The 57,671-nt window shown below is 59.1% G+C and carries 49 protein-coding genes and 6 pseudogenes (1 of these 55 running past the window's edge); 33 read left to right on the top strand and 22 right to left on the bottom strand.

Annotated features, from left to right (window positions below):
• The 18 genes and pseudogenes from X773_RS69075 to X773_RS69160 form a co-directional block, all read left to right on the top strand.
• The coding region (locus X773_RS69075; RefSeq protein ID WP_156937452.1) for an amidohydrolase family protein at positions 1-1,152 on the top strand (1,152 nt) is incomplete at its 5' end.
• Between the two features lie 389 nt (positions 1,153-1,541).
• Positions 1,542-3,422, top strand: a complete 1,881-nt coding sequence (locus tag X773_RS69080) for an ABC transporter ATP-binding protein (RefSeq protein WP_023679870.1) — start codon at positions 1,542-1,544, stop codon at positions 3,420-3,422.
• Positions 3,423-3,433: 11 nt separating this feature from the next.
• Positions 3,434-5,035 (top strand): ABC transporter substrate-binding protein, encoded by a 1,602-nt coding sequence (locus tag X773_RS69085; RefSeq protein ID WP_023679871.1) that lies wholly within the window; start codon positions 3,434-3,436, stop codon positions 5,033-5,035.
• Between the two features lie 30 nt (positions 5,036-5,065).
• Positions 5,066-6,010 carry an ABC transporter permease gene (locus tag X773_RS69090; RefSeq protein ID WP_023679872.1) on the top strand — a complete coding sequence of 315 codons (945 nt, stop codon included), beginning with the start codon at positions 5,066-5,068 and terminating at the stop codon, positions 6,008-6,010.
• Between the two features lie 420 nt (positions 6,011-6,430).
• Positions 6,431-6,982 (top strand): ABC transporter permease, encoded by a 552-nt coding sequence (locus tag X773_RS69100; RefSeq protein ID WP_280952139.1) that lies wholly within the window; start codon positions 6,431-6,433, stop codon positions 6,980-6,982.
• Positions 6,983-7,341: 359 nt separating this feature from the next.
• Complete coding sequence (locus tag X773_RS69105; protein WP_023679875.1) at positions 7,342-8,772, top strand: M20 family metallopeptidase; 1,431 nt, start codon at positions 7,342-7,344, stop codon at positions 8,770-8,772.
• A 915-nt stretch (positions 8,773-9,687) separates the two neighbouring features.
• Entirely contained in the window at positions 9,688-10,101 is a 414-nt protein-coding gene (locus X773_RS69110; RefSeq protein ID WP_023679877.1) for a Rieske (2Fe-2S) protein, read from the top strand.
• Between the two features lie 36 nt (positions 10,102-10,137).
• A complete protein-coding gene (locus X773_RS69115) occupies positions 10,138-11,226 on the top strand; it encodes an amidohydrolase family protein (protein WP_348625948.1) in 1,089 nt (362 codons plus the stop codon).
• The gene (locus X773_RS69120) at positions 11,226-12,332 is read left to right on the top strand and encodes an amidohydrolase family protein (protein WP_023679879.1); all 1,107 of its coding nucleotides are present in this window, start codon (positions 11,226-11,228) and stop codon (positions 12,330-12,332) included. Before X773_RS69115 ends, X773_RS69120 begins: the two co-directional genes overlap by 1 nt.
• A 421-nt stretch (positions 12,333-12,753) precedes the next feature.
• The gene (locus X773_RS69125; RefSeq protein WP_031212768.1) at positions 12,754-14,337 is read left to right on the top strand and encodes an ABC transporter substrate-binding protein; all 1,584 of its coding nucleotides are present in this window, start codon (positions 12,754-12,756) and stop codon (positions 14,335-14,337) included.
• Between the two features lie 15 nt (positions 14,338-14,352).
• Positions 14,353-15,303 (top strand): ABC transporter permease, encoded by a 951-nt coding sequence (locus tag X773_RS69130; protein ID WP_023679881.1) that lies wholly within the window; start codon positions 14,353-14,355, stop codon positions 15,301-15,303.
• A gap of 8 nt (positions 15,304-15,311) precedes the next feature.
• Positions 15,312-16,136, top strand: coding sequence for an ABC transporter permease (locus X773_RS69135; protein ID WP_023679882.1), 825 nt, complete (start codon positions 15,312-15,314; stop codon positions 16,134-16,136).
• Complete coding sequence (locus X773_RS69140) at positions 16,129-17,766, top strand: ABC transporter ATP-binding protein (RefSeq protein WP_023679883.1); 1,638 nt, start codon at positions 16,129-16,131, stop codon at positions 17,764-17,766. The genes X773_RS69135 and X773_RS69140 overlap by 8 nt, the downstream gene beginning before the upstream one ends.
• 73 nt (positions 17,767-17,839) lie before the next feature.
• A pseudogene (locus X773_RS75430) lies at positions 17,840-18,813 on the top strand (IS3 family transposase).
• A 565-nt stretch (positions 18,814-19,378) separates the two neighbouring features.
• Positions 19,379-20,152: an aldolase/citrate lyase family protein gene (locus X773_RS75435; protein ID WP_084641686.1), complete on the top strand. Its 774-nt coding sequence runs from the start codon at positions 19,379-19,381 to the stop codon at positions 20,150-20,152.
• 442 nt (positions 20,153-20,594) lie between these two features.
• A complete protein-coding gene (locus tag X773_RS69150; protein WP_084641688.1) occupies positions 20,595-21,947 on the top strand; it encodes an aspartate aminotransferase family protein in 1,353 nt (450 codons plus the stop codon).
• On the top strand, positions 21,947-22,861 hold the full coding sequence (locus tag X773_RS69155; RefSeq protein ID WP_023679888.1) for a 3-keto-5-aminohexanoate cleavage protein: 915 nt from the start codon (positions 21,947-21,949) through the stop codon (positions 22,859-22,861). Before X773_RS69150 ends, X773_RS69155 begins: the two co-directional genes overlap by 1 nt.
• Positions 22,858-23,343 (top strand): PaaI family thioesterase, encoded by a 486-nt coding sequence (locus X773_RS69160; RefSeq protein WP_023679889.1) that lies wholly within the window; start codon positions 22,858-22,860, stop codon positions 23,341-23,343. Before X773_RS69155 ends, X773_RS69160 begins: the two co-directional genes overlap by 4 nt.
• A 350-nt stretch (positions 23,344-23,693) precedes the next feature.
• Here the strand turns inward: X773_RS69160 and X773_RS69165 are convergent, their stop codons facing one another.
• The 4 genes and pseudogenes from X773_RS69165 to X773_RS78525 form a co-directional block, all read right to left on the bottom strand.
• Positions 23,694-24,584, bottom strand: coding sequence for an arginine deiminase family protein (locus X773_RS69165; RefSeq protein WP_023679890.1), 891 nt, complete (start codon positions 24,582-24,584; stop codon positions 23,694-23,696).
• Between the two features lie 525 nt (positions 24,585-25,109).
• Complete coding sequence (blsG, locus tag X773_RS69170) at positions 25,110-26,213, bottom strand: arginine 2,3-aminomutase (RefSeq protein WP_023679891.1); 1,104 nt, start codon at positions 26,211-26,213, stop codon at positions 25,110-25,112.
• 310 nt (positions 26,214-26,523) lie between these two features.
• On the bottom strand, positions 26,524-27,654 hold the full coding sequence (locus X773_RS69175) for an acetyl-CoA carboxylase biotin carboxylase subunit family protein (RefSeq protein WP_023679892.1): 1,131 nt from the start codon (positions 27,652-27,654) through the stop codon (positions 26,524-26,526).
• Positions 27,639-27,845, bottom strand: a pseudogene (locus X773_RS78525) (hypothetical protein); the annotation flags it as partial. The pseudogene X773_RS78525 and the gene X773_RS69175, both read right to left, overlap by 16 nt.
• A 225-nt stretch (positions 27,846-28,070) precedes the next feature.
• On the opposite strand from X773_RS78525, the pseudogene X773_RS77625 reads away from it, so the two are divergent.
• Positions 28,071-28,171, top strand: a pseudogene (locus tag X773_RS77625) (IS6 family transposase); the annotation flags it as partial.
• A gap of 37 nt (positions 28,172-28,208) precedes the next feature.
• Here X773_RS77625 and X773_RS76805 read toward each other — a convergent pair.
• The 5 genes and pseudogenes from X773_RS76805 to X773_RS69195 all read right to left on the bottom strand — a co-directional run.
• Positions 28,209-28,325, bottom strand: a pseudogene (locus X773_RS76805) (DDE-type integrase/transposase/recombinase); the annotation flags it as partial.
• A gap of 160 nt (positions 28,326-28,485) precedes the next feature.
• Positions 28,486-29,328: a hypothetical protein gene (locus X773_RS69185; protein WP_051406240.1), complete on the bottom strand. Its 843-nt coding sequence runs from the start codon at positions 29,326-29,328 to the stop codon at positions 28,486-28,488.
• A gap of 453 nt (positions 29,329-29,781) precedes the next feature.
• Complete coding sequence (locus X773_RS0139460; RefSeq protein ID WP_348625949.1) at positions 29,782-31,008, bottom strand: acetyl-CoA carboxylase biotin carboxylase subunit family protein; 1,227 nt, start codon at positions 31,006-31,008, stop codon at positions 29,782-29,784.
• 799 nt (positions 31,009-31,807) lie between these two features.
• Positions 31,808-32,227 (bottom strand): GntR family transcriptional regulator, encoded by a 420-nt coding sequence (locus X773_RS69190; protein WP_023679896.1) that lies wholly within the window; start codon positions 32,225-32,227, stop codon positions 31,808-31,810.
• Between the two features lie 159 nt (positions 32,228-32,386).
• Complete coding sequence (locus X773_RS69195; protein ID WP_023679898.1) at positions 32,387-33,694, bottom strand: aminotransferase class III-fold pyridoxal phosphate-dependent enzyme; 1,308 nt, start codon at positions 33,692-33,694, stop codon at positions 32,387-32,389.
• A 640-nt stretch (positions 33,695-34,334) separates the two neighbouring features.
• Here X773_RS69195 and X773_RS69200 point away from each other — a divergent pair.
• Genes X773_RS69200 through X773_RS75445 form a run of 3 tightly spaced genes read left to right on the top strand, consistent with a single transcriptional unit; the run spans position 34,335 to position 36,035 of the window.
• Positions 34,335-34,667 carry a CoA-transferase gene (locus X773_RS69200; protein ID WP_084641694.1) on the top strand — a complete coding sequence of 111 codons (333 nt, stop codon included), beginning with the start codon at positions 34,335-34,337 and terminating at the stop codon, positions 34,665-34,667.
• Between the two features lies 1 nt (position 34,668).
• On the top strand, positions 34,669-35,592 hold the full coding sequence (locus X773_RS69205; RefSeq protein ID WP_031212788.1) for a 3-keto-5-aminohexanoate cleavage protein: 924 nt from the start codon (positions 34,669-34,671) through the stop codon (positions 35,590-35,592).
• Positions 35,589-36,035 (top strand): PaaI family thioesterase, encoded by a 447-nt coding sequence (locus tag X773_RS75445; RefSeq protein ID WP_084641690.1) that lies wholly within the window; start codon positions 35,589-35,591, stop codon positions 36,033-36,035. The genes X773_RS69205 and X773_RS75445 overlap by 4 nt, the downstream gene beginning before the upstream one ends.
• Positions 36,036-36,196: 161 nt before the next feature.
• Here X773_RS75445 and X773_RS77630 read toward each other — a convergent pair.
• Positions 36,197-36,479, bottom strand: a pseudogene (locus X773_RS77630) (hypothetical protein); the annotation flags it as partial.
• Positions 36,480-36,505: 26 nt separating this feature from the next.
• Positions 36,506-37,336, bottom strand: a complete 831-nt coding sequence (locus tag X773_RS69210; RefSeq protein WP_245274826.1) for an IS4 family transposase — start codon at positions 37,334-37,336, stop codon at positions 36,506-36,508.
• A gap of 45 nt (positions 37,337-37,381) precedes the next feature.
• On the opposite strand from X773_RS69210, the pseudogene X773_RS69215 reads away from it, so the two are divergent.
• Positions 37,382-37,654: pseudogene (locus tag X773_RS69215) on the top strand (IS21 family transposase); the annotation flags it as partial.
• A 101-nt stretch (positions 37,655-37,755) separates the two neighbouring features.
• Here the strand turns inward: X773_RS69215 and istB are convergent.
• The 3 genes from istB to X773_RS69230 all read right to left on the bottom strand — a co-directional run bounded on the left by istB (position 37,756) and on the right by X773_RS69230 (position 40,598).
• Complete coding sequence (gene istB, locus X773_RS69220) at positions 37,756-38,532, bottom strand: IS21-like element helper ATPase IstB (RefSeq protein WP_031212798.1); 777 nt, start codon at positions 38,530-38,532, stop codon at positions 37,756-37,758.
• Positions 38,533-38,549: 17 nt separating this feature from the next.
• Positions 38,550-40,103, bottom strand: a complete 1,554-nt coding sequence (gene istA / locus X773_RS69225; protein WP_031212801.1) for an IS21 family transposase — start codon at positions 40,101-40,103, stop codon at positions 38,550-38,552.
• Positions 40,104-40,313: 210 nt separating this feature from the next.
• Positions 40,314-40,598: a hypothetical protein gene (locus tag X773_RS69230; protein ID WP_023679907.1), complete on the bottom strand. Its 285-nt coding sequence runs from the start codon at positions 40,596-40,598 to the stop codon at positions 40,314-40,316.
• Between the two features lie 138 nt (positions 40,599-40,736).
• On the opposite strand from X773_RS69230, the gene X773_RS69235 reads away from it, so the two are divergent.
• Positions 40,737-40,937, top strand: a complete 201-nt coding sequence (locus tag X773_RS69235; protein WP_023679908.1) for a DUF2905 domain-containing protein — start codon at positions 40,737-40,739, stop codon at positions 40,935-40,937.
• A gap of 55 nt (positions 40,938-40,992) precedes the next feature.
• On the opposite strand, the gene X773_RS69240 is transcribed toward X773_RS69235, so the two are convergent.
• Positions 40,993-41,607 (bottom strand): TetR/AcrR family transcriptional regulator, encoded by a 615-nt coding sequence (locus tag X773_RS69240; RefSeq protein WP_023679909.1) that lies wholly within the window; start codon positions 41,605-41,607, stop codon positions 40,993-40,995.
• Between the two features lie 91 nt (positions 41,608-41,698).
• On the opposite strand from X773_RS69240, the gene X773_RS69245 reads away from it, so the two are divergent.
• The 7 genes from X773_RS69245 (at position 41,699) to X773_RS69275 (ending at position 49,291) form a co-directional block, all read left to right on the top strand.
• Entirely contained in the window at positions 41,699-42,805 is a 1,107-nt protein-coding gene (locus X773_RS69245) for a spermidine/putrescine ABC transporter substrate-binding protein (RefSeq protein ID WP_023679910.1), read from the top strand.
• A gap of 13 nt (positions 42,806-42,818) precedes the next feature.
• Positions 42,819-43,661, top strand: coding sequence for an ABC transporter permease (locus X773_RS69250; RefSeq protein ID WP_023679911.1), 843 nt, complete (start codon positions 42,819-42,821; stop codon positions 43,659-43,661).
• A gap of 2 nt (positions 43,662-43,663) precedes the next feature.
• Positions 43,664-44,446 carry an ABC transporter permease gene (locus tag X773_RS69255; protein ID WP_023679912.1) on the top strand — a complete coding sequence of 261 codons (783 nt, stop codon included), beginning with the start codon at positions 43,664-43,666 and terminating at the stop codon, positions 44,444-44,446.
• Positions 44,443-45,513: an ABC transporter ATP-binding protein gene (locus tag X773_RS69260; RefSeq protein WP_023679913.1), complete on the top strand. Its 1,071-nt coding sequence runs from the start codon at positions 44,443-44,445 to the stop codon at positions 45,511-45,513. The genes X773_RS69255 and X773_RS69260 overlap by 4 nt, the downstream gene beginning before the upstream one ends.
• A complete protein-coding gene (locus X773_RS69265) occupies positions 45,510-46,271 on the top strand; it encodes an MBL fold metallo-hydrolase (protein ID WP_023679914.1) in 762 nt (253 codons plus the stop codon). The genes X773_RS69260 and X773_RS69265 overlap by 4 nt, the downstream gene beginning before the upstream one ends.
• Positions 46,272-46,731: 460 nt before the next feature.
• Complete coding sequence (locus X773_RS69270) at positions 46,732-47,505, top strand: NAD kinase (RefSeq protein ID WP_023679915.1); 774 nt, start codon at positions 46,732-46,734, stop codon at positions 47,503-47,505.
• A gap of 190 nt (positions 47,506-47,695) precedes the next feature.
• A complete protein-coding gene (locus tag X773_RS69275; protein ID WP_031212807.1) occupies positions 47,696-49,291 on the top strand; it encodes a DEAD/DEAH box helicase in 1,596 nt (531 codons plus the stop codon).
• A gap of 81 nt (positions 49,292-49,372) precedes the next feature.
• Here X773_RS69275 and X773_RS69280 read toward each other — a convergent pair whose 3' ends face one another.
• Together X773_RS69280 and X773_RS69285 are read right to left on the bottom strand one after the other, a co-directional pair.
• Entirely contained in the window at positions 49,373-51,385 is a 2,013-nt protein-coding gene (locus X773_RS69280) for a BTAD domain-containing putative transcriptional regulator (RefSeq protein ID WP_023679917.1), read from the bottom strand.
• Positions 51,386-51,832: 447 nt separating this feature from the next.
• Positions 51,833-52,774, bottom strand: a complete 942-nt coding sequence (locus X773_RS69285; protein ID WP_245274827.1) for a LysR family transcriptional regulator — start codon at positions 52,772-52,774, stop codon at positions 51,833-51,835.
• A 72-nt stretch (positions 52,775-52,846) separates the two neighbouring features.
• Between X773_RS69285 and X773_RS69290 the strand changes: the two genes are divergently transcribed.
• Positions 52,847-53,731, top strand: coding sequence for an NmrA/HSCARG family protein (locus X773_RS69290; protein WP_023679920.1), 885 nt, complete (start codon positions 52,847-52,849; stop codon positions 53,729-53,731).
• A 48-nt stretch (positions 53,732-53,779) separates the two neighbouring features.
• Positions 53,780-54,052 (top strand): DUF2798 domain-containing protein, encoded by a 273-nt coding sequence (locus X773_RS69295; RefSeq protein ID WP_023679921.1) that lies wholly within the window; start codon positions 53,780-53,782, stop codon positions 54,050-54,052.
• A gap of 90 nt (positions 54,053-54,142) precedes the next feature.
• Here X773_RS69295 and X773_RS69300 read toward each other — a convergent pair whose 3' ends face one another.
• From X773_RS69300 to X773_RS69315, 5 genes are all read right to left on the bottom strand, one after another.
• A complete protein-coding gene (locus X773_RS69300) occupies positions 54,143-54,790 on the bottom strand; it encodes an OmpA family protein (RefSeq protein WP_023679922.1) in 648 nt (215 codons plus the stop codon).
• A gap of 174 nt (positions 54,791-54,964) precedes the next feature.
• Positions 54,965-55,333: a GFA family protein gene (locus X773_RS69305; RefSeq protein WP_023679923.1), complete on the bottom strand. Its 369-nt coding sequence runs from the start codon at positions 55,331-55,333 to the stop codon at positions 54,965-54,967.
• 177 nt (positions 55,334-55,510) lie between these two features.
• Positions 55,511-55,897 carry a hypothetical protein gene (locus X773_RS0139475; RefSeq protein WP_031212810.1) on the bottom strand — a complete coding sequence of 129 codons (387 nt, stop codon included), beginning with the start codon at positions 55,895-55,897 and terminating at the stop codon, positions 55,511-55,513.
• Positions 55,898-56,369: 472 nt separating this feature from the next.
• Positions 56,370-57,501 (bottom strand): peptide chain release factor 2 gene (gene prfB, locus X773_RS69310; RefSeq protein WP_156937454.1). Its coding sequence is split into 2 segments (ribosomal slippage): positions 56,370-57,434 and positions 57,436-57,501, totalling 1,131 coding nucleotides; the frame shifts between segments, so codons are not numbered across the junction.
• Positions 57,502-57,634: 133 nt separating this feature from the next.
• Positions 57,635-57,671 carry the end of a penicillin-binding protein 1A gene (locus X773_RS69315; protein ID WP_023679927.1) on the bottom strand. 2,420 nt of this gene lie beyond the right edge of the window, so 37 of the gene's 2,457 nt are visible here — the last part of the coding sequence; the start codon falls outside the window, past its right edge; its stop codon occupies positions 57,635-57,637.

The following is a 57,671-nucleotide window of genomic DNA, read 5'->3' on the forward strand; positions in this document are numbered from 1 at the left end:
GCAGGAGAACCCGCTGCGGACTTACCCACGGCTGATGGAGACGGTGTAATGAACGATACGATAGCCAGCCCGAAGCAGCCGGTGCGTTCCACATCTTCGGTAGGCATAGCCGATTGCGATATCCATCCGGCGCTCAAAGACCGCTATGGCCTGTATCCGTATATGTCAAAGCGATGGCGCGATCATCTCGATCAGTATGGAGAGTTGGGATTCGAGGCGTTTACCAGCGGCTACAACTATGACGGATCCAATCCAATGTCGTGCCGTCGTGACGCCTGGCCGGATGGCGGGCTGCCCGGTTCGGACCTGGCGCTCATGAGGAAGCAGCACCTCGATCCCAACAATGTCGTCTTCGGTGTGCTCCAACCCATGGTAGGGCTGCCCAACGGCGGGCGCAATCTCGATCTCAGCAACGTGTTGTCCACGGCGATCAACGATTGGCAGATCACCGAGTTCGTCGAGCCGGAGGATCGGCTGAGAGCGTCCGTTGTGGTCGTTCCGGACGATGTCGTTGCCGCGGTCGCGGAAATCGAAAAGCGGGCTCTGGATGCGCGATTTGTCCAGGTGGAGATATTCGCAGGGACAACCGAACCATTGGGCCACCGGCGCTACAGGCCTATCCTGGAAGCTGCGACTCATCATGGCTTTCCGATCGGCATGCACATCGGAGGCCGAGCCGGCGCCCGGACTGCCAGCGGCTGGCCGTCCTACTACTGTGAGGACCATTTGGATCTCACCTTCGCTGCGCATTCGCAGATTATGAGTCTCATTCTCGATGGCGTGTTCGATCAGCTGCCATCTCTCAAGGTGATCATCATCGAGTGCGGCTGTACCTGGTCGATCGGACTTGGACACCGGCTCGACATGTTGTGGCGGCGCATGGGCTCGGAAGTGGCGAGCCTGAAACACCCGCCTTCGCAGTATCTTCGCAAGCATTTCTACTTTTCCACACAGCCGGTGGAAGAGCCGGACAATTCCGAGGAACTAGACTACCTGTTTGATCAGATCGGCTGGGACAAGCTGCTGTATGCGAGCGACTATCCTCACTGGGACTTTGACGATCCACGCTACGCCTTCAAGGCCCGAATATCCGAGGAACACAAGGCGATGCTGTTTCGGGAGAACGCCAGAAACGTTTATCGGAGCCTATAACGCGAACACCCGAATATCAGCATGCGCATAATGCGCCAGGCACTACGCCAAGATACAGCAGGGTAGCCGCTTCATATGTGGCCCACAGGAAGGATTTCGATGGCTGGGCAACCGACGGCGAAACGAACTGGTCCTGACCAGACGTGTTGTCCTGTTTCACGCGAATGGAGACTAGAGTGGGTCGAGAAAGCGAACTGCGCGGCGGACGCAGACCTATCCGTCCGGTCCGAGAAAATTGATCTGTCGAACGTGCTCAATGAAGCAAAAGATTTCTGGGCCAGAACCTTTTCCGGTCTTCAGCGAAAATTGGTCATAGGTCTTGGAGGGGTCTCGTGGTTTCCGACCTGGTAGATTTATGCAAGCCTGAGTCAAGAGTGCGTAGACACGCAATGACCGAGCCGGTCCTTTCGGTTTCGCAGTTGGTAACCTCCTTCCGTGTCGGAGGGCGCTGGGCGCCCGTCGTGGACGGCATATCGTTTGACATCGGCGCAAGAGAGACAGTCGCCGTCGTAGGCGAATCCGGCTCGGGAAAGAGCGTGACGGCTCTCTCGATCATGCGGCTCAACTCGCCAGCTTCGAGCAGGGTGGAAGGGTCGATCAAGCTTGAGGGGCAGGAGCTGCTCACGCTCTCGCAAGCAGAAATGCGTCGTATTCGCGGCAACGACATTGCCATGATTTTTCAGGAGCCGATGACCTCGCTGAACCCGGTACTCACAATCGGGTTCCAAATAGCGGAATCGCTGATTCTGCACCGCAGCCTGTCGCGATCCGAGGCTGAGTTGGAAACGATTAGGCTGTTGGAGAAGGTACGGATCCCGGCGGCGAAGTCGCGCTTCCACGAATATCCACACCACTTCTCTGGGGGCATGCGCCAACGCGTGATGATTGCGATGGCGTTGGCCGGCAAGCCAAAGCTGCTGATTGCCGATGAGCCGACGACGGCACTGGACGTGACGATCCAGGCGCAAATCTTGGAGCTGATCAAGGAGCTGCAGAAAGAGGAGGCCATGTCCGTCCTCTTCATCACGCACGACATGGGCGTCGTCGCCGAGATGGCGGACCGCGTNGCCAACCGCACGGTGGTCATGTATGACGGCCAAGTGGTCGAGGCTGCGCCGACCGAGGCCATCTTCAAACGCCCCGAACACCCCTACACGCAATCGCTGCTTGCAGCCGTCCCAAAGCTCGGCTCGATGAAGGGGCGAAGGCGGCCAATGCGTTTCACGATCGTCGACCGCACGACTGGCCAATCCGACGTGCCGGCCGAGGTGCCGGACACTGTCAAGGAGGCGGAGCGCCCGGTGCTGGAGGTTGCGGCCTTGACTAAGCGCTTCGAAATCCGGTCGGGCATGTTTTCTTCGGTCAAAGGCCGGGTCTACGCGGTCGAGAATGTCTCCTTCAGCGTCAAGAGCGGCGAAACCTTGGCACTGGTCGGCGAATCAGGCTGTGGTAAATCGACGACAGGCCGGACGGTGATGCGGTTGACTGAGCCCCTCTCCGGGTCGATTTTGCTCGATGGTGTTGACCTTGTAAAACTTGGTCAATCCGAGTTGCGCAAACAGCGTAATCGCATTCAGATGATCTTCCAGGATCCGTTCGCATCGCTCAATCCGCGCATGGATGTCGGCACAGCGATCATCGAACCGCTGCTGATCAACAATCTCGCCAGCCGCTCGGAAGCACGCGATAAGGTCGCCGACCTCCTGCAGCGGGTAGGTCTTTCGCCTGACATAGTCAACCGCTTTCCGCATGAGTTCTCGGGTGGCCAGCGCCAGCGCATCTGTATTGCCCGTGCGCTTGCACTCGAGCCGCGGCTCATCATAGCGGACGAAGCCGTCTCGGCGCTGGATGTGTCTGTGAAGGCGCAAGTCGTCAACCTTATGCTGGATCTCCAGGCTCGTATGGGCCTCGCCTATCTTTTCATCTCGCACGACATGGCAGTGGTCGAACGCGTTAGCCACCGCGTGGCTGTGATGTATCTTGGCGAGATCGTCGAGATCGGCCCGCGCGAGGCGATTTTTCAGAATCCGCAGCATCCGTATACCAAACGGCTGCTCGCGGCAGTGCCGACCGCAGATCCGGCACGGCGCCTGCAGAAACGCCCGGTCTCAAATGACGAAATCAAGAGTCCGGTCCGTCCTGCAGACTACGTCCCACCTGTACGCCAGTATCGTGAAGTCTCGCCTGGCCACGCAGTCATGATTTGGGGCGAGGAATGGGAGCAGGAGAACCCAATGGGCACTACAGCCTATTGGTCCTTAAACAACTAGAGGGAACGAAAATGAAGATCAAACTCATGACATCGACGTCCAGAACAACTGCAGTGCGTCGGTTACTAACGACTGCCTTTGTCGGCGTTTTATCCGTCGGCGCGGCGAAGGCGGACACGCTGCGCGTAATAGAGGGAAGCGCCCTGAAAATTGTTGATCCCATTGTAACAACATCGGGAGACACGCAGATCCACGGATATCTGATTTACGATAAATTGTTCGAATTCGACAGCAGCGGCACACCTCATCCCCAAATGGCCGACAAAGTTGATGTGGACTCGGACAAGAAGACCTACACAATCACGCTTCGCAAGGGCCTGAAATTCTCCGACGGAGCTCCAATCACCACTGACGACGTGATCCAGTCCCTGAAACGCTGGGAGTCTCGGGATGTGGTCGGTGGACTCCTTGGATCCCGGACCAAGGAGATGGTGAAGGTCGACGATCTGACGTTTCGGATCGAGCTTAATGAGCCGTTCGACGTTCCCTCGGCGCTTGCCAGTACTGAGGGTAATGTCCCTTTCATAATGCCCAAGCGGGTCGCCTCCCTGCCACCAACGGAACAACTCACCGATACAACCGGTTCTGGTCCGTATAAGTTTGATTACTCCACCTGGAAGCCAGGGCAAACGCCCGTCTACACCAAGAACTCCTTCTACACTCCGCGCAACGACCCGCCGAGCTTCTATTGGGGTAAGAAAGAGGCAACCTTTGATAAGATTGAAGTTTCCTACATTCCCGACCCAAACACCGCGATGGCGGCGATGCTCACGGGGAAACAAGATATCTGGCTAACTCCTGCGATCGACAACGCTTTGGCGCTGCGAAAAGATCCGAAGCTCGTGGTGTCGAAAGGATATTTCGTGCAAAGCCTCTTCGTGGTGAATCATGAGGTGCCACCGTTCAACAACATAAAGGCGACTGAGGCTCTTACCTACCTCATCGACCAGAGGGAGGTCATGCAGATCTCTGTGGGTGACCCGCAATTCTGGCATCCCTGCTACGCTTATCTCACCTGTGAGGGAAAGTATGGCGACGAGTCCGCCTATAGCGGCCACCGGGGTGCCGCGGACTTTGACAAGGCTAAGGAGCTCTTCAGAGAAGCCGGTTACGATGGAAAGCCGATTGTGATCTTCGATCTAACCGATTGGGCAGAGGCCCACGCGAGATCGTTGTACTTGGCGCAGCAGTTGAGAAAGATTGGCGTCCAAGTAGACCTTCAAGCAATGGATTGGGCTACCGTGACGTCGCGCCGCACGTCTAAGGCGCCTGCTTCGGAAGGCGGGTGGAACCTGTTCCCTACCTACATGGAGGTGGGACCTGCCAGTTCCCCGATCACCCATCTAATGCTGGCTGCGAACTGCGACAAGGCTTGGTTTGGTTGGCCTTGCGATGAAAAGCTCGAGAAACTGAGAGCTGCCTTCGCCAGCGCAGTCGACGAGAACGAGAAAAAGAAAATTACTTTTGAACTCCAAGCCCGCGCATCAGCCTATTTTCCCTTTGTCATGACGGGAGAGTACGGCGTTCCGATTGTTTATGGCGCCGACATCGAAGGGTTCAATCCCGAGGCACCTTATGCCTATTTCTGGAACATCCGACGGAAGGCAAAGTAGCGCATCGCGTCTACGGTTTGTGAGGTAAATATGATCAGGTATCTCATTACCAGAGTGCTTTCCGTCATTCCGGTGGTGGGGGTCGTGACCGCCATAGTTTTCGGTCTGACGTATCTGAGCCCTGGAGATGCGGCGGCTGTGCTGGCGGGCGACTACGCGACGCCCGCCCAGATCGCCGCTATTCGGGAGAGCCTTCACCTCGATGATCCGCTGGTTGTCCAGTATCTTCATTGGTTGAAGAATATCATCCGGGGAAACTTGGGAAACTCGCTTTTTTCTAAACAGCCGGTATTGAATCTCATTCTGTCGCGAGTAGAACCGACGATTATCCTCGCAGCCGCAGCAACTGTGGTTCAAATAACCGTCTCGCTGCCATTGGGATTGTTGGCAGCACAAAAGAGGGGGGGCATCGCTGATCGCTTAGTATCACTCTTCGGGGTTGCCGGGACAGCGATACCTCCCTTTCTGATCGGGTATGTGCTAATATACACCTTCGGTGTGTACTATGGGTCAATGCCGGTCTCCGGGTTCCCGGGATTCGACAGCGGTGTGACGGAAGTCTTGCGGCATGTGCTTCTGCCCGCAACCATGTTGGGATTTGCGCAAACGGCACTCATCACTCGAATCACAAGAGCGAGCGCGATCGAAGTGTTGAATCAGGACTTTATCCGTGTCGCGCGAGCGAAAGGGCTCGACGACTTCACGATCCTCGTTCGACACTGCCTTAAGCTGATCGCCGTGCCTCTGGTCACCGTAGTTGGAATGTCGTTCGCCGGTATGCTGGGTGGTGTGGTCATAACAGAGGCGGTCTTCGCAATTCCCGGGGTCGGCAGCCTCCTTGTGGAGGCCATCCAGCACCGGGATGTTCCGGTCATTCAGGGGGTCCTGCTGATAAGTGCGTGTGTGTATGTCATGGTAAATCTGCTGGTGGACCTGTCATACCCCTTAATGGACCCGAGAATTAAATATACTTGAGGAGGTAGGCCGTATGACGTTTTCCCTGTTGTGGCCGCATATGACACGCCTGCCGGCGGCGGTGCGTGTCGCCGTGATTGTCATGCTTGTGGTTGTACTCGTGTCGTATCTCGGTCCTGGGATAGCCAATCTTGATCCCTTGTCGATAAGTCCGGAGTTGAGACTCAATCCGCCCAGTAGCGCCCATTTGCTGGGCACCGATATGTTCGGGCGGGACATTTTCACGCGTGTGCTTTACGGCGGGCGGGTCTCGCTCGCAATTGGACTAGCCACAGCTGTTCTGGCGACAACAGCCGGAACTATCTTGGGTCTTGTGGCAGGGGCCGGACAGACATCAGACAAGATCTTGATGAGGGTGATGGACGGCATTATGGCGANGGACTAGCCACAGCTGTTCTGGCGACAACAGCCGGAACTATCTTGGGTCTTGTGGCAGGTGCCGGACAGACATCAGACAAGATCTTGATGAGGGTGATGGACGGCATTATGGCGATACCCGGGATCCTGCTCGCCATTGCCTTGGCAACGATTTTCGGTGGCGGGATCTCGACCGTAATCCTGGCTTTGGCGATACCGGAAGTGCCCGGTGTTGCAAGATTGGTTAGAAGCTTAACGCTGACGCTCCGGGAGCAGGTCTTCATAGAGGCGGCTCGGTCATACGGCGCTAGTCCTCTGCGGCTATTATTCAAGTACATTTTGCCGAACGCGTTGGCCCCAATCACCGTGCAGGCAACATATATCTGTGGCCTGGCTATTCTTTATGAAGCCTACCTGAGCTTTGTGGGTGTCGGGGTTCCTCCTGAGCACCCGAGTTGGGGCAATATCGTCGCCGAAGGCCGGTCGTTTGCTCTGATCGCACCTTACCTAATATTGTATCCAAGCCTCGTAATTGTGGCCGTAGTATTGGCTATCAACTTGATTGGTGATGGCCTGCGTGACATGCTCGACCCTCGCTTCGCGCTACCCGACTAGGTCGTTGCGCAAGATCGCCGGCCGACGCTCGTCGAGTGGTATATGAGGATCGAAGGGCCAAACGACCGAGGATATTTCGAACCTCGACGCAAATCTTGCTGGAGTGTCCTCACCTGAGCGCTAAGTCGGCAGGGTATTGCATCATGGCGGGGAGCTATCAGTCACTATCGAAAGTTAACCTGACCACATCGGTTGAGGACATTCCCACTCTCGAAAATGCACTCCGTTCTAGAAGAGCCTGCTCTTCGCCCGCGTACCTCGGCGAGGTCGCCGGAAAGCCGGAGAAATGCCCAAGAATGTAAACGCTTCCGGATACGGCCATCCGACCAGTTAACCATGACCTCAAGGGACATAGAATTATGCAAAACGATCCTCTCAGCCTTGATGAAATCGTCCGCCGCGTGAATGCGAAAGCCGCCGACTACTGCGCCTTAAGCGACCGCATCTGGGCGATGCCAGAATTAGCATTTGAGGAGCATCGCTCGGTTGCAGAGCACGTCGCTATGCTCGAGCGCGAAGGTTTTCGCATCAACAGGAATGTCGGCGGCATCGCTACCGCCTTCATCGCCGAGTTCGGCAAGGGCAGCCCCATCATTGGCATCCTCGGCGAATACGATGCGCTTCCCGATCTTGCTCAAGTCTCGAGTGCAACTGAACCCAGCTCGACCGAGGGTGGACCAGGTCATGGCTGCGGGCACAATCTTCTCGGCGCTGGCTCGGCGCTTGCAGCAGTTGCATTAAAGGATGCGCTCGCAGCCGAACGTATTGAAGGTAGAGTGCGCTTTTACGGCTGCCCGGCAGAAGAAGCTGGAGGGGGTAAGGCCTTTATGGCTCGAGCCGGCGCTTTTAACGATCTTGATGTTGCCTTCTGCTGGCACCCAGCAGTGGTGAACGAAGTTTTAACAAAATCCTGCAACGCTGCAAAGTGGGCTCGTTTCTCCTTTACCGGTCGCGCAGCGCACGCGGCGTCGGATCCACATTTGGGGCGCAGCGCGCTCGACGCAGTCGAGTTAATGAATGTTGGCGTCAACTACATGCGCGAGCACATACCGTCAAACGCTCGCGTTCACTATGCCATTACAAACGCCGGCGGTGAGTTCCCTAACGTCGTGCAGGCGTATGCCGAGTCATCGTATTCAATTCGTTCTCCGAACTGGCAAGATGCTGAGCGGGTGTTCGCGCGCGTGCAAAAGATTGCCGAGGGTGCCGCGCTTATGACCGAGACATCTGTTAAGATGCAAATCACTGGCGGCTACTCCAACCTTTTGCCCAACAAAGCGCTGTATGATGTCATGTATGAGAACATGCGCCGTGTCGGCCCACCCCCCTTTGACAGAGCTGACTATGAGTTCGCCGAGGAGCTTCGCAAGATGGCGCTGACGGATGAAGGCGCGCTGGCCAGCGTCGCGGGGCGCGATGTCTCGTTGAAGGACAAGGTCCTCCACGACAGCCTCCTTCCGTTGGGGACAGACCAATTCGAGATGGGATCGACAGATGTGGGCGACGTCAGCTGGATCGTGCCCACTGCACAGTGTCAGACAGCCTGTTTCGCCATTGGCACGTCCTTCCACAGTTGGCAGCTCGTCACCCAAGGCGATATGCCTGCGGCCCACAAGGGGATGATATTGGCTGCCAAGGTCATGGCTTCTACGGCGGCAGATTGCATACGCAATCCAGAGATCATCATTCGTGCAAAGGCGGAGTTGAAGCAACAAACGGGGGGGCGCCCATATCTCTGCCCAATACCATTGGACGTCACACCCAGTGATTTGCGTGGGAAGGCGCTATAAAGCGCCGCTCCCAACTCGCTGACGCGCGAAAGCATGGCAGGCTCGCTTCGCTTGTATGACCCATCCGGTCAAGCCTCACCGGAGTCGTACCTCCGCTTTTATTGCCGTGAAAGGCTAATAGGTTCGGCATGCGACCGATCAGTCCGTAGCCATCCGGTAAACGCCGCAGAGGTTATGGCTTGACCGGGAATATGATCAGTCGGTTTGATCGCGATGGATGCGATGAGTCCTGCAACTGCTCGATGCCGAAGTCGGTGAAAGCAATCGTCTTTTCGTCACCCGGACCGTAGACGCAGATTGATCTGGATTCGGGCTTCATCTCGCCGATCGATATCCGAGAGCCATTCTTCGTCTTCGCCCAGCTCCGCGACAACGCGGGCGATCGTGGTGACGCGGTAGACTTTATTGATGTGCATATCAGGCGGCCGCGGCGTCGAGCCCCTCGCGGCGCCAGTTCCAAGGGAAGAGTTCGTCGATCTGCCGACGTAGCACTCGGGTACGAAGTCTCATCTTCACCGAGCATTTCGGCCGCATATTTCACCCAAGTCAGCGCTTTCCGTCCCTGTCGCCCAATTTGCCCGCGGCGAGTTACACCCCGCCGCCGCGCAGAACTTCCCCAAGCGAGCAAAACTGATCCCGATGGCGAGGCCTGTGTTGGTCTAAACTCAGACCTCCGACCTTTGCCACGACCACCCGATTCTCCAGCGGCATTCGCCTCCGATGACATCAGCGGCCGCCGTAGCTGGACCTGCTCAGGCAGTCGTGGCTGCGCCGGGCGTCTTCAGGTTCGGTTCTGCTTTCGCCCTGTGGTGGTGCATTTTGATCCAATCTGTCTATTCCGCAGATGGAGCGAGGTTATTAGGTTTAACATGGCTTCTCGGATCAGTTCCGTCTCGCTTTTGCCAGGGAGGAAAAATGGCTAAGCACGTGGTGGGCAAGGCAGAGGATGTCGGCCCGGGCATGCGCAAGGTCTTCGAGGTGCGTGGCCGTCCGATCGTCGTCTTCAATGTCGGTGGCGACTACTTCGCCCTCCTCAATCGTTGCCCTCACCAGAGCGCTGAACTGTCGATGGGCCTGATCTCAGGAATTGCCACGGCAGATGAGCCCGGACATGTCCAGTGTTCGCGTCGCGGGGAGTTCATCCGCTGCCCTTGGCACGGCTGGGAATTTGATATTCGCACTGGCCAGTCATGGTGTGATCCGGGGCGAATATCCGTGAAACAATACCCGGTATCGATAGCTGCGGGAGCCGAGTTGGTCGAGGGTCCGTATAAAGCGGAAACTTTCCCTGTGAGTGTCGAGGACTCATACTTGGTCGTCGATCTGTGAAGATCGACCCCATCTATTGTTAGACGGCATACTTTCTTGAAAGCTGAGGCATTTATGCTCCACAACCCGACATCGGTAATTGATTGCGATATTCATCCCGCCGTGCCGGGAAACGATGCTCTGATCCCCTATATGGACGAGTATTGGCAGGATCAATTCATCAGCCGCGCGATCGGCGAGATGGATCTGGCCAGCTATCCGCCGAGCGTGCCGCTGTCATGCCGCCCGGACTGGCGGCAAGATGGTGAAAAGCCGGGCGTCAGCCTCGATCGCTGCCGGGAACAGGCGCTCGATAAATTCAATTGCGAGATCGCAATCTGTAATCCGCTCTATGGCGGTCAAGTCGCGGCAAGCGGTTTGATGGGAGCAGAAGTCTGCACCGCGACCAACAAATGGTTGGCTCGGGAGTGGCTGGACGCTGAGCCCCGTTTGCGCGGTTCGATCGTGGTGGGCTCGCAGCTTCCCGATCGGGCTGCAGAGGAAATCCACAGATGTGCTTCCGACAAAAGGTTCGTTCAGGTCCTGTTGCTGGCCGGCAACGAGATGCTTCTTGGCCGGAGCCATTATTGGCCGATCTATGAAGCGGCCCAAAAGCATGGGTTGCCTGTCGGTATCCACGCCGGGACGATGTATCGCTATCCCACGAGCGGCGGTATGGGATGGCCGTCGACCTACCTGCAGGACTATGCCAGCGGAACTCACATTTTCGCGGCGCAGCTCCAGAGCCTGATCATGGAGGGTGTATTTGCCAAGTTTCCGGGTCTCACCTTCGTGATGATCGAGGCGGGCATCAGTTGGGTGCCCAGTTTTATCTGGAAGAGCAAGAAAGACTGGCATGGTACCCGCGGCGAGGTCCCGTGGGTGAAGCGCTCTCCCGCGGTGGAAATCCGGGATCGTGTCCGGTTTACAATCCAGCCATTCGATACGTCGAAGGATCCGGTGCACGTCGAGAAGCTGATAGAGCATCTCGGCTCCGAAGACATGCTGCTCTTCTCTTCCGACTACCCGCATTGGCAGTTCGACGGAGATGATCCGATGCCGCCCGGTTTTCCAGCGCGGCTTCGCCACAAGATCGCGCAGGAGAACCCGCTGCGGACTTACCCACGGCTGATGGAGACGGTGTAATGAACGATACGATAGCCCGCCCGAAGCAGTCGGTGCGTTCCACATCTTCGGTAGGTATCGCCGATTGCGATATTCATCCGGAACTTAAAGACCGGTACGGCCTGCATCCGTACCTTTCGAAGCGGTGGCGAGGTCATCTCGACCAGTATGGCGAACTCGGATTCGACGTGTTCTCCGACAACATTACCTACAATGGATCCACCTTTAACGCCCTCCGTCGCGATGCGGTGCCGCCCAATGGCGGTCCACCCGGGTCGGACCTGCCGTTTATGAGGAAGCAGCACCTCGATCCAAATAATGTAGTCTTCGGCGTTTTGCAGCCCATGGTGGCGCTGGGCAATGGCGGTCGCAATCTCGATCTCAGCAACGCATTGGCTTCGGCGATCAACGATTGGCAGATCGCCCAGTTTGTCGAGCCGGAGGACCGGTTGAGAGCGTCTGTTGTGGTCGTTCCGGACGATGTCGTTGCCGCAGTCGCTGAAATCGAAAAAAGGGCATTCGATGCGCGATTTGTTCAGGTGGAGATATTCACAGGGACAACCGAACCATTGGGGCATCGGCGCTACAGGCCTATCCTCGAAGCAGCGGCTCATCATGGCTTCCCAATCGGCATGCACATTGGAGGCCGAGTTGGTGGACGGACTGCCAGTGGCTGGCCGTCCTACTACTGTGAGAGCCATATAGACCTCACCTTCGCTGCCCAGACCCAAATCATGAGTCTCATCCTTGATGGCGTGTTCGATCAGTTGCCATCTCTCAAGGTGATCGTTGTCGAGTGCGGCTGTGCCTGGTCGATCGAACTTGGACACCGGCTCGATATGTTGTGGCGGCGCATGGGCTCGGAGGTGCCGGCCCTGAAACACCCGCCTTCCCACTATCTGCGCCAGAATATTTACTTTTCCACCCAGCCGATGGAAGAGCCGGACCCTCCCGAGGAGCTCAACTATCTGTTTGATAAGATAGGCTGGGACAGGCTGCTTTACGCGAGCGACTATCCTCACTGGGACTTCGACGATCCGCGCTACGCATTCAAGGCCCGAATATCCGAGGAACACAAGGCGATGCTGTTTCGGGAGAACGCAAAAAAAGTTTACCGGATTCTGTAACGCGAGGGAGAGTGGACATTTTTGGTCTAGGTCCTGAGGGTTACCGCCGCGAGAGATTTGCGCAACCTACGCTAAAACACATGGAGGCACGTAGACCAGGATGAACCATACAGTGCTTTTCGTTTTTCGAAGTTTGGTGAACTCCATCATATCGGACGGTGCTGGGCGTCCGTGGTTGACGGCTTGTCGTCTGAGATCGTCACGCGAGAGACAGTCGCCGTCGTCAGCTCCGGCCCGGGTGCGAGCGTGAGGGCGGCTGTCCAGTAGAGAAACTTTTGACGCACACGTCCTCTCGGATGCCGCATATGAGGCGTTTTCAGCGACGAACCGCAGGTCCTGCAGATGGGACGACAGCGGCAAGTGGGCTGCCTCCGGGTAGCAGCGAATAAACCGATGAGCACAAAAAGAAAGGGGAATTAAGATGGTTGATGAAATTCGTTTTCTCAGTGAGCGCGTTGCGAAAGGTAAGCTATCCCGACGCGAGTTTTTAGGTCGGGCCGCGGTCCTCGGTGTCAGTGCAGTATTGGCCAATAACCTGCTTGCTGAAGCCGCATGGGCGGAAGGCCCGGTCAAAGGCGGCACGCTCAGGGCCGGATTGAACGGTGGCCAAGCGACGGACAGTCTTGATCCAGCGCTCATAGGATTCGATGTTCAATTTATCTTCAGCCGCCAATGGGGCGAACAACTTGTTGAGCTGTCTGCAGATCAAGAACTCAAACCGGCACTTGCCGAGGAATGGGGCGGATCGAAGGACGCCAAGGTCTGGACCTTCAAAATCCGCAAGGGCGTGCAATTCCATAATGGAAAGGAGATGACTCCCACCGACGTGCTCGCCACGATGGAGCGCCACTCCGATGCTAACTCTAAGTCCGCGGTTCGCGCCCTTTTGCAGGGCATCGACAAGATCGCGGTCGACGGACAGAACGTAGTCTTCACGCTAAAAGACGGTAATGCCGACTTTCCGTTCATTATGAACGATCTCCACTTGGTCGTTCAGCCAAATGGCGGTAAGGACAACCCGAATGAGGGCATCGGAACCGGTCCCTACAAAGTGACGATGAACAATCCTGGTGTTCGACTTGGCGGCGAGAAGTTCGCCAATTACTGGCGAGATGATCGCGGCTTCGCCGACCAGATCGAGATCATCGTCATCAACGATGGGACCGCCCGCGGCTCTGCCTTGCAGAGCGGGCAGGTCCACATGATCAACCGAGTCGATCCCAAAGTGGTCGAACTCCTAAAGCGCTTCCCTGACATCACTGTTCGAAACGCTCCGGGCCGTAGCCACTCTTATTTCTATTGCCAATGCGACACGGCTCCTTTTGACAACAACGACTTACGCCTCGCGCTGAAATATGCGGTCGACCGCGAGGAGATGGTGCAGAAGATCCTGGCGGGCTATGGCTCCGTTGGCAATGACACGTACGTCAACAAGCTTTATCCGCTCTTCACCGAGATCGAGCAGCGCATTTACGATCCGGACAAAGCAGCCTTCCATTACAAGAAGTCTGGGCACACAGGATCGCTGCTCCTTCAAATATCCGAAGTCGCCTTCCCGAGCGCGGTGGACGCTGCTCAGCTTTACCAACAGAGCGCGGCCAAAGCCGGAATTAGCATCGAAGTCAAGCGCGAACCGGCTGACGGCTATTGGGACAGCGTGTGGGGCAAGGTCCCCTTCGCTGGGTCATCCGGCGCCGGCCGGCCGACGCAGGACATGTTCTACTCCCTCATGCTCCAGTCGAAAGCTGTATGGAATGAAACTCACTTTTTCAACGATAAGTTCGACCAGATGTTGGTCCAGGCACGCAGCGAACTCGATGCCGACAAGCGCAAGAAGCTCTACGCCGATATGGGCCAACTCGTGCGAGAAGAAGGTGGCGCGATCATCCCGATGTTTGCCGACTTCATCGATGCAACGGGCCCTCAGGTCGGTGGCTGGGTCAGCGATGGTAACAATCAATCTATGAACGGTTACGCGCTGTCCAAATGCTGGCTGCAGGCGTGAGGCGGGGCCGCTAAGATGATTTTGGCCCTCATTGCCCAGCGCGTTGCGCTGGGCATCCTATTGTTGCTCGCCGTGTCGGGTCTGATTTTCGCCGGCACGCAAATCCTGCCCGGCGATGTCGCACAGTCCATCCTGGGTCGGTCGGCCACGCCTGTTGCACTCGCCAACCTGCGTGCAGAAATGGGGCTCAACGATCCGGCCGATGTCAGGTATTTCCACTGGCTCTTCAGCATCCTCCATGGCGATCTGGGCACTGCACTCACCAGCAAACTCGATATCGCTACCTCGATCAAGGAACGGCTTTGGAACACCTTGTTTCTGGCCTTCTGGGCGGCGATGATCTCGGTCCCAGTTGCCGTCACCCTCGGCCTCATCGCCGTGCGCTACCGCAACGGGCCGATCGACAAGGCAATTTCGGGCTTTGCCCTCGCATCGACGTCGGTGCCGGAATTCTTCATCGGCTATCTGCTGGTCTATTTCTTTGCCGTGAAGTTCCAGTTTCTCCCAGGCATTTCGATGGTCTACGAGGGCATGCCCTTCCTTGACAAGATGAAGGCCATCGCGCTGCCCTGCATGACGCTCACGCTGGGCATCCTCGCCCATATGATGCGGATGACGAGGGCGGCGATCCTCAACGTAATGCAATCGGCATATATTGAGACGGCCGAACTGAAAGGACTCGCCGCCTTCGACATCATCCGAAGGCACGCTTTCCCTAATGCCATCGCCCCGATCATCAATGTCATCATGCTCAACCTCGCTTATCTCGTGGTCGGCGTGGTGGTGATCGAGGTGATTTTCGTCTATCCCGGCATGGGCCAGTATCTGGTCGACCATGTCGCCAAGCGCGACGTGCCGGTCGTGCAGGCCGTTGGGCTGATCTTCGCCGCGGTTTATATCTCCCTCAATGTCGTGGCCGACGTGGCATCCATTCTCGCCAATCCGCGCCTCAGGCATCCGAGGTAAGGAGCACCATGTTCCGACGTATTCCCATCGGCGCCCTGACCGGCCTTGTTATCGCCACCCTCTTTTTCCTCGTCGCGATCTTTGCACAATGGATCGCCCCCTACGGCCTCGGCGACATCGCCGGCGGAGTTTGGGAGCCGATATCGGCGAAATTTCTCTTCGGCACCGACAATCTTGGCCGCGACCTGCTCTCGCGCATGATCTATGGCGCCCAGACGACGATCCTGATCGCGGTGCTGGCTACACTACTTTCCTTCTCGATGGGCGTAATCCTCGGCTTCACGGCTGCGGTGGTCGGCGGCTGGTTCGATATGTTGATGTCCCGCTTCGTCGATCTGCTGATGGCGATCCCGACGCTGATCTTCGGTCTCGTGGTGCTCTCGGTCCTGCCTTCGACGCTGGTCACGCTGATCCTCGTCATGGGTATTCTCGATGCGACCCGCGTCTACCGCCTGTCACGCGTGATCGCATCGGACTTGAACGTCATGGATTTCGTCGAGGCCGCGAAACTGCGCGGCGAAGGGAAGTGGTGGGTGATCTTCGCCGAAATCTTGCCCAATGCGCTGTCGCCGCTAATCTCGGAACTCGGGCTGCGCTTCATCTATGCAGTGCTCTTCCTGTCCGCTCTCTCCTTCCTCGGCCTCGGCGTGCAGCCGCCGGCAGCGGATTGGGGCGGCATGGTCAAGGAGAACAAGGATGGCATCGTCTTCGGCATCCCCGCTGCGCTGATCCCGGCTGCGGCGATTGCCGCGCTCGCCATCTCCGTCAACCTGGTCGCCGACTGGATCCTGAACCGCACCACCGATCTCAAGGGAGGACGCGGCAATGGCTGATGTTCTGCTCGACATCCGCAATCTTCGCATTGAGGCGACCACCTATCCGCCCGGCGAAAAGCCGATGACGATCACCATCGTCGATGGCGTGTCGCTGACGCTGGAAAAAGGCAAGGTGCTGGGCTTGATCGGCGAATCCGGCGCGGGCAAATCCACCATCGGCCTTTCGCCGATGGGCTATGGTCGCGGCGGCGTGCGCATCACTGGCGGCGAGGTCATCCTCACCGGCCGCGACATTCTCAAGCAGGGTAAAAACGGCATCCGCAAACTGCGCGGTCATCAAGCATGCTATGTCGCGCAATCCGCTGCGGCGGCCTTCAATCCCGCCCAGCGGCTGATGGACCAGGTGGTGGAAAGCACGCTCAAGCACGGCCTAGCCAACCGGGCCGAGGCCCAACGCCGGGCGGTGGCACTATTCCGCAAGCTCAGCCTTCCCGACCCAGAAAATATCGGCAAGCGCTATCCGCACCAGGTCTCCGGCGGACAATTGCAACGTGTGATGACGGCCATGGCGCTCTGCCCCGAGCCGGATCTGATCATCTTCGACGAACCTACCACGGCACTCGATGTGACGACGCAGATCGACGTGCTCGCCGCGATCAAGCAAGCAATCCACGCCACAGGTGTTGCCGCGCTCTACATCACCCATGACCTCGCGGTCGTAGCGCAGGTGGCCGACGACATCATGGTGCTGCGGCATGGCAAGATGGTTGAGGCGGGCCCCGCCCATCAGATTATTAAGGAGCCGAAGCAGGCCTATACCCAGGCGTTGGTCGCCGTGCACCGTCTCGAGCACGAAGAGAAGCAGCCGACGCCGAAACCGATCCTATCGGTGAAGAACGTCACGGCCGCCTACGGCAACGGCATTTTAAAGGTGTTGAAGAACGTCTCGGTCGAAATCCATCCCGGCCAGACGCTGGCTGTGGTCGGCGAATCCGGCTCCGGAAAGTCGACACTGGCGCGGGCGATCACCGGCCTGTTGCCGCCGCAGCAGGGCGAAATCACCTTCGAGGGCCGTAAGCTTTCCAACCGACTCGGCGGCCGTACCAAGGAAGACCTCCGCCAGCTTCAAATGATCTACCAAATGGCCGATGTGGCGATGAACCCGCGCCACACCGTCGGCACCATCATCGGCCGGCCGCTAACCTTCTATTTCGGCCTCAAGGGCGCCGAGCGCGACAGGCGGGTCAAGGAGCTGCTCGAGGAAATCGAGATGGGCAAGGGCTTCATCGATCGCCATCCGGCCGAACTGTCGGGAGGTCAGAAGCAGCGCGTCTGCATCGCCCGTGCGCTGGCGGCCAAGCCCAAGCTCATCATCTGCGATGAGGTAACTTCGGCCCTCGACCCGCTGGTGGCGAACGGTATCCTGAAGCTGTTGCTCAATCTCCAGCAGATCGAGCACGTGGCTTACCTTTTCATCACCCACGATCTCGCGACGGTGAAGTCGATCGCCGATTCCATCGCCGTCATGTATCGCGGCGAGGTCGTGCGCTATGGGGCGAAGAGCCAGGTGCTGACGCCGCCGTTCGACGACTATACCGATCTCCTGCTGTGGTCCGTGCCGGAGATGGAGCTCGGCTGGCTGGAGAAGGCGATCGCCGGGCGGAAGATGGCGAGTGCGGGGAATTAGCGATGTGATGACCTGCCACGGGTAATTTCCTCCAGTTGGGATTAGAGTCCGGCCTCGTTTGAAGGACGGACTGATGAAGAGAAAGCGATTTACGGAAGAGCAGATCATCGCGGTTTTGCGCGAACACGAGGCGGGGGCGAAGGCGGGCGATCTGGCCCGCAAGCACGGGATCTCGGAGGCGACGCTGTATAATTGGAAGGCCAAATATGGCGGGATGGAGGTGTCGGACGCCAAGCGGCTGAAGGCGCTGGAGGAGGAGAACGCGAAGCTGAAGAAGCTNTGCGCGACCTTGCCAATGAGCGCCGGCGCTTCGGCTATCGGCGGCTGTTCATCCTGCTCAGACGCGAGGGCGAGCCGTCGGGCATCAACCGCATCTACCGGCTCTATCGCGAGGAAGGGCTGACGGTCGCAAGCGACGGTCACGACGACGCGCGGTTGGCACCCGCGCACCGATCCTGGTCGAGGCAAGGCCGAACGCCCGCTGGTCGCTGGATTTCGTCCACGACCAGTTCGCCTGCGGTCGACGCTTCCGCATCCTCAACGTCGTCGACGACGTGACGCGCGAATGCCTGGCGGCGATCCCAGACACCTCGATCTCAGGCCGGCGTGTCGCGCGCGAACTGACGGAACTGGTCGCCCGCCGCGGCAAGCCGGGCATGATCGTCTCCGACCACGGCACCGAGTTCACCTCGAACGCCATCCTCGCCTGGTCGAAGGATCACAAGGTGGAATGGCATTACATCGCGCCGGGCAAGCCGATGCAGAACGGCTTCTGCGAGAGCTTCAACGGCCGGATGCGCGACGAACTCTTGAACGAAACCTTGTTCTTCGGCCTCGACCATGCCCGCACGACGATCGCCGAATGGGCGGACGACTACAACCGATCGCGCCCACATTCGGCGCNTACATCACGCCCGCGGCTTATGCCGCCGATCTCACTGCAACGGGCGATCAGCTGCACAACCCCGACCAGCTCCGCCGATCGCCCGTTGCTCAACCCGCGCCATACGGCGTACAACCGCCGAGGCTCTAATTGCCGCTGGATGAAAATTCGGTGGCAGGTCAGTGAGTCTTCGCGATACCACCAGTTCAATGAGGTTCCTCTGCGCCGGTGGCTCCCAACACCAGCAAGCCCGCTCGTGCCTTCGAGCCCGGCCTGTTCATCCGATTTTGCACGCGTCACAATGCCGGCCGCAGGCCACAGACACAAATCGGCACGCCTGAGAAGATATTGCGCGGACCATGCAGCGGGCGGTTGATTGATCTTGAAGACTGGGATTCTCGCGGCGTGCTCGTCCCACTTCATTTGTCAAGCGACGTGGGTGGTACATTCTCAGCGCGACCCCGCTGGTCTATGCGTTGGACCTATATCAACGGCGGGCATCGACTGGTGTGATAGCCAACTTCTTGGCAAACTGTATATTTTGGGAAGCTGAGAAACCTGCCATCGTCCCTTGAGAATAAGTCATTTGATTGCGCAGTAGCGCAAATTTATGGCTCCCTCCGACTCTAAGGTAAGCTTCCTTCCCTGGCTTGGAACGAAGACGTTCCAGGTGGGGCGGGTTGCTGCTGACCACGCAGTACGGCTCAGGCTACGCAAAGGATTGTTAAAATGGCAGGACATCCATTCGCCGAAATCATTAGGTCGGGAAAACCGCAAATTGGAGGCTGGATGCAGATTCCACACGTGATGGTCGCAGAGACGCTGGCACAGACAAACCTAGATTTTCTATTGGTGGACGGCGAGCATTCACCCATCCCACCCAACTCACTTCTAGAAATACTTCCTGCAACAGAACGATACGGGATGCCTGTACTATATAGAGTCGCTTGGAACAGGATTGAACTTATAAAAGCGGCGCTAGATCATGGTGCGAACGGCGTCATGGTGCCAATGGTAAATTCGGGTGCCGAAGCCATCGATGCTGTGTCGTCCGCAAAATATCCGCCTGCCGGAAAGCGCGGATCTGGAGCGTGGAGAGCATCGAATTATTACCAAAATGATGCAGAGTATCGGAAAAATGCGAACTCTAGCCTGGCTGTGGTACTCCAAATTGAGACACGAGAGGCTCTCAACAATCTCGATGACATAGCCTCGACACCTGGTGTTGACGCGCTCTTCATCGGTCCGGCAGACCTTGCTCTTTCCTTTGGCATGGAACCAGGAAGGCTTGCACCTGAGTTGATGGATGCCTGCGAGGCAGTCGCGGATGCCGCTAAGAAGTATGGTATCGCATCGGGTATTGACGTGGCATCCATAGACTATTTGCCGCGACTCCGACAAATGGGGCTCAGCTTGTTCACCTACGGATCGGACCTCGATTGTGTTTTGCAGGGCGGCCGCGCTGTGGCGAAAGATTTCCACGATGAGTTTATCGATAAGTAGACCGCTCATTGATCAATCTAAAATTGCAAGACTTGGGAGGCCTTGGTGGTTCGCCGGCCCGAGATATATCAACCCAACTTTTCGTTTATACAACTCAGGCGGATGCTTCGCCGTCCAGTTTGCCTGCTCGGGTCCACGGCCAACTCACGCATATCCGGTGAGGCCTTCGCTGTAATTGGCCGAGCGGTCATTCTGGACGATGCTGATGTCGACTGGCTCTCACACAGGGAGGAACTCATCCATGTGGGCAACAGCGATGTGACGCGACTGAAACATTGCCGCACTCGGCAACGACGTTGTCCTATCTGCCAAACAGCTGCCCGAGATTAAAGCGCGGATTCCTGCCATCGGACTTGAGGGCTGGAGCCGTATGTCCAACAGTTCGTGCTCGAAAAGCGGCTCGACACACTGTCTAATCTATGCCGCTGAGAAGAGGTTTGTGATGCCTAAAACCGCAGCGGCTGTAAAGACTTCAACAACAATTGCCGCAGGCGCATTGCCCAAGGTGTCCCATGCTCAGGGAGGCTATGTCTTCGACGCCGACGGCAAGCAATACATCGATGGGTCCGGGGGGCCTGCCGTTTATAGCATCGGCTACGGCAATGAAGAGGTCATCGCGGCCATCCATGATCAGCTCAAGCGCGTGATGCATGGATACCGGTATACATTCACCAGCGATCCGCTCGAAGAGTTGACCGCACTGGTCGCCGCCAAGTGTGGAGGCGAGCTCGACGCCATGGTGTTCGTATCTGGCGGATCCGAGGCCGTGGAATCCTCGATGAAGCTGGCGCTTCAGTATCATACCGGCCGCGGAGAAAAGAGCAGGCGTCGTTTCATATCTCGGCAACGGTCGTGGCATGGCAATACGCTTGGCGCGCTTTCCATTTCTGGTTTCAAAGAGCGTCGCAACGCCTACGAAGGCGCCTTGCTGCCTTCGTGCTTCCTGTCTCCCGCCAACACCTACCGGCCGCCGTCTGGCGTGTCTGCCGAGGATGTTGGCGCACATTGCGCGGCCGAACTGGAGGATGCCATTCGGGAAATCGGCCCTAAGAACGTCGCTGCCTTTGTCTTTGAACCCGTCGTCGGTGCAGCCGGTGGCGTCGTGCCCGCACCGCCAGGATATGCGGCTCGCATCCGCGACATATGCGATCGCCACGGCGTCCTCTTGATCGCAGACGAGGTCATGTGCGGAAGCGGGCGCTGCGGCACCTTCCGCGCCCTGGAACATGATGGTGTGGTTCCAGACATCATGCCGATCGCCAAGGGGTTGGCAGCCGGATACATTCCGCTGGGAGCCGCCGTCTACAGCCGCAAAGTTGGCGATGTACTCAGATCGGTGAGTGGAGGACCGCAGACCGGCCATACGTTCACGGGTCACACCACGGCTTGCGCCGCCGGCGTGGCGGTTCAGAAGATAATCGAGCGTGAGCGGCTCGTGGAACACGTCTCGGCCAACGGTCCAAAACTGGTTTCCCTGCTACACGACACGCTCGACGGGATCGCGTCCGTCGGGGATATTCGGGGGCGGGGTTACTTCGTTGGCATCGAGCTTGTCGCAGATCCCGCCACCAAGGCTCCGTTCGACCCCAGCAGCCAGGCCTTCCTGAGGGTGCGGCGACGAGCGCTGCAAAATGGCCTCATCTGCTATCCGTCAGGCGGCAACGTCGATGGCGTGGCAGGCGACACAGTCATCATTTCCCCCAGGTATAACGCGACAGACGCGGAATTGAGCGAAATCGCCGACAAGCTCGGCAAGTCGGTGCGAGAGGCCCTTTCTGAGATTAGAGCCGTTTGATGTCTCCACGCATAGCCATCGTTACCTGCGCGATCACAGGATCGATCCACACGCCGTCGATGTCGCCCTTTCTGCCAATCAGCGAGGACGACATCGTTTCGCAGGCGATCGCGGCGGCTGGTGCCGGCGCGACGGTCATTCACCTTCACGTCCGTGACCCCGAGACGGGTCGCCCGAGTTCCGACGCGGAACGGTTTGAACGCGTGGTGGGACGCATTCGTGCTGGTTGCGACGCTCTGCTTAGCATCACGACTGGCGGCAGCGCGCAAATGTCGGTGGAGGAGAGACTTGAGGCTCCGATCCGGCTCCGGCCTGAACTTTGTTCCCTCAACCTTGGCACCATGAATTTCGGGCTGCACCCGATGGCAGTGAAGGAGCGAGCCTGGAAACACTCGTGGGAGGAGCCGTTTCTTGAGGCCACCAGGAGCGGCTTCTTCCGGAATACCTTTGCCGATATGGAGAGGATAATTGGCGAACTGGCGGATCGATTTGGCACGCGCTTCGAGTTCGAAGCCTATGACGTGGGGCATCTCTACAACTTGGCGCATCTTCTGGACCGGGGCCTGGTTAAGAGCAAGCCGTTCGTTCAGTTCGTCATGGGAATTCTTGGCGGTATCGGAGCAGACGCCGACAACCTTTCCTTCATGAAGCAGACGGCGACGAGGCTGTTTGGCGACGATATCGAATGGTCGGCCTTGCCCGCGGGCAGAAGCCAGATGCCCCTTTGCACGATGGCCGCAATCATGGGGGGCAATGTGCGTGTTGGGCTCGAGGACAATCTCTGGCTTGCACCGGGGCTACTGGCTGAAAGCAATGCGAAGCAGGTGGAGAAGATTACCCGCATACTTTCCGAGTTGCAGATAGGGGTCGCTACGCCATCCGAAGCGCGACGGCGGCTTCAAATTGCCCAATGAACCCCGCAGCTTTAGAGCGACTCCTCGCTATCCGGGATGGTCTGGAACCACTGCCAAAGCTTTATGCAACGCTTGGGCTCCAGGTCGTGTCGGCCGAGGTCGGATCAGTGAGGATGCATCTACTTCCCATGGACGGTCACGCAAACCCGCACGGCTTCATGGGCGGGGGAGTAATCGCTACCGTTCTTGACACTTCGACGGCGTGGGTCTGCGACACGATGTGCGCGCCAGGCGGAGCTTGCGTGACAATTGACCTGAACGTGAATTTTCTCCGGCCGGTGCGCATTGACGACCGGGCGCTTCTTGCCCATGCAACGATTGTCCACTCTGGATCGCGCATCATGGTGGCAGAAGGCAAACTATGGCAAGCGGATGGGAAACTGGTCGCAACAGCTAAATCAACCTGCATGGTGGTCGCTTCCGACCGGGTCGAGAGGCCCCGAAAACGATTGACCGACCGGACACGAAACGAGACGACTTGACCGGCCGCCCCGGCGAGAACTCTGCAACTGCATTCATTTTGTGTGGTGCGGATTGCGAAGATCGGGGCTAGATATTGCCGTCGGCAACAATCGCGAGATGCTGACCGATTCCGACGGTATGGCTTCGCGTTCACGCGATGCTCATGGCTCCAGATCGTGCCGCTGCCACACGCCGCGGACCTGGCTGGCGCGATCGAATGGGCAAGGTTCCCGTAGCCGATGCCTATAAACGGCAGGTCCCCGAGCCATCGATGTATTGTTTGCCGTCGGAATCGAAGACATAGCCGAACTCACCACGGATACCTTGGGCAATGCGCGGGGCAGCCCGTTGTTGAAACTTTACAGTCTCCTCACAAACCTCTTCTCAGCGGCATGGTTAGACAATGTGTCGAGCCGCCTTCGAGCACGAACTGTTGGAGATCCGGCTCCAGCACCTTAAGTCCGTTGGCACGAATCCGCGCGTTGATCTCGGGCTGCTGTTTGGCAGACAGGACAATGTCGTTGCCGAGCGCGGTAACGTTGCAGCCCATCCGCATCACATCGCTGTAGCTCACATGGATAAGTTCGTATCTGTGTGAGAGCCAGTCGACATCAGCAGCATCCAGAATGTCGGTTGCGCATAGCGCAAGCCGCCCGTTCAGCACGCTGAAAAGCACATCGAGATGGAGGAAATGGGCTGGAACGCGGATCTTGCGCACACTCCAGCCCTCGCCCTCCACCCAGCGCGCGACCTGGTCCGCGCCTTTTGAGAAGGTCCGGACCTCATTCACACCGATGATAATCTCTCCCTCTCTGAGGATCTGGACATCGCCACCCTCGACCGGAGCCGCCGTAACGCGTTTCCAGATGGGCAGATCAAGATGGGAGGCGAGGTCTTCGAGCGCGCCCCATTCGCCGCGCCGTTCCGGGCGGGCCATCTGTGCGATCAGCATGCCCCACGGAGTCATGATCCCGCTATCGCGGGCGAACGTCTGCATCGGCAAATGTTCATCGGGCTCGAGGAAGTGGCATGTCACCCCTTCCCCCTCGAGCGCCGCGACCAGCTCCTGGTGTTGGGAAATGGCGGCGTCCACCTCGACCGACGCGCCTGAAGACTTTGACCGCTCAACAATCGCGTTCTCGGCGGCCCAGTCGTAGTAGGTTGGGCGACAGAGAGCGACCTCCTGAAGAACACCGTGTTCGCTACGCACGAACTCTCGGCCGTCTGTCTGGCGTACGGGGCGCGGGCTGGTCTCCAGCATGTTTCCTCCTGATGGATTGCTTAAAGCTGGTCTATGTGAAAGTGGCCACGGCCCAGACGATGAAGATGGAGCTTCAGCAGTCAGTCCGCCTCCGAGGCCGATGTGGAATTAGCCGATCGGCTAGCTTTTGAACGTCTGCTTTTGTTTCTTCGCTATTCAAGAGCCTCAGTTCGCGAGTAATTGAGCTGGTCGAGAATTCAAGCGATCCGAATGCGTGGTCCTCAGCTCTGGTAACCTCATGCGAGGCGCCGGAGTGGCCGCCGATTTTCATGACGCGAAGTTCGCGATGGGCGGCGCAGGAAGCGACGTTGCGCTACATAGCGGACAGGCAGGACAGAGGAGCACTTGGCCGTCGTCCAGCGCAGGGCGCTATCCCGTCCACATAGGATCTCGCGAGATCTGGTGGAAGGTTGGCCTAAGCAACCCAATCCCTACGCCAAATCAGGCTTAAGCTACATCCGCCGGCTTTTCCAACACACCGTTATGCATAAGACGGGATAGACCAGTCATCAGCGATGAGACTTATCAGATGAGGTAGCCGGTTATATCGTCCTCTTCCATAGTATAATTCCTCACATAAATTCGATTGCCGCGCCGAAATAGATAAGGCTTCTGAGCCGGGATCTTTCCAAGTTTTGTAGTAACCACATAGCTCGGAACAGAAAAACCCGTTTCGAACCCGACAAGGCCATCGACTATCTCTTGGCCTTGCTCGAGACCAGTCATGAAATGGGAAACGCCAGTGACACGATCACAATGGTACAGATAGTACGGCCTCACCCGTATTTCGATAAGCCTGCGAAAGAGCGCCTTCAGTATCTCAAGATTGTCATTAATACCCTTCAATAGGACCGTCTGATTTTGCACAGGAATTCCGTGCCGAAGGAGGCGGTCGCAGGCTTCAGCAGCCTCTGCAGACACTTCGATCGGGTGATTGAAGTGCGTGCTAAGCCATATGGGTTGATACTTATCCAGCATGCGGCATAGCTCATCGGTAATTCTCTGAGGCAAAAAGACCGGGTAGCGGGATCCGATTCTTATTATCTTGACGTGCGAAATAGATCGCAACCTACTTATTATTTCCTCCAGCTTTCCGTCATTCATTATGAGCGGATCGCCGCCTGTTAATAGAACGTCGCATATGTCCTGGTTCCGTTCAATATACTCGAAATCGGGATCGTATCCAGCATCATAATCCGCGTTATAGTATGTGCCTTTCTCGTTAGACGTGTGGTATTTTCTGGTACAAAAACGGCAATAAACAGGGCACGTATCTGAGACCAAAAAGACAACTCTATTCGGATATTTGTGTATAACACGTCGCGTCTTAATAAAAATCGCGTCTCCAACAGGATCAACATCCGAGCCAGCATCAGTATTCATTTCATCTGTATGAGGTATGGCTTGCAGGCGAATCGGACATTTGTCATCCGTCTTCGACATCAATGACGCATAATAGGGAGTCACCATCCAGCGGTAGGTGCCTTTGACGGCATCAATCGCTGTGACATCCTGGTCGCTTAGGGCGATCCATTGAGCGAGCTTGTCCTTCGTCCTGATCAAATTGCGCATATGGAATTTCCAGTCGTTCCAGACGGCGTCGGTGAAATTTTCTTTCGTCAATAACATTGTAGGAGCTCCCCAATTTCATAGGTTCGACATTTCAATGGCGTGCTTGTTTCCAAGCGGCGCTTCCATAATTGATCAATTCGCGGCGATAGACCCATGTTGTTTCGAAACCAACGAAACCGCAAACCGACCACGGGCTCAGTTCCTAATGCCGCCAAAGGGGTCAATTCCTCCTGTCGCTTGACAAGGTCGTTCCGATTGATCCCGGCCAATTCCGATTTGGCCATCTTCGGTCTGAACCGAGTACCCCTGGCCAAGGTCCGGATTGGCGTTTGTCGCCTTGATCTTGACGATAGGATACCCCCATGTCCTAGGTCGGAAATGGTGTGATCGACCAACTGATCAAGTCGACGGCACGCTGAAGTATTGCCTCGGTGCGAGGAGAACTGGATGACGCCGCGACGACATGTCCCAAACAGTCTCGATAATCCCCCTTTGCGACGATCGGGGTCTGGGGTCTAGCGTAAAATTTCACCTCGGCCACACCTGATACAGCAGCGGCCTCACTGTCCCCCGCAATCCAATCAAGTGTCCCATCGCGATCAGCAACCAAGAATCGCGCGGCCGCAGAGTGGGAATGCCTTTTGCGCAGGTCGCATTCATCGCCGATTACAAGCTTGATGTGCTCGGTGACGAGATCGACACCATAGGCGAGCTGGACCAGCTGAGGATCCGGTGCACCACTCAGGCGCGGATTGACTTCAATGACGACTGGGCCACACTTGGTCCATCGCAACTCGATGTTCGATGGCCCCCAGCCGAGGCCGAGAGCGCGCAAAGAGCTCAGCGAAATCTCGGTGATCTCCAGACACTCGGCATCGGTCAGTAAGGCCGGAAAGGCCCACTCCCGGTAAACAAAGTTTGGTGGAGGGCCATATTCACCGATGCCAATCGCAACGACCTCTTTTCCCATCATGTCGGCGCTATACAACGGGCCTTGTGCGAATTCTTCAACCAGTATCCTCGGCGCAGACCGCCACATGTGCTGAGCGCTCAACAGATAGTCGGTATGTTCGGCTAGCTCGTCGGCAGTGCGGCACAATCGGACACCGACGCTGTTGCTACCCACCGCAGGCTTAACTATCACCGGCAGTCCGATCTCCGCGGCAGAACCCTCCACTTCAGCTGCATTGGCCGCCAAGCGATAAGCAGGTATCGGTACGCCTGAGGCCGCGAGCAGTTGACGCTGAGTGTACTTATCGCAGCATTGTTCAACAGCGTCCGGGTTCGGTCCCGGCAGATCGAAATGACGGCAGAGCTTGCCAACTGTCGCATACACTGGGTCCAACGCGCCCGTAATGCCAGCGATTTCATAGGTCTCTCGGAGCCTGGAACATTCGCGGATCAGCGCATCCAGATCGTCTGTATCAACGCGGATTGTCTCAGCCTCTTTCGCCCCAAAATGGTCATACCGAGTTGGANTTCTCGGAGCCTGGAACATTCGCGGATCAGGGCATCCAGATCGTCTGTATCAACGCGGATTGTCTCAGCCCCTTTCGCTCCAAAATGGTCATACCGAGTTGGATCGTCCGAAAGGGTAATTGGCTGGAGGCCAAGACGCTGAGCGGCCTGGACGTAGAGCAGACCCGAGCCCATTCTCGTGCCTCCAACTAAGATAAACGCTCTTGCCATTGCTGTGGACCCCTTCTGTGCGTGCCGTGCGGCGGTCTGGAGATTGCCGGCATCTTTGTAGCCGCGCTTGACCTCAGACCTTGCCCCGAGGCTACCATCGTCAACAATTTTGCGGCGTTAAGACTCTGCGAATTTTATTTCGAGTTTTGTGGCAGGTTTGTTGCAACGGCTGAATGGGATTGTAGAAGGTCTGACACGAGGCTCGGCATCTGCCGCGATTATCCTAACGGCATCGAAATGGTTCACATGATGCTAAGTAACGGGCGAGGTTCGCCTTGAACCCGAATCCATCCCTGGCCGAGCAGTTCCAAATCCTTGCCGCGTGATTGGCGACCGGATGCGGCGCTTGATGCGCGAGGGCAGGTCACGCTGCTCGCTGAACCAGAATTCGACTGTGTCGCCGACACGGTCGATGGCGCAATAAAGATACATCCACTGACCGCGGACCTTGATGTACGTCTCGTCGACATGGCACTTCCAGTCACGCTACGCTTGCGCCGGTGTCATCGGCGATCCATTGCTCGAGGCCAGCATCATCGTCGTCCGCGCACCAATCTGGGAGAAGGTGCGCGACAACCTGATCGTTGCGCTGCAGCGAGCAACTCGCTTCTCCTGGAGATGTGACCATTCATGACAAGGCTCAGAGCGCTTCGCCTGGCGGTGCGGAAATGTAGCAGGACGCATAGATGTAGCCCGTCGTGCGCTCTAGGCGATCCTCTATGCCGAGTTTGGCCATAGCCTTCAGGATCGCCCGCAGTTCCTTCGACGTGGAGAAGCGGCTCTGGCGCTGTCTGAACCGTTCTAAGTGCCGAGTTTCCAACGAGAAAGCCCGAAGGGACGCCGCGATGTCGTCATAGCTGAAGCGGTGCATTACGAAGGCGACTACCCAGGGACGTGACGTCGCCGACGCCTCATAGACGCGTGCAAAGGTGCGCTCGGTAGCGTAGCCCACGCAGCCTGTGCTGATAAGGATGTCGGCATCCGCGAGTGCGCTACGTTCCTCGACCGTCAAGTCGCGAGTTTCCAGATCAGCCGTGACGCCAGCCTCCAACAGGCCCAGATCCAGGGCATAACGAACAGCCCAGAACGATGGATCCACGCCGACGAACTGGATGTCGTCACGGAGGCCCAGATTGCGAAAAAAGGCGCGATGCTCGATCCCCTCTTGGCGCGACAGCGATCCGCTGGGTTCCAGATAGGCAGCATATAGATCGTCGAGGTCGAGATCGGTTCGCAGCAAGGCAGCGTTGATACCATACGAGCAACCGACGTCGATTATCTTCAACTTCGTCTTGTTTCGAATGCGTCGGTAATCGGCGAAGATCCTTTCGAAGATCGGCTTGGCCCGATCTGGAAGCATATAGTCCACGGCCAAACAAGCCCGAAAATAGTCGTGCGGCCATCTGCCATTGTAGCTTGCCGTGAAATCGTGCTTCGCCCCCTGAATTCTTCCGCGCTCCGCGCTTGCTGCCTGACTTGACATGCTGCTTCCCTTCTTCGCTCCAGTGATCACAATCTCGCCCCACGATCTAAATATCGCTCGCCAGTTCCTACCCCCTCATGAGAGGTGGTTCAAAAATCGTGCCAGGCTGAGGAGAGGTCATAAAAGCGATTTTCTGCACATCAACTCGGCTAAGGAACATCACCGTGGCGCGCACTCGACAACCTGATGGGTACCAATCGGGCCAGCCATCTACCTGCAGCTGGGCATATTCATTCATTGAGGACTGTTGCTAACATCACGATTGGAAACTGGTTCAGCTGTGGCAATGACTCGTTTCAGCGTGCCTGCCACTGAACCCTCACGGCCGGCTGTCAATTGTAAAGCGTTGGCTCCGAGATACCGTGCTTGCAGGGCCAGATCACCGGCCTTCGCCCCCGTCTCATGCTCGCGCGGTATCGTGATGATGATGCTTTTCCGTTAACCGCTTTCTTTTCATGAGCCCGGGAGGTGAGGGGCCGCACATTGGTTTTGTTTGTCAAGTGATCGGAAGGGTGTGATCGACCAACCGATCAAGTCGACGGCACGCTGAAGTATCGCCTCGGTGCGAGGAAGACTGCATGAAGCGGCGATGACATGTCCCATACAGTCTCGATAATCGCCTTTTCTGACAATCGGCGTCTTGGGTTCAACATAGAACTTGACCTCGGCAACACCTGATACTGCGGCCGCTTGGCTGTGCCCATCGATCCAATCAAGGGTGCCATTGCGATCAGCAATCAGGTGCCGCGCGGCCGCAATGTGCGAATGCCTTCTGCGCAAATCGCATTTGTCGCCTATGATAAGCTTGATGTGCTCGGTGATGAGATCGACACCGTAAGCCAGACGAACGAGTTGAGGAAAGGGCGTGCCAGCAAGGCGCGGATTGACTTCAATGACGACCGGGCCACGCTTCGTCCACCGGAATTCAATGTTCGTTGGCCCCCAGCCAAGGTCGAGAGCTCGCAAACAGCTCAGCGAAACATCTACGATACGCTCATGCTCGTGATCACTCAGGAGTGCCGGAAAGGTGAACTCACGACAAACGAAATGCGGTGGAGGGCCGAAGCCACCGGTGCCAATTGCAACGACCTCATTCCCCATTATCTCAGCGGTATAATAGGGGCCTTGTGCGAATTCTTCGACCAATATCCTCGCCGAAGACCGCGACAGGTGCTTCCCGCCCAACAGATGGGTCGTATGTTCGACTACCTCATCGGCAGTGTAGCACAATCGGACACCGACGCTGCTGTGGCCCACCGCAGGCTTAACTATCACCGGCAGCCCGATTTCCGCGGCAGAATCCTTTACCTCCGCTGCATTGGCCGCCAAGCGATAAGCAGGCATCGGAACGCCTGAGGCCGCGAGAAGTTGACGTTGAGTGTACTTATCGAGGCATTGTTCAATAGCTCCCGTGTTCGGTCCAGGTAGATCGAAGTGCCGACAGAGCTTGCTGGCTATCGCACAAAACGAATCGGCAGCGCCCGTTATGCCGGCGATGTCATAAGTCGCGCGCAGCCGGGAACATTCGCGGATCAGCGCATCCAGATCGTCTGTATCAACACGGATTGATTCAACCTCTTTCGCCGCGAAATGGTCATACCGAGTTGGATCGTCCGAAAGGGCAATTGGCTGAAGGCCAAGACGCTGAGCAGCCTGGAGGTAGAGCAGACCCGAGCCCATTCTCGTGCCTCCAATCAGGATCAGCGCTCTTGACATTGGCTGCGGACTCCTTCGGTGCGTACCGTGTGGCGGTCTGAACGATTGTCGGCATCTTGTAGCCGCGCTTGACCTCAGACCTTGCCCCGAGGCTACCATCGTCAACAATTTTGCGGNGCATCTTGTAGCCGCGCTTGACCTCAGACCTTGCCCCGAGGCTACCATCGTCAACAATTTTGCGGTGTTAAGATTCTGCAAACTTGTTTCGAGTTTTGTTGCAGGTTTTGTTGCAACGGCTGCCGTTCAAACTTGTTGCGCCTTGCAAACCCGGATCGGGATGGATTGCACCCCCCACAGGGTGTCAAGTGCGTTGAAACATGGCATGGTCCTCATTGGTATCGGCTCCAGGTTCCAGCCCTGCGTGACCCGGCCCGTTTTGCCGAGCCTCATCCACCTCACATATGGTCGCCGTTATTGCGGCTGCACCAACGTCCCGCGTCCGGCGGGCAGGGGGGTACGTCGGTCGTCGGCCCGGAACCTCCAGGGTTCATGAGACCCTGGAGGTATAGGAAAGGGTAAAGAGATGAGCAAAACGTTAGGCCGTTTTCATGACCGCGCTCGATGACGACTCCCCGATGTTTCATACTTCCACAGTGCCACCAGCAGCTTGCGCGCCTTGGCACGTGCAACACAGCTGTCGGGTTTATCAGATCCGCGACACGGTGCTGTGCCATGAGATGATCGCGCAGACCTCGTTGGAGGAGCGCACTTATCTGTAGGGCGACAATCTGGGTTGTCGCGCTGCACCTATCGGTGAGCGGTCTCAGTCCGTCGCCTCGCGGAACCTCATCGCCTCAAGCAAGAATTCGCCCGCGCTGCGGATCTCCTCGACGAGGAAGTCGCGCGCTAGATCGGGCCGGCCCTGGCGCAGGGCGTCCATGATTTCTTTGTGCCTGTGCGGCGCCCGGCCGAGCGAGCTTCCTAGCAGCGCCCAGCGCGCCTCCCAGAACATCGGTCTGCGGCGAAGCCACAGGCTCTCGATGAAGCTGAGCAGCAGCGCCGAACCGGAGGAGCGGTAGAGCTCGAACAGGAAGCCGGTATCGGCTTGCCGCACGCCTGTCGGATCGCTGGCCAGCCGGGCGGCTTCATGCTGCGCCACGAAGGCGTCAAGCCGCTCGAACTGTGCGGGCTTCAGATGCGGCGCGGCAAGCGTCAGCGCCAGCGGCTCCAATTGCAGGCGCATCGCCGNCGAATGGAAAGCTTGCTGTCCGGCGTGAAATCGCCATTGATCAGCGCGCTGCGGATCAGCCGATAAGCTTCCTCCTCCAGCGCGCCCGCGGCCGTGGCTGACGAAGTTATGTCGCTCCTGCCCATCTTGCAGCGTTCTGCCTTTGGTGCCGGCCTATTGTAGCAATGCCGCCCGTGCGTCGAGGAAATCCCCGACGGCAGCGGTGAAATGCGCAAGGTCGCATTCCGTCGTCGGCAAGCTGAGCGCCGTCATGCCGCGGCGGGCGATGTAGACGCCGGCTTCGAGCATGTCGAAGAAGAACAGCTCTTTCAGCGCCTCCTCCCTGGGGGTGATGGCATAGGGGCGGTCGATCCGGCCCCGACGGAAATGGGCCGTGGCGAGCGAGCCAAGGCCACAGAACTGCAGCGGCGCGCCGGCTTTGTCGGAGATCGCGTTGAGTCTTTCGCGCAGGCCTTCCCCGAGCGCGAACAGATCGGCAGCCGCTGCGGCGGTAAACACCTCTCCCATGGCGGCGATTCCTGCCGCCATGGACATCACGTTATTGTTGAAGGTGCCAGCATGAGGCACCTTAGAGACGAAGATCTCCATGAGGTCGTGGCGCCCGCCGAAGGCGCCGAAGCTCATGCCGCCGCCGATATATTTTCCAAGCGTGGTGATGTCGGGCAGGATACCGAGACGTTCCTGCAGGCCGCCTCCCGACATGCGCGAGGTCATCACCTCGTCGAAGATCAGGATCGCACCGGCAGCGCGTGTGGCCTCGGCGACGGCCGCCAGAAAGGCAGGTTCGGCGGCGATGCAGCCCCCGCTGCCCAGCATCGGCTCGACGATCACGGCGGCGAGGTCGTCGCCGATGGTACGGATGGCGGCCACTGTGCCGTCGGTGTCGTTGTAGTCGCATAGCGTCACCGGGAACGGGGCGGCGATCAGGCTTGAGCCGGTCACGGGGTAGTACAGGAGGCTGCCGTGATAGCCGCCGCGGAAGGCGATGATGCGCTTGCGCCCTGTCACCACCTGCGCGGCGCTGAGCGCGATCAGGTTGGCCTCGGTGCCGCTGTTGGCGAAGCGGATCATGTCGATCGACGGAAAGCGGCTGCAGAGGATCCTGGCAAGGCGCTGTTCGGCCTCGCCCACCGCGGCCAGGCTCAGTCCTCGCGCCATGGCGTCGTGGAGGGCGGCAAGGATGCGGCCGTCGGTATGGCCGAACAGGCCGGCAGTGTATTCGCCGCACAGGTCGAGATAGGCGTTACCGTCGATGTCCCAAAGCCGGCAGCCCTCGCCGCTTGCCATCGCAGTCGGAAAAGGCGCATAGGCGAGCAGGGAACGGGTGTTGCCGCCGGGAAGAACTTTTAACGCCTCGCGATGCAGCGCCGCACTCTTGGGGCGTTTCACGCTGTAGCGCTCCCGCGCTCCGAGCAGGGCGGTGTCGAGCGAAGAATTCCGTTGGGCAAGGCTCTGGAACATGACAGGTCAGATCTCACAATGGCTCACTTTGAGATCAAAAAAGCCTATTCCCGGGATCTAATCAAGCGCTTTCTGCTGACTAGGTGTTTGATCCCGGATTTTGATGATGCAGTCCCCTCATTGGGCTTGGAAGGTTTCGCAGTGTCCTCCCCGAGCTACAACTTGGCTGAATCGCATTATGCGCAACATGTCGGAGCCGCGACGACCACCTGCTCGCGCGGCAAATGTTCTGAAACGGTTTGCGAGATGGGCGCTTGCGCTCTTACTCTGACGGGATGGCTTGCGCCCCAGGCGGGAACGTGCGCAGCAGGTTCCAAGTCCAGCTTCCAGAGAATACGCTCTTCGGTAGGGCGGCCATAAATGCAATCAATGATTATGATTATGCTTATCTGCTTGCGTTATGTGCTGGGAGCGGTCATTTTCGCTAACGAAGCAGACTCCAACCGCAAGGCGATCTTGAGGGCCAACGTTCAGACAGGGAGGTCAGCACTGGGAACAGCATTCCGCCACCCGGTCTGCACTTGCACAAGCTGAACAGCGTGAGACCAACGCTTTGGCGCAAGGCACTGCTCGAACTATTCGCGAACGCCATAGCCCGACCGCATATGCGCGAGCCGGCAAGAAAGATGGGATGATCTGCATGACACTGCCCGACAAGCGCGGCGCGATCGAAGAGGCCATTTCGGCCATAGGTGACGGCGCCTCGATCATGCTCGGCGGCTTCGGCGTGCCCGGAACGCCCTTCTGCCTGATCCGTGAACTGGTCAGGCGGGGCCCCCGAAATTTAATCATCATCAAGAACGACGCCAACGAAGCTGGCATGGAGGTCGATTGGTTGCTGGAAAATGGCCAATTGGCCAGGCTGGTGACCAGTCATATCGGTCTCAACCCGACCGCCATGCGCATGATGAACGAGGGTGGCGTCGCCGCGCTCTATATCACGCACGACCTTGCCGTCGTGGCGCAGGTGTAAAATGACCGCAAAACATTCAACGATTATCACCTGCGCGATAACCGGATCGATCCACACGCCTTCCATGTCGCCGTATCTGCCGGTCAAGGAAGAGGAGATCGTCTCGCAGGCATTGGCTGCCGCGGAGGCCGGCGCTGCCGTTCTTCACCTCCATGTGCGCAATCCGAACACCGGAGAGCCCTCCAGCGATCCAAAGCTTTTCGAACGCGTGGCCAAGACGATTAGCGCACGCACCGACGCAATCCTGAGTATCACGACCGGTGGCAGCGCGAAGATGACGGTGGAGGAGCGCTTAAGAGCGCCGGCCCGAATTCAGCCGGAACTCTGTTCCCTTAACCTCGGCACCATGAATTTCGCACTCCATCAGATGGCAGATAAGCCCCGTGAATGGAAGCATGATTGGGAAAAGCCGTTCCTCACGTCCACGAAGGAGGGCTTCTTTAAAAATACCTTCGGCGACATGGAACAGATCATCAAAAATCTTGGTGAGCGCTATGGGACACGATTCGAGTTTGAAGCCTATGATGTCGGACACCTCTATAGCCTTGCGCACCTTATTGACCGGGGGATCGTGACCGGCAAGGTTTTTGTTCAGTTTGTGATGGGCATTCTTGGTGGGATAGGCGCCGATCACAACAGCCTTGTTGTCATGAAAGACACGGCTATCCGACTGTTGGGGGACAATATCGAGTGGTCGGTGCTTCCAGGCGGCAGAGCACAAATGCCCCTTTGCGCGATGGCCGCGATCATGGGTGGAAACATCCGCGTCGGTCTCGAAGACAATCTCTGGCTCGGTCCTGGTCAGCTGGCCGAAACCAATGCTCAGCAGGTGGAAAAAATCACCCACATCCTTTCTGAATTGCACATTCCCGTTGCTTCACCTGATGAAGCACGGCAGCGACTTTGCCTGCGTGGAACGTCATGAGTGCCGAGGCTAGACTAGCGGGAATACAACGCGGTGACATCGAGGTTCCGCTCTACGGACTGCTGGGCCTTCGGGTTGTCGACTTTTCCTCAGGGGCGGTCAAACTATCACTCACGCCGTCAACCTCGCATGCCAATCCTTATGGAAAAGTTGGGGGTGGTGTGATCGCCACCTCGCTCGACACCGCGGCCGCCTGGGTCGGCGACCTGCAATGCTCTGATGGCGCTTTTTGTACGACGATCGAAATCAAAGTCAATTTCTTGCGTCCGCTCGCCGACACGGACGGCGAAGTGGAGATCGTTGCCACGCTGATACATCGCGGCTCACGAATTATGGTCTCGGAGGCAAAGATGGCTCGGAGCGATGGAAAACTAATTGCTGTGGCGGTCGCCACGCTCGCCGTCTGCAAGCATAGCCAAGGCTCAAACACGCTGCAGTTGTAGCATATGATTTTCGAGGTAGCGCGATGACAAAGCATGCAAACCTCGCCGTCGACGGCGACCGGCTTTGGCAGTCACTGTTGGATATGGCCCAGATCGGCCCGCGCAGAAGGCTGTGGAAAAAGCCGCCGAATGAGAAGAACGGGCTATTCTACAACATCCGTCTGCATCGGCTTGCCCGGTGCGATGTAGTGCCATTCGACATGCCGATCCTCCTGCCAAGCCAAAATGGCGTTCGAGGTCAGCTCGGTGCCGTTGTCCGACACGATCATGCAGGGGTAGCCNCTTCCAGTTCACCGCCACGCCTTCGCGCTTCAAGAGAAGGTGCAGCCGACGATAGCCGAAGCGCTGGCGTTCGGCGGCCGGATCCCGCAGCCGCTTGCGCAAACCGGCATCATCCGGTCGGGACGGACGGTAGCGGTAGACCCGCGGCTCCATGCCGACGAGCCGTACCCATCCGGTGAAGCTTTCGATTACCCACATCGTCGGCTTGATCCAATAGAGATGCCGAAGGCGATGTCGTGCAAGCGGGTCATGCCGCGCCAGACGACCATGTTGCCGGGAGGCGGATCATGTTTGCGGGCGAGATAGCCGCCAAGCATGGCGATTTGCAGCAGGTAGGCGGCGAGCGTGGGCCGTTGGAGACGCGGTCGTGTTCGGGCGGCGTCGATCTGGTCGAGCGCAGTGAGCTCGGCGAAGGTGAGAACGCTGTCGGGCGCGGCGTCTGGCTTGGCGCGCGCCGACATAGTGACGAAGAATATTCGCCAGCTGACCACTGCGATGAGAGCGAGGAACTTCGCCAGCCTCTCTGCGGTCTCGAGCCTCGCCTCCTCGGCGCGGCAGCCGGACTTCATGACCTTGTAGAACACCTCCGCCTTCCAGCGCAGAGCGTACCAGCCGAGCTTCTCGACCGCCACGGAGAGATCTTCGACCGGCAGGTTGGTTACCAGCTTCCAGTCGATCGGCTCGCGACCGGCCGGCGGATCCTCTTCGAGGGCATGGATGTATGTCAGAACCTGCGGACTGTAGCGCTTCTGTTTGCCCACGGGCGGCAATGTGTTGATGGCGGCGAACTTCACCCGCAGCCAGGTCGTCTCGTCCTGATCGATCGTAATGCGATGACGTCCCGCCCAGGGCGCCGCCGCAAGTTGGGTAAAGACGCGATTCGCAGGATCGTGTGGGCCAGCATCGGCAGGCCGCTCGGCGAGCCTGTTCGTCTGCACCCGCACGAGGAAGCTGGTGCCAAGGTCCTGCGCGGTGCAATAGAGCTCGTAGATGTCGCTCTCCCGGTCACCCACATGCACACAGCTGTCGATGCCGGCTCAATACTCCCCAGAAGTGCCGTTTGAATCTTCCCCAGTTTAGCGCTGTCGCCGGTGTNTCGGCAGGGCCTGTCGGTGTCGGCGATCGCCAGGGAGAGCGGGATCGACCGCAAGACGGTGCGCAAATACATTGCGCGCGGGCTCGAGGCTCCGGCCTACGGACCGCGCAAGCCGCGTCAGGCGGTGATCGATCCCTTCACAGCCTATCTTCGCGAACGGGTCACGCGATATCCCGGGCTCACCGGCAGCCGGCTTTTCCGCGAACTGAAGGACCTCGGCTATGGCGGCGGCTACACTGCGGATTTCACTAAATTGGGACAGCCGTTTCAGTAAATCGCGGACAAGCGTTTCGCTAAGTCGCGGACAACGGAAGCGATCGAGTTCCGGTTGCCTTGTTGCTGTTAGGAGTGATTGATTTCGGTTATTTCGCTGCCGGTCAAGAGCGTCGATGGTTTTCGCTTTCGCATGCTGTCGCCTTCGAGCGTTATGCGGTGCGCATTGTGAACGATACGGTCCAGGATCGCATCGGCTAAAGTGACCTCTCCGATCATTTCATGCCAGGCGGCCACAGGAAGTTGAGCCGTGATCAGCGTCGATTTCCGCCGGTATCGCTCCTCGAAGATTTCGAGCAGATCGAGGCGCTGCCTGTCGCTCAGCGTATGCGTTCCCCAATCGTCGAGGATCAGCAGCTGGACGCGAGCGAGTTTATCGATAAGGCGCGGGAAGCGTCCGTCGAGCCTTGCAAGTGCGAGATCCTCGAAGAGCCGTGGCATGCGAACGTAGAGCACGGAATAGTCCAGACGGGCCGCCTGTCGTCCGAAGGCGCAGGCAATCCATGTCTTTCCGGTGCCCGTTTGGCCTGTCAGAATCAAGTTCTCGTTTGCCTTCAGCCATGCCCCCTGCGCCAAGGATAAGACGTTCCGGCGATCAAGGCCGCGGTGAGTGCTAAAATCGATGTCTTCGATCGAGGCATTGGCAAAACGCAGCTTTGCTGTTGCCAACCGATTGGTCAGCCGTTTGTCTGTTCTCAGTGCGATCTCGCGGTCGAGCATCAGGCCGAGCCGCTCGTCAAAGCTGAGGTCGTTTCCATGGACCTGCTCGGCAAGCTCGCGATAGGCCGCGACCATTCCGGCAAGGCCGAGCGTGTGCATTTGATCAAGGGTTGGATGTGTCAGCATCTGGGTGTTTTCCTTTCTCATTGATAGTAGGTTTTACCGCGGATATTGCCGTGCGGCGGTGCCGGCTTGACGGCCTCGCTCACGGGCGCAGCTTGGTCGAGACCAGATTTGAGAATGTTGGCGACGGACGAATAGCTCATTGCATTGATGGTCAAGGCACGCTCGCACGCCATTTCCAGGCGATCGGATTTGTAGCGTCGCGCCAAGGAAAGGACGCCCTGCGCGGATCGATAGCCTTGTTCCGGATGCGGGCGGTCACTCAGCAGACGCTCGATAAATATCGCCGTATTGCTCCCGACTTTTGCCGCTTCCTTGCGCAACGTGTGAGGCGTCGTGTTTGCATAGCGCTGGTGGGACTTCGGCATATGCTCATTGACGGTAATATGGCCCGAGCGCTGCGAGCTTCTGATGTGGCTGGCGATCCGCTTATGGTCAAAGAAGATCTCGACCGCCCGGTAGGTCAGTCTCACATCGACCCGCCTGCCGATCAGACCGTGCGGCACGGAGTAGAAGGTCTTGTCGACTTCGACATGATAGTCGGGATGGACCTTGGCGACTTTCCATTCTGCATATTCAAACGGTGTTGCCGGCAGTGGCTTGAGCTGGGTGCGTTCGATCTCATCAAACAACGCACGGCGGGATTTGCCATAACGGCGCATGGTCCGGCCGTTGAGGTCTTCGATCAAACTGCTGATCCGGATATTGAGATCAGCAAGGCTGAAGAAGCGTTCATTTCGAAGCCTGGCCAGCACCCACCTCTCGACGATTAAAACTGAACCTTCGGCGGATGGCTTATCCCGAGGACGTTTTGGCCGCGCTGGCAGGATGGTCGTATCGTAGTGCTCGGCGAAGGCGGCGAAGGTCGCATTTAACGTCGGCTCGAACCAAAGAGCCTTGGCAACCGCGGATTTGAGATTGTCGCAGATCGTCCTCTTCGTCGCGCCGCCGAAGTAACTGAAGGCCCGTTGGTTCGCTTCGATCCAATCCGGCAGCTTCTGGCTGAAGCTCGCATAAGAGAACGTCAATTGAGACGCGCTCAGCACCGCGACGTAAATCTGCGCTGCGCGGATCTCTCCTGTCGACGGGTCGACGACGGGGATCGTGTGGCCAGCATAGTCGCACTCCATGGCGACGCCAGCAACGTGCCGGCTGCGATAGCTGGGTTTGACGCGGCTTTCGTATTCGGCAAAACGGCAGCAGAACCAGGTGTAGCCATAGCCGTCCAGATGGCTCTCACGATATTCCTGCCACAGCAGATTGAGCGTCACGCCCTTGCGCTTCAGCTCGCTGGCAATCTTCGGCCAGTCCGGCTCATCGATGTCACGCGGCGGCCGTCCCATCCGGCGAAAGAGCCGTCGCTCCAGAACCTCGTCATCGTCCAGTCCAGGGGGCAGCGGCCAGACCGCAAGTCCGGCTTCCCGTGCCCGCAGCAGATACGTCGATACCGACGTCTTGCTGATCTTCAAACGCTCCGAAACGGCCCGCACAGGGAGTTCCTGCTCGAACGTCAGCCGCAGTATCGATCGGATGTCCTTCACGCTCGTATGTCTCGCTCGCTTCCGTCTCGGCATTGATGTCCTCGCTTCGAATACGAGGGCAAAATGCCAGATCGGCGCTCACGAAAATCGACCTAATTCCGCCGCCTGTTTTGTCCGCGACTTACTGAAATCCCTGTCCCGAACTTACTGAAATCCGTGTCCGCGACTTACTGAATTCCTTGTCCGGGACTTTGCGAAACCCGCANTCCCTGTCCCGAACTTACTGAAATCCGTGTCCGCGACTTACTGAATTCCTTGTCCGGGACTTTGCGAAACCCGCACGTAGACCGCCAAAGTGCCATTCGGGAGCGTCATGAGCTGTCGGTAGCCTTCACTCGATGAGCCCAATGAGACGAGCGTGCGTAGCGGGGAGAAAGCCTGAAGGATCGCCAGCAGCATAAGCCAGCCTCCGAAACCTACGAGAGCCGAAGGATCCTGTAATGGCTTTGCGGCTGACCGAACGGCAAAGAAAACAGGCACGCCGATCAGCAGCAGCACTATAGCCCAATGCCAGATGGAAATCTGCATCCAACCCTCCCTTGATGCCCTTTTAGGTTGTAACAGATTTCAACCTCAACTCAAGAGGCAACATCGAGAGGAAGCGCTGCTTGCAGACCCGTCAACACTAGATTTCCGGCATGATACTATTTCCGGCAGGATGCTGCCATGTCGCGAACTCTGATCGTCGTTGGTCTCAGCATAGTCGCCATAGGCCTGCTGTGGCCTTGGTTGGCTCGGACCGGCCTTGGCAGGCTGCCCGGCGATATCGTGATCGAGCGTGAGAACTTCAGGCTTTATGTCCCTATCACCACGGGGATACTGGTCAGCATCGTGCTCTCGGCCATTCTATGGCTGATCAACCGTTAGGCGATGCTCCGGCTGCGGCGATTTGGGTTGCAGGCCCTACTCGCCCTTGATCTTCTTACACTCCGATCGCCGCCACCAATATCCTGTTCTGCCTGCGTATCGCCGTGCGCAGTTCGGCAATCCTCGCCTCCTCGCGCTTCACGAATTCGATGAACATCATGTTCATGTTGTTGAAGATGAGTTCGCCGAGCGCCGGCCCGTCGATGTCGCGGCGCACCAGGCCGAGCGCCTGCAGGCGGACGATCAGCGCGCGGATTTGCTCGGTCAGGGCGCGGTCTAGCGCGGTATAGGCCTGGCCGAACGGGCTGTCGGGCAGTTGCGTCGAGATCGCCATCGCCTGCCGCCACATCTCCTTGCTGAGATAATGCAGCGAGTGCTCGATATAGATGCCGAGCAGCGTATCGAGAGCGTCGCCGACATTGGCCGGCGGGTTGGCGACGACGCCGCGCCCGGCATTCAGCACCTCGTTGACCTCCATCGAGACGATGGCGCCGAGGATGTCGCCCTTGTTCTGGTAGTAATTGTAGATCGTGCCGACCGAGACCTCGGCCTGCGCGGCGATGGTCTCGATTTTGGCGCCTTCATAACCGGCATCGCGGAAAAGCGCCGCCGCTGCCTCGATGATGCGGCGGTGCCGATCCGCCTTCTGCCTTGCCCGCAATCCGCTCATAGCGGCTGTTTGCCACAAAAACAGAATTGACTCAATTTTAGAATTGGTTCAATTTTTTCCTACAAGCCAAAAAGGCAAGGGAGAACACTCGATGTCCGTCAATCCAAAGACCCCCAATCCAGCCGTCAGGAATCCGCTTTCCGTTCTGAAGAGCCATCTCCAAGGCGCCTGCGCCGCGGCAGCACTGCTGCTGGCGGCGGGCAGCCTCGCTCAGGCGCAGGATCTCAACGCGCTGATCTGGTGCGATCACGCCGATCCGGCGCTGTTGCAGCCGTTCGAGGAGGCGAACGGCGTCAAGGTCAATGTCAAGGAGTTCGAAGGCACCGGCGCCGGCCTGGCCATCGTCGAACAGTCGCAGCCGGGCGACTGGGACGTGATGGTGATCGACAGCATCGACATACCGCGCGGCGTCGAAAAAGGCCTGTTCGAACCGCTACCGGAAGACAAGCTGCCGCTGGCCGACCTGTTTCCGCAGGTGAAGATGGATAGCTCCACCGTCGTCGACGGCAAGCGTTACGGCATCACCGAAAAGTTCGGCTACAACACGATCGGCTACAACAAGACCAAGGTCGACCCGGCCGACATGCAGTCGCTTGCCGCGCTGACCGGCGACAAATACAAGGGCAAGATCGCCATCTACGATTATTACCTGCCTGTCATCGGCATGGCCGCACTGGCGATCGGCAAGAAGACTGCCGAGCTGACCGAAGCCGACCTTCCCGCCATCAAGGAAGAGCTGCTCAAAATGAAGGCCAACGCCAAGCTGGTCGGCGAAGTGACCGCCAGCCAGACGGCGCTGGCGACCGGCGAGGTCGACATTCTGGTCGGCGGCGGCGAATGGGTGACGGCGGGGCTGGCCAAGGAAAACCCTGCCCTCGACTTCTCTATCCCGAAGGAAGGCGCCGTGCTGTGGTCGCAGTCGCTGGCAATGTTCAAGGATTCCAAGAACAAGGAGCTGGCGCTTAAATTCATCCAGTACATTATGAGCCCCGAAGGCCAGGCGCGGCTCGCCACCTCGTCCTGCTATTGGGGCATGCCGGCCAGCAGCAAGGCGGCGTTGAGCGACGAGCAGAAGAATATCCTGCGCTTCGACGAGCAGCCGGAATTCCTCGCCCGCGCCCAGTCCTATCCGGCGCCGAACGCGGATCTCGACAAGAAGATGCAGGACGTCTGGACCGAAATGCTGCAGGCGCAATGACCGGCTGCCGGTCGTGAACGCCGTCAACAGCGGGCGTGCCCTGCCCTGGGCGCTGGTCGCGCCGGCGCTCGGCTGGACGTTGCTGTTCTTCGTGCTGCCCTTCGTCGCCATGGCGGTATCCAGCCTGACGGCACATGAAGGCGGCGGCTTCACGCTGTCCAACTACAGCCAGTTCTTTGCCAATCCGTCCTACTGGCAGGCGATGGTGAACTCGCTGCAGGTCACAGCGATCGTCACCGTGATCTCGGTGCTGCTTGCCTATCCCTTTGCCTGGATCCTGGCCGAGCAGGTGCCGGAGCGCTGGCAGCGGCTGGCGCTGATGCTGGCCGTGCTGCCCTTCTGGACCTCCTATGTCGTGCGCTCCTATTCGTGGCTGCTGGTGCTGGCGCAGAACGGCGTCGTCAACCGCGCACTGACCGGCTCCGGCCTGTTCGGCGAACCGCTGCAGCTCGCCAATACTCGGCTCGCCACCGTCACCGGCTTCGTGCATTTCTTCGTCATGCTGTTGACGCTGACGATCTTCGCCAATCTGAAGCAGCTCAGCCCCAGCTACCGGAAGGCCGCCGCCGACCTCGGCGCCGGGTCGCTGCGGACTTTCCTGCATGTCGTTCTGCCGCTGACGCTGCCTGGCATCATGGTCGGCGCCTTCCTCACCTTCGTGCTATGCATCGGCGACTACATCACGCCGCAGATCCTCGGCGGCAACAACGAGCTTTTGATGCCGCAACTCGTCATGATGCAGATCGGCCGGCGCGGCGACTTTCCGCTCGCCTCGGCGCTGTCGATCATCCTGATGGCGGTGGTCACCGTCGCCTACCTCGCCTGCTCCCGCTGGCTGAAGATCGAGCGGGCCTGACCATGCGCGCGCTCATCCGCCTCGTCTCCGGCCTTTATGCCATCGCCATCTATGGCTTCATCTTCCTGCCGGTGGTGGTGCTGGTGCTGTTTTCGCTGCAGGCGACGTCGTTTCCGATCCCGCCCTTCACCGGGCCGTCGCTGCGCTGGTACGAGGCCGTGCTCGCCGACACGCGGCTGACTTCGGCTCTGGTCAATTCGCTGCTGGTGGCGGTCGTCTCCTCGGCTGTCGCCGTCACGCTTGGCTTTCTCTCCGCCTGGGGTTTTGCGCGCTTCGCCTTGCCGGGCTCGGGCCTGATGCGCGGGCTGATCACCTTGCCCTTGACCGTCAGCTATCTCATCATCGGCATGGGGCTGCTGGTGCTGTTCAACTGGACCGGCGTACCGAAGTCTCTACTTGCCGCAGGCATCGGCCATGTCGTGATCAACCTGCCGCTCTGCTTTGCCATCGTCTACAGCCAGATGGGCGACCACCAGATCAATATCGAGCGCGCCGCGCGCGACCTCGGCGCGCCCGAATGGAAGGTGCTGCTGCTGATCACCGTGCCCATCATGGCGCCGGCCATCTTCGCCGGCTTCTTCCTGTCGATGACCTTCTCCTGGGACGAGTTCGTCATCTCGTTCCTGTTGACGCGCTTCGACACGACGCTGCCGGTCGAGATCTGGAACCTGCTCCGCTCCGGCCTCAATCCCAAGACCAACGCCGTCGGCTCGCTGGTCTTCGCCGTCTCCATCGTACTGGTGGTATTGTTCGAGCTGATGCTGTTGCGGAGGAAGCCGGCATGAGTGCGCCACTGGTCGATATAAGCTCCGTCTCGCATCGCTTCGGTCAGCACACCGTGCTGAAGAACGTCTCGCTGACGATCGAGCCTGGCAGCTACACGATCCTGCTCGGCCCGTCCGGCTCCGGCAAGACGACGCTTTTGTCCATCCTCGGCGGCTTCGTCACGCCGAGCGAAGGCAAGGTGCTGATCCGCGGCGAGGACTGCACCGCCGTGCCGCCGGCGAAGCGGCCGACGACGACCGTGTTCCAGGATTATGCGCTGTTCCCGCATATGAGCGTCGGCAGCAATGTCGGCTTCGGCCTGCGCATGCGGGGTGTCGATGGCGCAACCCGGGCAGCAAGGGCACGCGAGGCGCTGGCGCTGGTTGGGTTGGCCACTGCCTTCGACAAGAAGCCGCATCAGCTTTCCGGCGGTCAGCGGCAGCGCGTGGCGCTGGCGCGCGCCCTGGTGGTCGAGCCGGCGGTGCTCCTGCTCGACGAGCCGCTCGGCGCGCTCGACCTGAAATTGCGCCGGCAGATGCAGGATGAATTGAAGGCGATCCAGAAACGCGTCGGCACCGCCTTCATCCACGTCACCCACGACCAGGAAGAGGCGATGGCGCTGGCCGATCATTGCGTGGTGATGAATGACGGGCGCATCGAGGACGAAGGGCCGCCCGAGCGCGTCTATGCACGGCCGGCGACGCGCTTTTCCGCGACTTTCATGGGCGAAAGCACGCTGATATCGGGAACGGTGACGGAGGCGAAGAGCGGCAAAATCACCGTCACCACGAAGCTTGGGTCGCTCTCGCAGCCTGGCACATTGCCGGCCGGCTCGACCGTTGCGCTGGCCATCCGCCCGGAGCATCTTGTTCTCGGCGCTGCCGCCGGCGCCGTGGCGCTTGGCATGGTCAAGGTCAGCGACGTCGTCTTCCAGGGCAGCTTCAAGCGTGTGCTGGGGACCTCCACGACCGACCCGGCGCTGCACTTCATCGCCAAGGTCGCGGCAGCATCGGCCGTCCAGCCGGGCGACGTTGTCGCGGTATCGTGCGATGCTGGCGACATCATCCTGCTTGCGGACCAAACATGAGCACGCTTCCAATCATCGACGCTCCTGACTGGTACGAAACTATCCGCATGGGCGATGGCGTGACGCTGATCCACGAGCCGTGGATCAAGCCGTTCTTCCGCTGCAACATCTGGCATGTGCGCGGCCGCGACCGCGATCTTCTGTTCGACACCGGCCTCGGGCATTTCAGCCTGCGCCGCCACGTGCCGCTGGTCACGGAGCGCAAGCTCACCTGCGTGGCCAGCCACACGCATTTCGATCATATCGGCTGCCATCACGAATTTCCCGACCGCTGCGTGCACCCGGCCGAGGCCGAAATCCTCGCCGATCCACGCAACGAATGGACGGTTGCCGACCGCTATGCCACTGACGAGATGTTCGACGGCATGCCGCAAGGTTGGGACACGAAGCGCTACCAGATCCTGCCCGCACCAGCCGGCTGGTTGCTCGAGCAAGGCGACATCGTCGATCTCGGCGACCGTGCCTTCGAGGTCATCCACACGCCCGGCCATTCACCCGGCGGCATTGCGCTCTACGAAAACAGGACGGGCATCCTGTTTTCCGGCGACATCATCTATGACGGCCCGCTGATCGACGACGTCTATCACTCCGATATCGACGATTATGTCGAAACGCTGCTGCGCATGCGCGATCTCGATGTCTCGGTCGTGCACGGCGGCCATTTCCCGAGCTTCGGCAAAGTCCGCTATCGCCAGCTTGTCGACGAGTATCTCGCGCAAAAGCGCCAGGCCGGCTGCCATCTGTTGCAAGCCCGATAAGCACTGGCGCTGTGGCGTTAAAGCGCCCTTTGCGGACAGGGTGTCCCCGCCGCGTCGCCGCAGCGTGAGGCCGTGGGCTCGGGTCTAAAGCTCTTTTCCTCCGACTGGCGCACCAGTTCCGCGAAAGCCAGGGCAAAACTTGCCAGCATCAGGAAGACAATAATCAAGCGTGCCAGCGGCAATAGATCGGCCTCGACTGGTTAGCCCCCACGCCGCCCGTCCGCTGCCGGCTAACATGATCGATATGGCTTTACGAGAGTTTAAGGCGAGTCTTAACCATCACATCATTTTGTCCTCCGACATGATGCGCGAGTGCGGCTTGTTTGGTCGCCATCTGCAGGCACCTCCCTCCCTTTGCAGAAATGCCCACCCATGCTAACCCGGCGCTGGCGCGGCCCAGCAACCGGTCGCCGCCAATCGGTCGCCAGGCGGTCGTCCCAATCGGTTGTCGTTGAGAGCCATGAGCAAAACCGCCAGCCGTTTCGCCTTCGTCTCATCCGGTACCGCCGACGCCAATGCGGCGTTGGAAAGCCTTTCGGCACGCTACGGCCAGGCATCCGTCGAAGAAGCCGGGATCGTCGTGGCGCTCGGCGGCGACGGCTTTCTGCTGCAGACCCTGCGTGAGACGATGAGCACGGGAAAGAAGGTCTACGGCATGAACCGTGGCACCATCGGTTTCCTGATGAACGAATACCGCGCCAGCGGCTTGACCGGGCGCATCGCGGCGGCCGTTGCCGAAACGATCCGTCCGCTGGAGATGCAGGCGGTGACGGCCGAAGGCGAGACGATTTCGGCGCTCGCGATCAACGAGGTCGCGCTTTGGCGCCAGTCGTACCAGACGGCCAAGATCCGCATCACCGTGGATGGGCAGGAGCGGCTGGAGGAATTGCACTGCGACGGCGTGATGATTGCGACGCCGGCCGGCTCGACCGCATATAATCTGTCGGCGCACGGGCCGATCCTGCCGCTCGACGCTCCGCTGCTGGCGCTGACCCCGGTCAGCCCGTTTCGTCCGCGCCGCTGGCGCGGCGCGCTGCTCTCCAACAAGGCGATCGTGCGTTTCGACATTCTGGAGCCGGAAAAGCGGCCGGTGAATGCCGCCGCCGACCACACCGAGGTCAAGGCGGTGACGACGGTCACGGTGAGGGAATCGCCGACGGCAACGGCGACGCTGCTCTTCGATCCCAACCATTCGTGGAACGAGCGCATTCTCGCCGAACAGTTCAGGTATTGAGCCGGCGCAGCGGCCACTGCGCAAATTAAGCATCGCGATTAAGGTTACGACTTCACAATCGCGCCAATGCCGCCCGTTTGTGTTGACAAATCGTGGGCTTGCGCCTACCTGCAATACCAATCTTGCAGGCGCGCGGCGCTTGCCGCGACTGCATATGTTGCGCCCCCGAACCAGCCAAAGACAGCCAAACTTGTCCTCAGACACCCAGATCGCTCAAGAAGCGTTGACCTTTGCAGACCTTGGCCTGTCGCCGAAGGTCCTTTCCGCAGTTACCGATGCCGGCTACACCGAGCCGACGCCGATCCAGGCTGGCGCCATCCCTCACGCCTTGCTCGGCAAGGACGTGCTGGGCATAGCCCAGACCGGCACCGGCAAGACGGCGTCCTTCGTCCTGCCGATGCTCACCCGGCTGGAAAAGGGCCGCGCCCGCGCCCGCATGCCGCGCACGCTGATCCTCGAGCCGACGCGCGAGCTCGCCGCGCAGGTCGAGGAAAACTTCGTCAAATACGGCAAGAACCACAAGCTCAACATCGCACTGCTGATCGGCGGCGTGTCCTTCGACGAGCAGGACAAGAAGCTCGAGCGCGGCGCCGATGTGCTGATCGCGACTCCCGGCCGCCTGCTCGACCATCGCGAGCGCGGCAAGCTCCTGCTCAATGGTGTCGAGATCCTCGTCATCGACGAGGCCGACCGCATGCTCGACATGGGCTTCATCCCCGACATCGAGCGTATCTGCGAGATGATCCCGTTCACCAGGCAGACGCTGTTCTTCTCGGCGACGATGCCGCCGGAAATCACCAAGCTCACCGAGAAATTCCTGCACGCGCCGGTGCGCGTCGAAGTGTCGAAGGCAGCATCGGCCGCCACCAACATTATCCAGCGGCTGGTGAAATCCGGGCCAAAGCCGTGGGACAAGCGCGAGACGCTGCGCAATTTGATGAAAGCCGAGGATGCCGAGCTGAAGAACGCCATCATCTTCTGCAACCGCAAGATCGAGGTATCGGAGCTGTTCCGCTCGCTGCTGAAATATGATTTCGACGCCGGCGCCCTGCATGGCGACATGGACCAGCGCGCGCGCATGCAGATGCTTGCCAATTTCCGTGACGGCAAGCTGCGCTACCTCGTTGCTTCGGATGTCGCGGCGCGCGGCCTCGACATTCCCGATGTCAGCCATGTCTTCAATTACGACGTGCCGATCCACGCGGAGGATTACGTCCACCGCATCGGCCGTACCGGCCGCGCCGGGCGCTCGGGCAAATCCTTCACCATCGCGACCAAGTCGGACACCAAATACATCGACGCCATCGAGCGGCTGATCGGCACGAAGATCGAGTGGCATGACGGCGATTTGTCGACGGTCGTTGCCAGCGAAGGCGGCGAGGATGAGGCCCCGCGCCGTGGCCGCGGTGCGCCACGCCGTGCCGGCCGCAAGGACGACGCCAAGGACAGGGGCGAGCGCAAACCGCGTGAACGCCACGCCAAGCGCAGCGAAGAAGCAGCGCCGGAAGCAGTTAGCGAGGAACAGCCGGTCGTGGCCGAAGCCACCGTCGCCGACATCGACGAGCGGCGTACCCGCAAAGAGGCGATCCGCTCGGAAAACAGCGAGCGCCAGGCTTCACCTGAACGCAAGGCTTCGCCGGATCGCAACGAAAGGCGCGCGCCGGAACGGGGCGACACCAGGCCGCAGCGCGAGCGCCCTGGCCGCCAGCGACAGGAAGACAATGACGCGACCGTCGGCTTCGGCGACGACATGCCGGCCTTCATGCGGATCGTCGCCAAGGTCTGATGCTGCAGGGCTTGCGCGTCGCGCCGACGCGCGAAGCACCGAAAGCTGCATAAGACGGCCTCGCTTCGCGCTGATACTGCGTTAGTCCGGCAGGCCCGCCTTACGAAGGCCTTCGATATATCTGCTGCGATCATCCGGTCGATAAAACGGCGGCAGCACCTCGGCGAGATTCGAAAGCCGCAGCGAGGGATCGAACTCGCATAGCCGGGCCATCATTTGCTGCGCTTCCGTTAGGCGCCCCGCAAGGGCATGACCCGCCGCCACTACACGCATCGCGCTCACGTAGTTCGGCTGGTGACGCAGCGACTTTCCCGCCCAAGCGACGGCGTCATCGTAGTGGCCTGCACAAAAATGAGCGAGCCCGGTGTTGAACTGCCAAGCGAACAGGCGTGGATCCAATGGGCTTAGGCGCATGGCAAGCGCGGCGTGCTCAATGGCCTTGCCTGGCTCGCCCAAGCAAGCCCTCACCCAGCTGCTGACGCCCAAAGCAGCGGCCAAGTTCGGGTTGAGAGCGAGCGCGCGATCGATGCAAGCCGCACTATCATCAAGGTCGCCGCCTACGTAGCCGAGGACGTATCCACCGTAGGAAAGCGCAATTGCATCGTCCCTTCCGAGTTCGACCGCTCTCCTGGCCAGTCGAGTAGCTTCGGCAATCTCTTCTGCACGGTCGACCATCCAGCCGTTGCTTTTTCGGGTAGCGTAGCACCGCGCCGCCCGCGCATGGGCTATCGCGAACTCCGGGTCACGGTCGATCGCCTTCATGAAGAGGCGCAAGGCGTCGTCAATGGCCGATCTACTAGTGATCGTTCGGTCAAAGGCCGCCAGCCCGCGGAGATAGTAGTCATAAGCATCGAGGCTTTCTGTCGGTTTGCGTTTGGCACGCTCGATCTCAGCCTCCTCCATTTTCGGTGTGATTGCGCCGACGATGCTCGAGGCGACCTGGTCCTGCAGATTGAAAACTTCGGCGAGCGTTCCATCAAAACGGTCGGCCCAGAGATAGGCCCCCGTTGAGGTGTCGATGAGCTGCCCGGCGATGCGCAGGCGGTCGCCCGCCCGGCGAACACTTCCCTCGACCACATAGCGCACGCCCAGCTCACGCCCGACCTGCTTTATGTCTATGGACCGTCCCCTGTAGGTGAAGCTCGAATTCCGTGCGACCACGAACAGGTGACGAAAGTGAGCCAAGGCGGTGACAATGTCTTCCACCATGCCGTCGGCGAAATATTCCTGCTCCACATCACCGCTTAGATTCTGAAACGGCAGCACCGCAATCGACGGCTGGTCGTCGCGCCTCGTCGGGGCCGCCAGAACCTGCGCCAGTGATGCGGCGCCAGAGCTTGGCTCCGGCCGCTGACGTTCAGTTCTTTCACGGGACTGCAGGGAAGCCGCAAGTGAGCTTGTCTGCTCCTCTGGGTCCGCATTCAGATGTTTTTTTAAAGCTGCCCGACACAGCTCGAACTGGCGCAAGGCCGCGTTTTCGTGACCTCGATGAGCGTGGATGCGGATAAGCGCCCGATGGGCTGCCTCCGCCGTCGGATCCGAGGCGAGCAATCTCTCCGCGAGCCCTTCGCAGGCCGTCTCTTCCGCTGAGCCGGGTGCGGGCAGCGCCAGGCTCAGCCGATCGACCAACTGCAGCGCCTTGCGCTGATACTTACTCAGAAAGGGTCCAAACCACTCGTCCAGTTCGTCAGGAATCGTTTGCCCGGCAAGCAGCTCACCGCGGTAGAGATCGGCGGCGAAGGCGAGATCGGTGGTTCGGCCCTCCTCTAATTTCCGATCGAAGATCGAGATGTCCGCCTCATCCGGTCCGGCAATCAGCGCAACGGTTTCCTGATCCCCATCGATGTAGACGGTGGCATCCAAGCTGGCCGGGAACGAGCGCCTGATGTCGACAAGCGCTTGCCGCAGACTATTGCGGGCTTGCCCATTGCTTCGCCCCGGCCAAAAGGCTTCGGAAAGCTGCTCGCGACGATGGCCGCGGCGGCCTGCGAGAACCAGAGCAGCAAAAAGAAGCGAAGTCTTGCGTGTGGCGAACCGGACGGGCCGTTGCTCCGGGGAAGTAACCTCCAGGCCACCAAGCAACCGGATGCGCACAAATCGTCTCCAGACTTTGACCGCAGCGACAGAATAGCATCTCGGTAGATTGATTTAACACCGATTTAACGGCGGATCGTCGGACTCCTCCCAATTGTTCACGCACAGCCGAACAGCCCGAAAACACCTGCGTGGCACGCTCCCACCCGCAAACTCGAAACGGGAGACTAAGAAATGGCTCACACGGGAACTCGCGCCGGCAGCAGCGCGTCCAAACGCCGCTGGCTTGGGTCTGGCCTGAAAAGCGCAGCAATGATGATCACTGCCTTCACGGGGTGGCGGCGGACCGTCGCAAGACGCAGGGCATTGGCAAATTTGACGACCGATCAGCTGAATGACATCGGTCATTCGGAGGTCCATCAACCCGTGGTCAACGCCGCCAAGGCAGTTCTGATCACGAACTTGATGTCGATGAGGTAAGATCGGCGCTCAGATTAGTTTTGCGCCCTAAAGGTTCTTGAGCTCCAGGCGGGATGCCAGCAGGTCCAGAAAAGCGCGAACTTTGGCGGAGGATGATCTGCCTTCCGGCCACACGGCGTGTATCGGCACCGGCACAGGCTCGAATTCGGTCAGAACCAGTTCCAGGCGGCCGTCGTCCACCAGGTGTTTTATCTGCCAAAGCGGCGAGTAGCCCAGACCCACTCCGTGAACCGCGGCTGCATAGATGGATATCATCAAATTCGACCGGAAAGTGCCCGCGACCTTCACCGACCGGGGCTTGCCTTCAATCTGAAACATCCATTCGCCCGGGCGGCCGTCGACAGTTCGTACGATGCAATCGTGCTCACGCAATTCAAGCGGATGGGCCGGTCGGCCGCGTTGCTGGAAGTAGGCAGGTGCGCCGAACACGACGCGCCGCAACGCCCCCAGCCGCTTCGCACGTAAATTGGAATCCGGCAAATTGCCGATCCGGACCGCCAAATCGAGACCCTCGGCATCAAGATCGACAAATTCATCGGAAAGCTGGAGGTCAACCTCGACGCGGGGATATGTCCGCATACAGTCGGCGATGACCGGCATCAGGAAATCCGGGCCGAACAGAACCGGGGCACTCACACGCAGGATGCCCGACGGCTCCGACCGTCGGTTGGCCGCCTGAAGCCTGGCTTCGTTAATTTCCTCGACGGCGGGTTTGATGCGCTGGAAAAAAGCCGCTCCGGCTTCGCTCGGCGTCGAGCGGCGTGTCGTCCTGTGCAGAAGCTCGACCCCGATGGATTCCTCCAATGTCGCCAAGGACCGACTGACCGACTGCAGTGAGCGGTTCAGCCGGCGTGCGGCAGCCGTCAGGCTGCCGTGCTCGACAATGGCAATGAAGGCTTCGAAATCATCTATCCGGCTCATCGCTCCTTTCTCCCGAAAATCGGGAGAAACTATCGCAAAATCGATCAATTGTAACGCAGTTCGCTAGATTTTATCTTCCCTGCATAGGCCGAAAGGCAGACTTGAGGGAAGGAGATCGTCATGCGAACACCCAGTCCAACGGTCCTGATCGTAGGCGCCGCAGGCCGCGTTGCCGGTTTGGTGGTGCCTGAACTCGTCCGCCGCAATGCCAGGATTCGGGCGCTTGTTCGTGACGCCGCGAGTGCCGAAAAAGCCCAGAAAGCCGGTGCATCCGAGATCGCGATCGGAGATCTGCGCGACCATCGGAGCCTTGAGCAGGCCGTGGAAGGTGTCGACGGTGTCTTTCACATCGGACCGGCCTTTGCTCCCGACGAAGCCGCCATGGGGGTTGCCATGGTTGAGGCGGCGGCGCGAGCAGGCGTTCGAAAGTTCGTCTTTTCGTCGGTGATCCAGCCGACCAATACGAGGCTGGAAAACCATGCAAGCAAGGTACCCGTTGAAGCTGCCCTCTATTCGACGAACATGGAGTACACCATTCTGCACCCGGCCAATTTCATGCAAAATATCGCGGCGGCCTGGCCGTCCGTCGTCGAGCACGGCGTTTTCGCCGAGCCGTTTCCAAGGACGGCGAAGCTCGCCCGCGTCGACTATCGCGATGTGGCTGAAGTTGCGGCAATCGCACTGACCGAAGCGCGTTTGTCCTATGCGACCCTCGAGCTGTGCGCCGACGGTATGCACAGCCGCGAAGAGGTCGTCGCCATGATGAGCGAAGCGCTTGGCCGGCCGGTTTCGGCGGGCGAGCCGACATTTCAGGACTGGGCGGCGAAGGCCCGCCTTCCCTATACGGACCGGCAGTTGCAGATGCTGGCCAAAGTACACAGCCACTACGCCAAATACGGCCTCGGCGGGAACAGCCTGACGTTGCGTGCCGTGCTTGGCCGCGAGCCGCGTTCGCTGCGAAGCTTCATTCGGGAATTGGCGCTGCAGACGGCATATGCCGCCTGATCGTCCTCACAATAGCGCCTACGCATATTTTTTTATTAGGAGATTTCGATGCAAGCATCACCGGACCGAGCCTTCAAGTTGAGAAAGCTGCCGCCCTCCTACGGCGCGGTGGTGATGCCGTTGGTTCTTTCGATTCTGATGTCCTCGATTGTCTCGGCGGTTTCGACGGCAATCGGCGCAGGCTGGACGAACGGGTTTATAGCGGCCTGGAGCTATGCGTGGGGCGCTTCATGGCTTGTTGCGTTTCCCAGCCTGCTGATTGTGCTTCCGATCGTGCGCCGGATCGTTGCCGCAATTGTCGATCAGCCGGCCCGGTCCTGATATCGCGAACGAAGGGCGCCGGCGGCCGGTGGTCCGGCATAACCATTAGAGCGGCCCCTTGCGGGGCCGCTCTCGGTTCATGTGCTTGCCTCAGGTGAGCGGCGACAGCTGGATCTCGACGCGGCGGTTCTGAGCCCGGCCGGCAGCCGTCGCATTGGAGGCGATCGGACGCGTCTTGCCGAAGCCGGTGACGGCGAAGCGGCGGGAATCGACGCCCTGTCCGGACAGATAGTTGGCGACCGCCAAAGCACGGCGCTGCGACAGGTCGAAATTGTGCTCGTCGCCGCCGGTCGAGTCGGTGTGGCCGAACACGTCGACGGTGGTCTGCCGGAACTTTTTCAGCACAAGGGCAACCGAATTCAGCACCGGATAGAAACCGGCCTTCACCGCGTCCTGGTCGACGTTGAAGGTGATGTCGGACGGCATATTGAGGATGATCTGGTCGCCGGTGCGGGTGACGCTGACGCCGGTGCCCTGAAGCTGTCGGCGCAGTTCGGCCTCGTTCTGGTCCATGGTGGCACCGATGGCACCGCCGGCAAGCGCGCCGATGCCCGCGCCGATCAGCGCGTTGCGGCGGTCGTTACCGCCGGCAAGCATGCCGAGCCCGGCACCCGCCAAAGCACCGAGACCGGCGCCGGCAGCGGTGTTGGAAACCTTCTGTTCCCCGGTGTAGGGATCGGTGGTGCATGCGCTCACGAGCACAGCCGTCGCCACGACGGCGAGCACAATCTTTTTCATATGGTGGTCCCTCTCCATTCCACGGTCGCGCAACGGCGCACCGCATCAGCCCTTCCAGCGACTTGTACCATGAAATGCGGCGAAAAACGGACCAGCAAAAGCCGTTGCCGCGGCTTTCCCCGGCTCAATTCCACACGCCTGCAGCGGCTCGCGCGACCACCCCAATTCGATCGGCTACCAGAGATTCTTGCCGTCGATGACCACCACTTCGACCTTGTCGAGATCGAAATCGTCGAACAGCCGCGAGTTCACGCTGATCTTCGGATTGTCGAAATTCGGCTCGCCTGTCGACCAGTCCGGCGTCTCGGTGAAGGTGCCGCAGCCGCAGGTGGCGCAAAAACCGTGTTTTATGGTTTTCGATCCCCACTGGTAGAACGAAACATTCTCCGGCGGGCTGGTGAGTCTGAATTGCGATGGGGTGTAATAGGCCCACAACGAACCGCGTTTCGAACAGAAGGAACAGGTGCATCGCGTCACTGTCTGCGGCGCTTGCGAAACCTCGAACGTCGTCGCCTTGCAGTGGCAGCTTGCCTTGATGGTCATGAATTGGTCCCTCACAATGCCCCCGCCCCGTACGGCAAAGGCAGCATAAAGAAACGCTCCTGACAACTGCCGGTCAGCAGACCTGTGAGCCTGCGATGCACAGATCGAAGGCCCATCGATCCAAAACCGCTGCACACGCTCGGGTCAGCCCGTGGGCAAGCTTTTGGGCGTCATGCGCTAGTAGGACGATGGGGGCACGAACAGGCAGATGGTCTTTCCGTCATTGGCACCGGCAACGGAGCACCAATGATATTCGCCGTCGGGCGAATTCTTGATCCGCTTGTCGCTATAGGCCACGACTTCCCCGGTTCCTTTGATGACATAGCCCTCGGGACGTTCGCTGATCGATGTCTGAGAGACCTCGCGGCAATCATAGCCCGAGCAGCAGGAGAACGGATAGCTCCAGCCTTGCGGCATTGCCGCGGTCGGCTTGGCATCATGCGCCAGAGCAGGCGCCGCAAATGGAATGGCGGCAGCAATCAAAACCACTGCCGCGACAAGTGAATTCAGGAGTCGGCGCGCCGTGCGGGCGACTGGGGCCGGTCTGGTTGTGAGAGCAGGCATGAGCGCAGTTCCTATCAACGGTTGTCAAGCATTTCGCTTGCCCGTTCCCGGAACGTGTCTTCCCATTGGCCGGATCGTCAGGTCGCAGATACGCCGCGCCCGGCCATAAATGCTTTTTTCCTCCCCAGCGCATGAATGCTGGGCTGATTCCTTGGTTGGCGCAAGGAATTGCTGTCGCAACCGAACGCCGACCTCTGCAGCCGGAACCAACCTGCCGTCCTGATTGACGAAACCTGGTCAACCCGGCAGCGGGATCGCCAATAACGGGATTTGGCTCGCGCTGGTTCCAGGCTTGGCACCGGCAGGCCCGAGGCATCCGCGTCAAAAGCGGAAATCGATTTTGAAAAACTCTACGAAAAACAAAGTTGTAGAACGACAGGTAGGTGCAAATTGAGAGCTCGTCACTCTCGCACGATGGCCGTAACTCTCGCGTGATGAACCCACATTCCTGCCGGATTGGTGCCCGGCGGCCTCAGTCGATATCGGCCACCGTTTCGCCGGCGCCACCCTCGATCCGCTGCGACAGCGAGGCTTCCATGAAATCATCGAGGTCGCCGTCGAGCACGCTCGACGGGCTGGTGCTCTCGACACCGGTGCGCAGATCTTTCACCAACTGATAGGGCTGCAGCACGTAGGACCGTATCTGGTGGCCCCAGCCGATATCGCTCTTCGACGCTTCCGTGGCGTCCGCCACCGCTTCGCGCTTCTTCAGCTCTTCCTCGTAAAGCCGCGAGCGCAGCATTTCCCAGGCCTTGGCCTTGTTCTTGTGCTGGGAGCGCTCGGCCTGGCAGGCAACCGCGATGCCGGTGGCGAGATGGGTTATGCGCACGGCCGAATCGGTGGTGTTGACGTGCTGGCCGCCCGATCCCGACGACCGATACGTGTCGATACGGACGTCGGATTCGGAAACGTCGATGTCGATCGTATCGTCGATGACGGGATAGACCCAGACGCTGGCGAAGGAGGTGTGGCGGCGCGCATTGCTGTCATAGGGCGAAATCCGCACGAGACGATGCACGCCGGATTCCGTCTTCAGCCAGCCGTAGGCGTTGTGGCCCTTGATCAGCAGCGTGGCGGACTTGATGCCGGCTTCTTCACCGTCATGTACTTCCAGCACTTCGACCTTGAAGCGGCGGCGCTCGGCCCAGCGCGTATACATGCGCAGAAGCATCGAGGCCCAGTCCTGGCTTTCGGTGCCGCCGGCGCCAGCATGGACTTCCAGATAGCTATCGTTGGCGTCAGCCTCGCCCGACAGCAGCGTTTCGATCTGGCGCGCCTTGGCCTCGCCGCGCATCGAGCGGATCGCCGCTTCGGCCTCCGCGATTACGCCCTCGTCGCCCTCTTCCTCGCCAAGCTCGATCAGGCCGATATTGTCTTCCAGGGCCTGGGTGAGGCCTTTGACCGCGGCAATACCTTCCTCGAGGCCCTGACGCTCGCGCATCAGCTTTTGCGCTTCCAGCGGCTCGTTCCAGAGGCTCGAATCCTCGGCACGGACATTCAGGTACTCAAGCCGCTTTATGGCTTGATCCCAGTCAAAGATGCCTCCTCAGCAGGGTTATCGCCTGCCTGATCTCGTCGACAATATTTTGCGTTTCCGCGCGCATGGCTGGCTGTTCTGTCCTGTTGCTAAATGGCGGCTTGATGGCGCGATACATAGGGACGGCACCGGCCCCTGTAAAGCGGAATGGGCCGGCTCGACCATCATCGTCAAGTCGGCCCGACCCGATGTAGCGATTGTCAGTAGAGCCCGCCGCCGCCCGACTGGATGGCCTGG

The organism is Mesorhizobium sp. LSJC280B00 (assembly GCF_000502835.1).
In the GTDB taxonomy this organism is placed as follows: Bacteria; Pseudomonadota; Alphaproteobacteria; order Rhizobiales; family Rhizobiaceae; genus Mesorhizobium.

What these genes read in the sequence shown, in the direction of transcription:
- X773_RS69135 (WP_023679882.1), top strand. Translation starts at nt 15,312, where the DNA reads ATGTTCCGACGTATTCCCATCGGCGCCCTGACCGGCCTTGTTATCGCC.
- X773_RS69185 (WP_051406240.1), bottom strand. Translation starts at nt 29,328, where the DNA reads ATGTCAAGTCAGGCAGCAAGCGCGGAGCGCGGAAGAATTCAGGGGGCG.
- X773_RS69150 (WP_084641688.1), top strand. Translation starts at nt 20,595, where the DNA reads ATGCCTAAAACCGCAGCGGCTGTAAAGACTTCAACAACAATTGCCGCA.
- X773_RS69235 (WP_023679908.1), top strand. Translation starts at nt 40,737, where the DNA reads ATGTCGCGAACTCTGATCGTCGTTGGTCTCAGCATAGTCGCCATAGGC.
- istB (WP_031212798.1), bottom strand. Translation starts at nt 38,532, where the DNA reads ATGCTGACACATCCAACCCTTGATCAAATGCACACGCTCGGCCTTGCC.
- X773_RS69295 (WP_023679921.1), top strand. Translation starts at nt 53,780, where the DNA reads ATGCAAGCATCACCGGACCGAGCCTTCAAGTTGAGAAAGCTGCCGCCC.
- X773_RS69205 (WP_031212788.1), top strand. Translation starts at nt 34,669, where the DNA reads ATGACCGCAAAACATTCAACGATTATCACCTGCGCGATAACCGGATCG.
- X773_RS69270 (WP_023679915.1), top strand. Translation starts at nt 46,732, where the DNA reads ATGAGCAAAACCGCCAGCCGTTTCGCCTTCGTCTCATCCGGTACCGCC.
- X773_RS69105 (WP_023679875.1), top strand. Translation starts at nt 7,342, where the DNA reads ATGCAAAACGATCCTCTCAGCCTTGATGAAATCGTCCGCCGCGTGAAT.
- X773_RS69305 (WP_023679923.1), bottom strand. Translation starts at nt 55,333, where the DNA reads ATGACCATCAAGGCAAGCTGCCACTGCAAGGCGACGACGTTCGAGGTT.
- X773_RS69125 (WP_031212768.1), top strand. Translation starts at nt 12,754, where the DNA reads ATGGTTGATGAAATTCGTTTTCTCAGTGAGCGCGTTGCGAAAGGTAAG.
- X773_RS69190 (WP_023679896.1), bottom strand. Translation starts at nt 32,227, where the DNA reads ATGCGCCTGCAATTGGAGCCGCTGGCGCTGACGCTTGCCGCGCCGCAT.
- X773_RS69140 (WP_023679883.1), top strand. Translation starts at nt 16,129, where the DNA reads ATGGCTGATGTTCTGCTCGACATCCGCAATCTTCGCATTGAGGCGACC.
- X773_RS69245 (WP_023679910.1), top strand. Translation starts at nt 41,699, where the DNA reads ATGTCCGTCAATCCAAAGACCCCCAATCCAGCCGTCAGGAATCCGCTT.
- X773_RS69090 (WP_023679872.1), top strand. Translation starts at nt 5,066, where the DNA reads ATGATCAGGTATCTCATTACCAGAGTGCTTTCCGTCATTCCGGTGGTG.
- X773_RS69195 (WP_023679898.1), bottom strand. Translation starts at nt 33,694, where the DNA reads ATGTTCCAGAGCCTTGCCCAACGGAATTCTTCGCTCGACACCGCCCTG.
- X773_RS69260 (WP_023679913.1), top strand. Translation starts at nt 44,443, where the DNA reads ATGAGTGCGCCACTGGTCGATATAAGCTCCGTCTCGCATCGCTTCGGT.
- X773_RS75445 (WP_084641690.1), top strand. Translation starts at nt 35,589, where the DNA reads ATGAGTGCCGAGGCTAGACTAGCGGGAATACAACGCGGTGACATCGAG.
- X773_RS69230 (WP_023679907.1), bottom strand. Translation starts at nt 40,598, where the DNA reads ATGCAGATTTCCATCTGGCATTGGGCTATAGTGCTGCTGCTGATCGGC.
- X773_RS69200 (WP_084641694.1), top strand. Translation starts at nt 34,335, where the DNA reads ATGACACTGCCCGACAAGCGCGGCGCGATCGAAGAGGCCATTTCGGCC.
- X773_RS69130 (WP_023679881.1), top strand. Translation starts at nt 14,353, where the DNA reads ATGATTTTGGCCCTCATTGCCCAGCGCGTTGCGCTGGGCATCCTATTG.
- X773_RS69120 (WP_023679879.1), top strand. Translation starts at nt 11,226, where the DNA reads ATGAACGATACGATAGCCCGCCCGAAGCAGTCGGTGCGTTCCACATCT.
- X773_RS69155 (WP_023679888.1), top strand. Translation starts at nt 21,947, where the DNA reads ATGTCTCCACGCATAGCCATCGTTACCTGCGCGATCACAGGATCGATC.
- X773_RS69265 (WP_023679914.1), top strand. Translation starts at nt 45,510, where the DNA reads ATGAGCACGCTTCCAATCATCGACGCTCCTGACTGGTACGAAACTATC.
- X773_RS75435 (WP_084641686.1), top strand. Translation starts at nt 19,379, where the DNA reads ATGGCAGGACATCCATTCGCCGAAATCATTAGGTCGGGAAAACCGCAA.
- X773_RS69165 (WP_023679890.1), bottom strand. Translation starts at nt 24,584, where the DNA reads ATGCTGGAGACCAGCCCGCGCCCCGTACGCCAGACAGACGGCCGAGAG.
- blsG (WP_023679891.1), bottom strand. Translation starts at nt 26,213, where the DNA reads ATGTTATTGACGAAAGAAAATTTCACCGACGCCGTCTGGAACGACTGG.
- X773_RS0139475 (WP_031212810.1), bottom strand. Translation starts at nt 55,897, where the DNA reads ATGCCTGCTCTCACAACCAGACCGGCCCCAGTCGCCCGCACGGCGCGC.
- X773_RS69290 (WP_023679920.1), top strand. Translation starts at nt 52,847, where the DNA reads ATGCGAACACCCAGTCCAACGGTCCTGATCGTAGGCGCCGCAGGCCGC.
- X773_RS0139460 (WP_348625949.1), bottom strand. Translation starts at nt 31,008, where the DNA reads ATGGGCTCGGGTCTGCTCTACCTCCAGGCTGCTCAGCGTCTTGGCCTT.
- X773_RS69240 (WP_023679909.1), bottom strand. Translation starts at nt 41,607, where the DNA reads ATGAGCGGATTGCGGGCAAGGCAGAAGGCGGATCGGCACCGCCGCATC.
- X773_RS69110 (WP_023679877.1), top strand. Translation starts at nt 9,688, where the DNA reads ATGGCTAAGCACGTGGTGGGCAAGGCAGAGGATGTCGGCCCGGGCATG.
- X773_RS69085 (WP_023679871.1), top strand. Translation starts at nt 3,434, where the DNA reads ATGAAGATCAAACTCATGACATCGACGTCCAGAACAACTGCAGTGCGT.
- istA (WP_031212801.1), bottom strand. Translation starts at nt 40,103, where the DNA reads ATGCCGAGACGGAAGCGAGCGAGACATACGAGCGTGAAGGACATCCGA.
- X773_RS69255 (WP_023679912.1), top strand. Translation starts at nt 43,664, where the DNA reads ATGCGCGCGCTCATCCGCCTCGTCTCCGGCCTTTATGCCATCGCCATC.
- X773_RS69300 (WP_023679922.1), bottom strand. Translation starts at nt 54,790, where the DNA reads ATGAAAAAGATTGTGCTCGCCGTCGTGGCGACGGCTGTGCTCGTGAGC.
- X773_RS69160 (WP_023679889.1), top strand. Translation starts at nt 22,858, where the DNA reads ATGAACCCCGCAGCTTTAGAGCGACTCCTCGCTATCCGGGATGGTCTG.